This is a genomic window from Microcoleus sp. N9_A2 (assembly GCF_036701775.1).
Taxonomy (GTDB): domain Bacteria; phylum Cyanobacteriota; class Cyanobacteriia; order Cyanobacteriales; family Microcoleaceae; genus Microcoleus.
This window is the reverse complement of the sequence record NZ_JAUBRH010000050.1, coordinates 1-51,861: the sequence shown is the minus strand read 5'-3', so window position 1 is coordinate 51,861 and position 51,861 is coordinate 1. Positions and strand designations below refer to the sequence as shown.

The window sequence follows — 51,861 nt, the reverse complement described above, 5'->3', positions numbered from 1 at the left end:
AATCTTCTCTTCATCCCTTGGGTTTGTCTTGGCAATTAGAATAACTCCTTCCCCTACTTATTGAGCCGATACCAAAAAGTTTTCCGTTGAAGTAGCGGCTTTAGTACAACAAGAATTGAGAGACCCCGAAGGGTCTTCTAGTTATAAAGAAGTTCATCTCTGGCTCTGGTTGATCAAGGAGATACCTAGTAGTTATCAAGCTGTATACTCCTTGGTCAAAGGGGAGTTAAAAAGTAAATTGAAAAGACAAAGACCCCGGATTAGTCAGCAAGAGCCAACGGCAATAAATGAATTCAAAAATCGCCTATTTGAGAGAATCAAAACCTTACTGGACAAAGCTCCTGGCCAAGGAAAAAATACAAAAAATTTATTTGTTGGTGTGAAAAAACTCGATTGGGACTACATACAATTCAGAGACGAAGGATCACACAGGAGAGGTGTAAAACCCGTAGGGAAACATCAATGGAAATTTAAATGTTTCTGACTTTACGGAGCAGTATCCCCCTCTACTGGAAGAAGTTTTTTTTGGAAGTTTTCCCATTTAGATAAAGTTTGTTTTCAAGCATATTTGGAACAATTGTCGCTTGAATATCCCGATGAATTGCCGATCATTCAAGTCGATAACGCTGGCAGCCATCTTTTAAGCACATCTGAATTGCCAGACAATATTATTTTACTATTTCAGCCTCCTCATTGTCCTGAAGTAAATCCAACAGAAAGAGTGTGGGAATACATCAAAGAATTTTTAGCTGGGCTAGTTTTTAGTAATCTTGACGAACTCCGCGTAAAAGTTCAGGAAATCTTAGCATCTTTAACGAATCATGTCATTGGTTTTCTGAGAGGATGGTCTTGGATTTTACATTCTTTATCTCTAGCACATCTTTAAAAAAATGGTATGAGACGCTGCTGCAGGTGCGATCGGATGTGAAATTGGCTGGGGCAGAGCTTTTGGCGATCGAACAATTCGGTATAGGAGGCTCAGACACATTGCGGGGCTACCGTCAGGATGCAATGCTTGCCGATAGCGGGATTTTTGATTCAGCCGAGTTGCGGTATCCGATGCAAGCGCACCAACGACAAACAAGGAGTTTTGCAGGTGACGCCGTTTGTGGATTTTGGCAATGTTTGGAATCCCAGGGAAAGCGCGGTTTTTGGAAGCGAATACTTTGCTGTCAGCGGGATTGCGGCTGCGGTGACTGTACGGCGAAAGGTGGAATGCTCGCGGATGCTGGGGAATTCCTTTGATTGATATTAAGTCGAGCAACAGGAGTTTACAAGAGCGCGGGCTGTATTTTTCTGTATAATTCACACCTTTTGAGGAAAGCAGTCGTTTGGCCCTTGGCGGAACTGAGCAATTCCGCTATATAGTAATAAGTATCATTTGGCACTCCTCTGTAGCTGCCAAGAGTGCATTTTACTGATAATCTTTAAATTAAACTATGTCTAAGGTGCGGTTGCTGCTTTTAAGTTCTTTTGCTTCCGGTTTTGGGCTTTGCTCAATCATTTTGGCGATGTTTACGATGAGTTCCAGGCTGTCCTTTACGTCTTTTTTTACATTTGTTTTAACTTTGGTGTTTTTTGGAATTAATATGGTTTTTGCTTTGCATTATTATACATCACTTACTAAGCAATTGAGTGTGAAAAATAAAAGGAAAGCGAGAATTTAGCGGTTGTGAAGCAGAAGCGGAAAAAGGCATGGAGACTTGTTTATGGAATTTGAAGGGAATCCAGGAAAACGCCTCTGGGTTAGGAAAACTATCTAGCTGTAAGCCATAATTATTTAAAGTCTAATTATTTAGGAGGTCTGCCTGGAAACAAGAGTGACATAGTATGAATTTGCTAAGAGGCCGATCGCACTAAAATGACTGTACAGTCGCACCCGCGCGCGACAGCTTCCGGGATATTCCCGTGAATTACCTGCTTCAGCAGCCCTTCACGGCTCGCTCCCAGGACGATCGCATCGCACTGATCGTTCTGAGCCAAATCAATTAAAGCATCAGAAACCGATTTAGCGCAAACCGAAGTCGCTATTATCGAACAGCTAACCCTGCGCTGGATAAACTCCGCCGCTTGCTTTAATTCTCCCCGATCTGGTTCTGCAACAGAAGGCTGATGAACCTGACACAATTTAATCTCCGGTACAGCACTCGCAGCCACCAAAGCAGGTAGCAGCCGCAAAGCCGCAGCTTGCTTGTAACTACCGCGAATAGGCACCAACCAACGGTGTAAACCCATCAGCGTGTGCAGCCCCAATTCTGGGGCTGGAATGTCTGAATTCGGCGGGGCAAATTCACTTTCAGGAATCGCTGATAAATCTGAGGAGCTCGCCAATGTGGGATTATCTGCACCATCAACTCCTTCGGCATTGAATTCCAATTCTAGAGACGCATACTTCCGCCCGCTAAAAGCGGCGGAAAACTCATTTTTCTTTCGTGTTGCTAATAGTTTTTCGCTCCATTTAACCAAAACAACCTCGCAGCCTGCTTGCCGAATTACGGTATCGACCACATCGCCAAAAATGCGTCCTTTTGTGGAAAATTCGCCTTGCCAGCCCATCAAAATCAAATCGATATGTCGCTCCTTAATCGTCTCCAAAATTGCGTTAGGTACGTCGTGAGCTACCCGTATTTGGGTGTGTACTGGCAAGTTCAAATTGCGAATTATTCGTTCGGCTTGTTGCAGCAGGCGGCGGCTTTTAGTTGTCCGCACTGCGCTTTCTGAGGGGGAACTGTTGCGCGGTACTAAGATGATTTGCAGGCATTCTAATTCGTAATTGCGATCGCGCGCAATGGCCGCCGCCAGCCGCAGCAAAGCCGGCGCTGTTTGCGGGTTGGAAAGCGGCACTAACAGCCGGCCGTTTCCGACTTGGGGAGCTTTGGTTTGATACACTACATAGGAAGGTTCTGGATGCGGGCCCTGGGTTGTTTCTCCGCTGAGGCGATCGGATTCAACTCGGATAATGTCGCTGCGGGTAATAATTCCCACCAAACGCCGGCCTTCTACGACCGGCAAGCGGCTGATATTGTAGTTGTTGAGCCTGTACAAAACCTCGCTTAAAGTATCGCTTGCTTTGACTGCGATCGGCTGTACAGTCATAAATTCTTTGAGCAGGGAGTTGCCGGACAAATTGCGATCGCTGGCATTTGCCAAATCGGTTTGACTGACAATTCCGACTAATTTGCCATCTTCAACTACTGGAAAGCCTCGGTGGTGCGATCGCGAAAAAGCCTGCATCACTTCATCGAAAGTCAGCAGACTCGAAAGAGTTTCAACTCGGCGCTGCATCACGTCATCTGCGTGCAAGTCGCTCAAAGTATTGCTGGCAGCTTTTGCCTTTGTCAGTTGAATGCCGTTAAACTCCAAAAGGCGATCGTAAAAAGAGCCACTGTCCACCTTTTCCGCCACCAAATAAGCAACTACAGAACAGATCATCAAAGGCAGCACTAATTTGAAATCCGCCGTAATTTCAAACACAATCACTACCGCAGTAATCGGCGCCCTAGAAACCGCGCAAAAAAACGCTCCCATTCCCGCCAAAGCGTAAGTTACCGGCAAACCGACACCCAGGGAATCTGCCTGCACAATTCCCACCATGTGACCGAGTGCAGAGCCCATAACTAGGGCAGGGGAAAACAATCCTCCCGGAGCTCCCGAAGCAGCGGAAATAATTGTCAGAAAAAAGTGAGCTATAAAGGCAATTAAACTTGTTATGCCGCTTGCTTCGCCTGTCAGCATAAACTCCCGTAAACCCGTATTATCGCGGAAAGTTGCTGGAAGAAAAGCTATTACTGAACCGCAGATTAGACCAGCTAGAGCCATTCGCACAGGCAAAGCTAATTTGAGCGATCGCCTGTTAAATTGCAAGCTAGCCATAATCCCTTTGGTGAACAAAGCTCCCAGCCACCCCGCTAAAACTCCTAATAGTATGTAAAACGGGATTTCCTGAGCATCAAAACTGGTTTGGTACGCGCGAAGGTTCAAACTTAAACTATCGCCGCCCAAAAGCTGCGAGACAACTGCACCGATAAATGAAGCGATAATTGCAGTCCCTAAAGTCAATCCCGAAACGTCGTGCAGCAGTTCTTCAACTACAAACAAAACTCCTGCAATGGGAGCATTGAAACCAGCCGCCAATCCTGCCGCAGCACCGCAAGCAATCAATTGTCGGCGGTAGTCTGGGGAAGTAGGCATCAAGTGACCTATCCAGCCAGCCAAAGATGCTCCTATTTGCACAGTAGGGCCTTGCCTGCCTAAAGTTAAACCGGAACCAACTGCTAAAATAGTCGTCATAAGTTTGGCCACAGCTACTCGCAAATCTAAGGAAAGATTGACTCCGCCGAGAGCAGCTTTGACGTGAGGAATGCCACTGCCGGCAGTTTCGGGAGCAAAACGCTCAACCAAGAAACCTGTCAGCAACCCGCCGCATAAACCGACGCTGGGGAGTAATATCCAAGCTGGGATTAATGTCGAGGTAGCAACTCGCCAACTGCCGAGCCATCCGACTCCTGACTTTAGCAAAACACCAGCCAGTCCGGCCACCAAGCCGATCAGACAAGCTTCAAAAATGGCTAGGCGTTTCGGCCGTAAAAAAAGTTGAGATTTGATGACCCTGGAAGGTTCCCTAAATTGTTTAGGGATAGTTATGTACGGCATAAATAGCGTAGATGACCTGAGAGTTGTCTGCTCGATCGCACTTTAGCAAAAAATCCTTCGATACTTACCAGAAATCTGCTGTAATTCCGATGCTATCGGATTTGATATCAATCTGCGATTTTTTTACCATAGCCTCCACCAGTGTTTTCAAATCCGGCACTTCTAAATCAGGCTAGCCGCAGGCAGGCAGTGTCGCCCCAAATCCTGTTTTCTCGTGTCTGCGATTTAGCCAACCAAATCTATCTCGCGACTTGACAGCAATTGTCTCAAAGCTGGCAGTATTCAGCTTTCCCAAGCTATCAGAGGGCCGTAGCAGTCAAAACTTACAAATTCAAATTGATTAAAATTTAACATCTTTCAGTGCTCCTATTCTACGGTTGATATTCAGCAAAAATTTCAATTTTTCCTACAATATTGCGATTAAATTCTGCCAATTCTTCGGCGGGAATCCAATACTCTTGGTGTACTGAACTGGCCACAGTTTGTACGGGATATTTTTTTAAGAATTCTGCCGCAACCCGAAAGCGCGTGACATAGCCGAAATATCCCGATGCTGCATCTCTTGTATTCCAATCTCTCGCGATTTGTATGGCATAGGCTTTGTGAAGTACGGGATAAAAAGTAGGCTGAAAGGATAAGCGTGGCGGAAATGCCATAAAATCGCTTTCTTTAATCAGTTCCATTTCTTTTTTGCCGACGGCTCGGAACAGCGTTACTGTCTCTTGATCTGATATATTGATATTTTTCAACCAAGCTTTCCAACCATCCCAATTGTGAACTATTTTAGCCAATTCAGCGTAACCGGCCGCACGGGGATGGGAAACGTCATTTTCGGTAAGTTCTTTATGCCAAATTTCCGAGTTTTGCAGCGGGGTGCAAACATCTAGATAAGGCACATTTAACTCGTTGCAAACTTGGGAAAACTGTTCGGATAAGTTGGCAATCCGCCTTGTGCGATCGGCATCAATAACTGGCGGTGGTCCTACCATTAATACTGGAAATATTTCTTTGGATGATGTGAGAATAGAGCGAGCATTTTCAATTGATTTTTCAACTTCTATGCGAATTTTTTCGTTTTCTAGGTAAGTGTCGTTGACGCCAAAAGAAAATACTATTCTGCCGTCGGCGTAGTGAGGTAAGCGGGTAGAAATTTCGTTGAACCAACGAGTTTCTATATCGGCACTGGTTTCTCCCCTTATTCCTAAATTGTAGTAGGTAATATCGTGTCCTTGTCCGCAAGCGGCAGCGCAAATCCGTCCTGTCCAACCGAGACATTTGGGATCGCAAGTACCGTTTACAAAAGAATCGCCGATAAAACAAATACGCATATTATGTGGATTGTTGATTGTTGACTGTTGACTGTTGACTGATGATTGATGACTGTTGACTGATGATTGATGAGAACTGACTACTAACAACTGACAACTGCCAACTGACTACTGCCAAATGACTACTAACAACTGCCAACTGCCAACTGACTTTAATTCTTACCGATGACGGACAATCCCTCTACAATTACAGATGGTGTGTGGCAAGAACCGTTCCACTCGGAGTCTCCTCCCAATTCTACTAATTGTTTGAGGACGTTGTAGACGTTCCCAGCTACCATTGTGTCTTTGATTCTGCCGACTATTTGACCTTTTTTGACTCGGTAGCCGAGATCGACGTTAATTGAAAAATCGCCGGAAATTCCAGCACTGCCGCCAAGCATTTGATCGACTACAATTCCGTCGTCTAATTGAGCGATTAAATCGATTAACGATCGCTCTCCTGGTTTAATCAAAACATTGAACAAACTCGGCGTCGGATAGCTGCCCAAACCCGGGCGAAATCCGTTGCCGGTGGTGCCGCTCCCCAAGGCTCGACCGGTGGTGCGATCGGTATAAAATAGCTGCAACACTCCATTGTTGATAAAGACGATCGCCCGAGTGGGAGTACCTTCGTCATCAAAGGGACAGCTATAGGGCCCGATATCCGGCTGCTGCGAGAGGGTTACAAGGGGCGATGTCACTTGTTGGCCTAGTCGATCGTTCCAAGGCGAAGCGCCTTCGAGTACCTGTTTGCCGTTCAACGCCGCACAGACAGTCCCCCAAAGCAAATCGGCGGCTTTGGCTGTAAATAGCACCGGCACGCGCCCGGTGGCGGGAGCAACATTATCTTTCGCCCATTCTAAACGCTGCAAAACCCGCTTGGCGCTGGTGTTTAAGTCGAGAGTCCCGCGTTCGGTTTCGCCTTCCCAAATGTTGAGGAAATCCTCGCCCCGCACTAATTCTGCTGATAAGTAACCGCTGAGGGTGGTGTCGGTGTGACTGGAATCCAAACCTCTGGTGTTCACCAAGCGGGTGCTCTCGATTTCGCAGTCGAGTTCGGCGGTGCAGAGGCTTTCGGGATAGGCTTGGCGGACGATCGCGATCGCCTCTTTGCCCCAGTTTACTAGCTGTTCGGCTGGCACCGACACTCCGCGATCGGGATAAACAACTTTCTCACCGGTGCCGAGTTCGATGGTTTCCGGTTCGTTTAGTTGCGAAAGCGCGATCGCCCTGTCCACCAAAATTTGCAGTTCCACAGGCCCGTAGGCCACCGCCAAACCCGGCCGCCCATCCCGCCACAGCCGCAGTGCAATGCCTTCTGCTTGGGCGGTTTCTAGCTGTTTGAGGCGGTTCGCTTCAAAAAAGACCGGCCGTGAGAGCGATTGCGATTCCAATACCTCAGCAGCTTCTGCACCTGCTTTGGTGGCTAGTTCTAACAGTTGTTCTGCTGATTGCTGATTGGTCATTGTTGTCGGTGGTAGTTGACAGTTGACAGTTGACAGTTGACAGTTGGTAGTTGGTAGTTGGTAGTTGGCGGTTGGTAGTTGGCAGTTGTCAGTTGACAGTTGTCAGTTGTCATTGGAAGCAATTACCGATTACCAATTACCGATTACCAATTACCGATTACCAATTACCATTTTTTTGCGATCGATGCCAGAGCGGTTATTGCCCCGCTCGCGACTAAATAGTTAGTTCGTGCAGCAGCCAAAATCCTGCAAAAGATTCCGATTCGGGATTCGACTGAATTGCTAAGAAATGTACTTTTTTTGCTTGCTTTTTAGCGGCTTCAAATCCTTTCGCTTCTCTCTCCGTTGCGGCGTCTCTGAGATTAGCTAAAATCCAGCGATCGTTAGCTCCCGTATCTAATACCAGCCTAGCGGGCGGGCCGCTGTCAAATTTGATAAAAGCCAACTCCAAACCCGACATCCAACCTGCCAGGGCTGTTGCTCTCGATGAGTAGATCATGAGTCCCGGAATTTGCGTTTCCGGGTCGAGGCCTGTCATCGGCAACCCGAAAGCTTCGCCAAATCCGATATCCCACTCGGACATTTCGTCAAAAGCTGCGATCGGCAAACTCACAAACGCCCATTTTTCGCCGATTAAAGCATCCGGCAGCGCAACTGGCGTTTCGGGTATAAATTGAACGGTCGGGTTCACAACCGGTTGATAGCCCGGTTCGGCGGGATAAACGTCTTGCATCCGTTCTTCCAGCCACAGGCTGAGGGCGAGGGTGCGGCGGCTGCAGGCGGCGGGAATGTCCAAATCCTCGCAGGCTTTAGTAATCATGTTCGCCATTTGGCGGCGGAAAAAGCGGATTTTTTCAGGTCGTTTCGGTGCTGCGGCGATCGCATCTTTAATTGCATCCGCCAGCCACAGGGAATTCACGGTAGAACTGGAGCAGAATTGCGAGTAGCGAAACAGAGATTCGGCCTTGTCGCCTACATTCAGCGGGCTTTCGCAGATCAACACTTCCCATTTTTTTTTCTCTCGCTCGTCTATGATTGGACGGCTGTAAAAGTCGAGTTCCCAAATAGTAGCCATGCCGCGCTGTTAAAAATTAATCCTTTCTCATGTTACCGGACAGCGGGCAAGTTTCTCATAATGATGATTGAAAACTGATTTTCAATGCCTGTGCCGCTGCACCCTGTTTCCCGATCAACCGCAGCACCACCAATTTTTAAACCAAATGCTATAAAAAGGCATCAACTCTCCCCTAGCTTCATCATTTGGATTGCTCTACTAGAAAACAGAGATCGACTTCAATTTAACATCTCCACATTTTCTCCTCTACCGACTCATACAATCTCCGTTCATCCGCGTTCATCTGCCTTCATCGGCAGTTAAAAATCATCTAGATATAATTTAAATAAAAGCTGAAGTTCCTCAATTTAAAAATTTCGTAAAATAAGGGTTTCTATTATAGCTTTTTTTGTAAATTAGTCAAAAGACCGTTTGTCAAACTTACAGATTTAAGCTTATACCACCTTTGTCAAAAGACAAAGTGTAAAACTTATTGAAACAGTCATAAATTATCGAAATTACGGAACATAAGTAAATATCAAAAATTTCTGATGTAGTTTAAATAAGCAAACCTACTTTCAAGGATAGGCAAGTCAAATGGCAAGTAAAATAGAATCAAATTCAGGAATCATCAGAGCTTCACATATCGGGAATATGATTCCTAACGATCTGCGGAAAATCATCGACAGCCAAGCCGGGGAAAGCAACTTCACAGGTGCTAATTACCTCACCCTTACCCCGGAACCAAAGGTAGTGACACCCAGCGGTCAGGCTGTAGGCGCAGATATCGATCTAAACAAGATTGCCAAGCACGTTGACAGCACGGCCAAGTCCGAATTAGCCGCAGACATCATTGAAATTCCAGATGTTTTGCTGGGCAATTCTGCACAATCAGGATTCACCGATTATTTCAGTTTTGAGAGTATTAACAATATCCCCATTACTCTTAAAGTCAACGACTTGAACGAGGCAAATGTTATTAGCGATGACAACAAGCTTAAAAGCTTGTCCGACATAATTAGTCGCGCTTCTTTAGGAGCTAAAGAAAGTCGCTTTTTTGATGCAGATGATGCTGATAACCTCATAGAAATTACACCAGAAGATGCACGGCAATTAGGAGGGCTCCGTGCTTGGGGCGGCAACGATCAAATTATCGGCACTCAGGGCAACGATACCGCTAACGGCAATGCAGGTAACGATACAGTGGTTGGCGCTCGCGGCGACGATATGCTGAAGGGCGCACAAGGCAACGATTTGCTCGACGGGGGTGAGGGGGACGATATAATTATGGGCAATCAAGGAGACGACTACCTATTAGGCGGAGCGGGAAATGACGTAATCCGAGGTGGAGCGGGCATTGATGTACTGATTGGAAATGCGGGCAATGATATCTTGATCGGCGATAGTGGTGCTGACTTCTTAATGGGGGGAGAAGGTGCCGATCAATTTATTTTGCGCGGCGATACATTTACCGCTGGTGCTGCTTTTGCCGATCGCATTCTCGACTTCAACCCCAGCCAAGGCGACATCATCAAAATTGCCTACTACAAAGGCACCCAAGGCATGGATGACATCAGTTTCGCTGCCGTTGATGTCAACAAAGACGGTATTGGGGATACTGCTATCCTCTGTTCCTGCGGTGACATTGTGGGTGTTATCATCAGTACAGACCCCTCAACAATCAACCTCAGAAGCTCAATCTTCATGGCCGGGCCTCAAGACACAACTCTCAGCAACATCGGATAGCACTTTTAATAGTTAATAGCAAGCGGTTAGCAGCAATAGCTGCTAGCCGCTTGTGCGGCCGATTTTATTGGCGCTTTGCTTAAACTGCTTTTAGAGAATTGGCGCTACAATCAAAACCAACTGTATAGTTTGATTCCATGAGACCAATCATTCTGGAAAAGATTGTTTTAACCTTACAAACTTTAGATTTTGTTCTCGCTTTATGGCAAGGAGGTTCAGCAGCCCACGGATACACCGACGAGTGGTCAGACCTCGATATTGCGGTTGTGGTTGAAGATAACTGCGTGGAAGAAACATTTGAGATTGTGGAAAAAGCCCTCGCAGAAATTGGCGAAATCGAACTCAAATATCGAGTTCCCGAACCCGCTTGGCACGGTCAGTCGCAGTGCTTCTGGCGGCTCAAAGAATCCCCGCCCTTTTTGCTAATTGATTTCGCCGTTTTCCGGCGCAGCAGCCGCAACGAATTTCTGGAAATAGAGAGACACGGGAAAGTGCCGATCGCCTTTGACAAAGCTAATCTAATTGTACCGCCTCATTTGGATACAAACAAGCATTTTTCCAAAATGCGCTTCAGATTCAACGAAATTAAAATCCGTTTTGATTTGCTGCAACCTCTGGTAAAAAAAGAGATTTATCGCGGACATTTAGTAGATGCGATCGGCAACTATCACAATTGGACACTTCTACCATTAGTCGAACTGCTGGGCATGATTTACCGTCCGCACAGATACGACTTTGAACTAAAATATTTTAGCCGAGACTTTCCGCCCGAAATAGTTGATCGCATCGCACCGCTTTTCTGCATTACCAATCTACAAGATTTAGCAGCAAAACACCAAACAGCAGAGGCGATTTTTGCCGAAACCTTACCGATTGCAGAAAAGCTGATTCAAAACCATCAAAATCAACCCCATTAACAGCCGCCCAAAAAACCAATCCGCCTGCATCAGCGTTCATTAGCGTTCATCAGCGGTTAAAATTAAAAATCAACAAACATCCGCAACTTCCAATCCCATGACTAAACTCAGCGTTAACATCAACAGAATCGCCCTCCTCAGAAACTCTCGAAACATCGGCATCCCCAGCGTTACCGAAGCCGCAAAAACAGTCATCGCCGCCGGAGCCCACGGCGTTACAGTCCATCCCCGCCCCGACGAAAGACACATCAAAGCTGCCGATGTTTACGACTTAGCCAAAATGCTAACCGTCGAGTTCAACATCGAAGGAAATCCGTTTCAGCCGCCATTTATGGATATAGTTTGCGATGTCAAACCGGCTCAGTGTACCTTAGTCCCGGACGCTCCCGACGTGCTAACATCCGATAGCGGTTGGAATATTCCCGAAAATCGCGATCGGCTATTACCAATTATTGAAAAATTAAAAGACAAAGGCATCAGAGTCAGCTTGTTTATGGATGCAGATGCTGCTCTCATGCCACTAGCAAAAGAAGTTGGAGCCGATCGCGTAGAACTCTACACAGAACCCTATGCAACTGCTTTTCGCGAAGGTAGAGTAGAATTTGTTTTTCAACAATATGTCTTAGCAGCTAAAGCCGCTCAATCAGTAGGTTTGGGAGTGAATGCCGGACATGATTTAAATTTGCAAAACTTAGCTAAATTTTGCTCGATTCCTGATATAATAGAAGTATCGATCGGTCATGCTTTAATTGCGGAAGCATTAGAAATGGGCTTGTCCAACACAGTACAAGCTTACCTGAAAATTCTGTCAGGTTCGTAGTACAAATTAACCTCGTGTGGGAGGGCGGGTTTTGCAGTGGTAAACTCGTTTGTAGTAGAAAAATCAACTAAATCCGCCCCTACAAACCCTACAGGATCGGGACACGCAAAAAGTGGTTTGACACGCTACGAATAAGGTAAGATGCGGTGTTGATCGCCTTACATAAATTAGCCGATCGTCCAAAACTAGGCAAAAGTAGAGGCCGTCACCCAGTGCGGGTACTAGCGGTTTTCTGGTAGCAAGGCAGATCCCGCAGCGAAGACACCGCATTTTTTTACCAAGCTCCTCGGAAAAAGCTTTGATTTTCCTTGACCAAATTACTAATATTATTGATGTTATTATGCGTAGGGAGTATGATTGAAATCTCCCGACAAACTCAGGCTACTTAGCTCCCGCACTGCCAATCTGCTACTATCAGGTTTTGTGCAAGTACGGGATATTTATGTGTATCCTCTATGCTGCTGTAGCCGATCGCCAGATTTAATCCGGTGAAAACAGGCAAACACAAGTAACCATATACAACTCCTTACCCCCCTCCCTCGGAAGTGCGACATGAAAAAACTAATTTTACTGACTGGAATGCTACTCATGATGACGGCAAAATCAGTATTTGCCAGCCCAGTAGCCCCCAAAATTGGGCCGAGCGAGCTGATGGCTGCCTCGGAAATTACAGAAACCCTTAACAAACCCGTTACCTCTGGATCAGTTTCAAACCTCGAACCGATCAAGCGAATGTCAACCTCGGAAATCCGAGAAACCATCAACCAACCCACCACCTATATTTTTGAAGGCGTCAAAGGGCGAGAACTCACTCTCTCCCTGTGGGCAGGACAACTGACAGCCGAACTGTACAGTCCCAATGGTGAAAATATGGGGGTTATTGAAAAAGCAGACAATCAGTGGATTGGTCAGTTGCCAGAGTCAGGCATCTACCGCGTGCGAGTCACCCCGAAAGGTGAAACCAGCAGCTTCGTAATCGGACGCGACTTTAGCGCCAAGTGGACTTATCGGCCCGATCGCGCAATTCCCATAGCATTCAAGGAAAAACAAGCCACAGTCAAACTCAAAATGTCCGGCTACCAAATCCAGCCGATCACGGTTCAAGGCAAGCAGGGACAGACAATTAGGGTCACAGCTAGCACCAAAAATCTAGATCTGGCGATCGAATCTCCGTCGGGATCACTGCTGGATCAAGGCGAAGGTCAAACTTTTGCTCAACTTCCCGAGTCCGGCATCTACCGGATAATCGTAGTTGCCAAAAGGCCGGTCAAGCCCTCAATCCGAGTTTCTGTGCAATAGCAAAGATTGCACAAATACTCTTGAGGGCGATCGAATTTCCGTCGTCCAAGTACAAAAGCTCGCCTGATCGGCGAGCTGTTTTTTGTGTATAGAAACCGCCACATCGGTAAGGACAGAAATAAGCTCATGAATAGATCCCTGACCCTTGTAGCATCAACGGTTTGATGCCCGTCTAAAAACTGTCAACTGTCAACTGTCAACTGTCAACTCCTATAACATCAACCTTGGATCAGCGCTTCAAAACGTTCTTGTTTCCAAATACAGCTTAAATCCGAGTCAGCTAAAGCTAGCTCTCGGTATAAATTAGGGATCAACTCAACAGCCCGCTGCAAATTGTCAAGGGCAAAATCAGCAAATCCCAGTAGCGCATAACAGCAAGCTTTATTGTAAAAAGCGTTAGCAAAATCAGGATTAATTTCTAAGACTGTTTCGTAGCAAGCAATCGCCTCAGAGTAGCAGCCTTTTCGCGCCAATTCCACACCCCGGTTGTACCAAATCAAATAATCTTCAAAGGGACGCTCAGATGTGGGAGTAAACTTGCCATTTCTCTGATTTAAACCTACTAATTTCTCCAAAGCAACCCTGCGTTCGCCCACAGCTTCGGCTCTGCCCGGTTGTAGAGCGATCGATCGGCTAAAACTAGCCACTGCTTGTTTGTAAAGTCCCATTGAGTTGGCTGCTATACCGCGATTGTACCAAGCCCTCGCGTCGTCTGGGTTAAACTCGATCGCCCGGTCAAAACTGTTGAGCGCCTGATAGTAAAGCTTGAGTTCCAACAAGGCATTACCTCGGTTGTACCACGCCCAAGCAGCCTCCGGATACAAATTTAAAGAGCGATCAAAACTCCGAACCGCCTTCTCGTAAAGCCCCATATCGATCAGTGTCAGTCCCCGGTTGTGCCAAATACTCGCCGCGCACGGACTGAACTCCAGAGCCCGTTCAAAACTGTTGAGAGCCTCCAACCAGCGGCCCAACTTTCCTAAAGCAATAGCCCGGTTGTGCCAGCCAAAGCTCGCATTCGGCTCCACCACCAAGGCCTCATCAAAACTCTTCAGCGCCTCTAAGTGCCGTTCTAATTTCCCCAGAGCCATACCTCGGCCGAACCAAGCCTTATAATGATCTGATTGCAACTTCAAAGCTCTGTTAAAGTTCGCCAGAGCACCATGATCATCGTTAGCTTCGAGGTGACGCGAGCCCAGATGGTAATACCAAGCCGCTTCCAAGTTTTGAATTAAGTTCATAATATTTTGTATCTATCTTAGGGATGATTCTACATGAAACCATAGGTGGAGTAAAACTGTAATTCCACTAAAAATCTGAAAAATTTGATACAGGGCGATCGCCCGTACAGACTACCCGTAACAACCTCAACAATTTGCGGTCGAAACTAACTATTTTCCTCTGGTAAAAAGCTCTTTTAGCTAACCGCACTCATCGTTTTTTAGAGCGGCTGCGAATCTTAACTCTGCGTGAATCACGCAACTCTTACCGCATCCCGAATTAGGTTTGCAGTTACACAAAGAGTCCTAGGGCGCCCCAAGTCTAACTGCAAATCTCATAGTGCGAATAGCTTCTACTTCTGCTTGCCCAACTCAAGCAACCACAACCGCTGTTTTAGCATTCTCGCTCAACAGCAACTGGCCTGTGGCATCAATACTAAAATCTTTCCCCAGCATAAAACCCTTGCCCATCAACCGCTGGCAAACAACCAGCGCAGTAATTCGGCGAATTTCTTCCATCACGTCAGCAGGAATCAAATAACTCAAACTCCAGATCACGGACTCGCAGTCATACCAAATCAAACGCTCAATACTGACAATCATCAAAGCAGCTACACTGTCAACAGACAGCCGCCCTCTGAGATCCGCAATCAAATCCTTACCAATTAAGCTATTGCGACTCATCATCGCTCTAGCCATCTTCCCAATTTCTTGTTCGAGTTCTAAATGATTCATGCTTGGCACTGGCTTTTATGTTTTTAAAGCACTACTAAAAGTAAAAACAGTAGCCGCTACCAGGCTCTGCCATAGCGTAGCTGACGCAGGCTCTACCGTAACTCCTTTTAACAAAGTATACCTAAAGAAAGATCAAAAATGTATCTAAAGGGAGATACCAAAATATTATTTTTTAAGACAAATTGGTAAACTAATTTCCACAAGAGTTGTTACGAGCAGCAAATTGAGTATTTATACTTACTAGAACCCGGAGTAAAGTCAATCGATTTTAGATTTTAGATTGAAGAATTGGAGAAAGCGACCTCACGGAGGAATGCGGGGGGTTGTACCCTGGCTGCTTTCGGTCGAAGATTTGGTAAATTCGCTACATAATAAGGAAGTAATCACTTCGGAGAAAAAACAGCAATGGCTGCAAACCAGGCAGACATCGATATTGCCCCCTTGATCGACTACGGCCTGATCGACCCCACCGCTACGCCAGAGCAAGTAGAAAACTGTTGCCAACAAGCAGAGAGATTTGGTTTTGTCACAGTTTGCGTGTATCCCGCCTACGTCAGACAAGCAGTTGAGCTGCTGCACGGCAAACGTCCCAAAGTCTGTACAGTTATAGGTTTTCCCACCGGTGCTTCGACTTCAACGGTGAAAGTTTACGAAGCTCTAGAAGCTGCCGATAATGGAGCCGTAGAGTTAGATGTCTCCGTTAACTTAGGATTGTTGAAAGCTGGAAGAATCGACGAATTCCACCGGGAATTAGCCCAAATTTGCGAAGAAACTAATCTCACCATCAAAGCAATTATTGAAAGTTCGCTCCTTTCCGATGCCGAAAAACAATTAGCGGCTGAGATTTGTATGGAAGCTGGTGTGGCTTATATCAAAACCAACACTGGCTTTTTTGGCCCGGCGAAAGTTGACGATGTGCGACTGCTGAAGGAAGTTACGAAGGGACGGATTGGGATTAAAGCAGCCGGCGGAATTCGTACTCATGAACAAGCTTTAGATTTGGTAGTAGCTGGGGCAACTCGTTTGGGGACTTCTCGCGGCCCAGAATTACTCCGCCAGCGCGATAATTTAGACAATCGTTGACAGTTGACAGTTGACGGTTGACAGTTGACAGTTGACGGTTGACGGTTGACAGTTGACAGTTGACGGTTGACAGTTGACTGTTGGCTGTTAACTGTTGACTTGTATTCATTGGTCATTAATCAATTGTTGACCATCAATTGTTTAAAGGAGTTAATATGGAGAACTTCCAACAGCTACAAGTTTATCAATTAGCCGAAAAAATATCAAGCGAAATATGGTTTATTGTTAAAAAATGGGACTACTTTACGCAGGATACGATGGGCAAACAAATCGTGAGATCGGCTGATAGTGTTGGTGCTAATATTTCCGAAGGACATGGACGCCATAGTTATCAAGATAATCAGCGTTTCGGAAAAATTGCCAGAGGTTCATTAAACTAAACTAGACACTGGTTAAGACTTGCCTATGCTCGTAATACCAATTTAATGTGAAGTTGCACATATCTCGATCCCCCTAAATCCCCCTTAAGAAGGGGGACTTTGAGAAGACTCCTGTCCCCCCCCTTATTAAGGGGGGCTAGGGGGGATCGGATTCTATGCAGCCTCATAAAAAATTGGTATAAGCTGTTCGGCATTTAAAGGAGGATAGTAGGGTGCGGAGCGTACATAAGCGTTTCCCATGTATAGTCAGTGTTCGCTTCGGGACGCACCTTACCTGGATCGTTAATGGTTTAAATGCTCCACAGCTTAATCTTTTAACTCAAGAACAGAGCGATCGATTGCATCCGTTATTGAATGAACTTTCACCACAACTTAATGCCTATCTTAACTTACTAAAACAAAAAGCTAAAGGTTAACAGCCAACAGTCAATCGATTTTAGATTTTAGATTTTAGATTGAAGCATTGACCCCACGGATAAATTCGGGGGGCAAGTTTCTCGGATACAGGTTTTTTATTTCTCCACGGATGAATCCGGGGGCTTGTATCCTGGATGCTGTCGGTCAACAGTCAACAGTCAACAGTCAACCGTCAACCGTCAACCGTCAACTAACAAATGATTAGAACTTACAAAGCAACTGGAATCAATCTCAAGAGTGCGCCCATCGGCGAATCCGATCGCGTGCTGACAGTTTTGACGCGGGAATTCGGCTTAATTCGAGCTGTAGCACCGGGTGTTCGCAAACAACGATCGACCATTGGCGGTAGAAGCGAATTATTTGTCGTTAACGAATTGCTAATTGCCAAAGGCCGATCGCTCGATAAAATTACCCAAGCCGACACGGTACAATCCCATCCGGGTTTGAGCCGCAACCTCGGGAAACTAGCAGCCGCGCAATATCTGGCCGAATTGGCGATCGCCAGCGCCCTTTCCGATGAGCCCCAAGAAGACCTGTTTTGGTTGCTGGGCGAACATTTGAGCCGTTTGGAGCGTTTGTCCGATCGCACAGAAATCCAATCCGCCGCCGTGCTTGTCGCCCACCTCGCCCACGGCATTTTTCACTTGCTAGCCTTAGCCGGCCTCGCGCCCCAAGTCCAAGTCTGCTGCGCCACCAGACACCCGCTCATCCCAAATTTCACCGATCCGAACTGGCAAACCGGGTTTAGTATACCCTCTGGGGGAACCTTCAGCTTGTCCGAGCTAGCTAACCTAGAGGCAGAACTCTCTTCAGAAATCGGTAGCTTGTACAAATCCGCCTCCCGTTCCCGCCAAACGAATAGCAGCAAACACTTGACAAATTTCGAGATTAATGCTAAGGAATTAGCAGCGCTGCAACAGTTGGCTAGTCCAGAACTAGGAGAGGGGATTGCCGATCGAACAACTTGGGTATCAGTAGAAAATATTTTGCGGCAATATGCCCAGTATCATTTAGGTTGCACGATTCGCTCGGGAAGCTCGATCGATACCTACTTAGAGAGTTTTGAGTTTTAAATTTTGACTGTTGACTTAAAGAGGTGAAGGAACGATCGAACATCGCACCCCCAGCCTGCCGGATACCCGAACCAGCGGGCCATTTCAGGTAAATTCTCAAGATTGTTGCGACATCAGATAATAGATAGAGATAAAGTTACGAGATTATTAATAAACTTAGGGGTTAACACCTCAATTTCAAATTCCCATCCCCCCAACCTCCACCATCCCAGGCGAGCCACCCCAAATCCTATGATGCGACTGTCCGATTCTGATTTGACAATATCTGTTTTAGCTGTTACCGACCACAAAATGGAAGAACGAGAAAATTTTCCCGATTTTCGCTCGGAACCCGTCTTGGCAGATCGACAATGGAGCAACGTCCCAGACCCAGAAATGGATAAATATCCCACAACGCCAGAAACAGAGTCAAGCAACGGCAAAAGCCAAGAACCCGAAGCAATCGGGCCGCTGGCAACAGCAGACCCAGCAGCCGGGAACTCGGAAGCATTAGCCGAAATTCCCGAAAAAGAAACGGGATTTCTGCCAGTGCTCAAAAACCCAAATTTTCTAGCATTGTGGAGTGGGCAAGTTTTCTCCCAACTAGCAGATAAAGTTTATCTCGTACTGACGATCGCCCTCGTAGCCAGCCGCTTTCAAGCCCCAGATCAAACCATCAGCAGATGGGTATCAGCAATCATGATCGCCTTTACCATACCCGCAGTGCTGTTCGGGGCCGCCGCGGGGGTGTATGTCGATCGGTGGTCGAAAAAAGCAGTGCTCGTAGCCACAAACCTGCTGCGGGGAGCCTTGGTTTTAACATTGCCCGTGCTGCTGTGGCTCTCTGACGGGTGGGAACTCGGTCAACTGCCGCTCGGATTCTGCTTGCTGCTGCTAGTGACATTCCTCGTTTCGACTCTAACTCAATTTTTCGCCCCAGCAGAACAGTCAGTGATTCCCCTAATTGTGGAACGCCGCCACCTGCTATCGGCAAACTCCCTCTACACCACAACCATGATGGGGTCGGTGATTATTGGCTTCGCAGTCGGAGAGCCCTTACTAGCTTTAGCCGACAACCTATTTACCAACCTGGGCGGCGGAATCGGAATCGGCAAAGAATTAGTAGTAGGCGGAAGTTACGCCTTTGCCGGAGTGCTGTTGCTGTCGATGAAAACAGGCGAAAAAAACGATGCCGAACACGAAGCGCCACACCCCCTAGCAGATTTAAAAGACGGGCTGCGTTACATCAACGACCAACCAAAAGTCCGCAATGCTTTAATTCAACTAATTATTCTATTTTCCATTTTTGCAGCCTTGGCAGTTCTAGCAGTTCGGCTGGCAGAAATCCTCCCCGGTATGAAAGCATCACAATTTGGCTTTTTACTGGCTGCGGTGGGCGTTGGCATGGCAGTTGGGGCGACGACAGTCGGCTATCTCGGCCACAAATTTTCTCATTCCCAACTGAGTTTAATCGGATCGATCGGCATGGCACTTGCTCTGCTGGGCCTTTCTGCATTTACACACCATTTGTGGCTCTCGGTGCTGTTCATTAGCCTGTTGGGTTTATTTGCCTCATTGGTGGGAGTGCCGATGCAGACTACAATTCAAGCAGAAACCCCAGAAGAAATGCGGGGAAAAGTCTTCGGGCTGCAAAACAATGCCACTAATATCGCTTTGAGTTTACCGTTGGCTTTGGCTGGGGTAGCCGAAACATTTCTGGGCTTGCCGACAGTATTTTTGGGTTTAGCAGGATTAGCGATGGCTGGGGGTGTCTTAACCTGGTATATTTTCCGTAGCAGTAATAGCAAAGTCGATCGAATCTAAAAATAACAAACTCTGATTTACTTGAATGCACATCGCTTGGCTAGGAAAAAAATCACCTTTTTGCGGTAACGTCACTTACTCCAGGGAAGTCACCAACGCACTATTAGACCGGGGATACCAGGTTAGTTTCCTGCACTTTGCCCAAGAAGCGGGCCCACTGGACAGGAACAATACGGGGTGGAGCATGGCAAATGGTTCGTGGGGAAAAGCAATTGCTCAAACCTCATATACCACTTCGCTCTCGCCCGCGAGTTGCAACGAAGTGTCTTTACCCTGTCACTACAAATCGCAAATTTATACGATTCCCACTCTCAAGTCCCGCACAGTGCTGATGAAATCTCTGCGGCGGCTCAAACCTGATGTTGTTCACGCTTCCCTGACGCTTTCGCCTCTAGACTTTTTGCTGCCGGAAATTTGCCAGGAATTGAATTTGCCTCTAGTGGCGACTTTTCACCCGCCGTTCGATCGCAAATTGCGAAATTTGACATCGGGAACCCAACACCTGATGTATCAACTGTACGCTCCGTTTTTGGCGAACTACGACTCGACGATCGTTTTTTCTCAGATTCAGCGGGATATATTGGTCAAGTTGGGAGTGCCGCAGGAACGGGTAGCCGTGATTCCCAACGGTGTGGATGCAGTTAAATATTCGCCCGGGCCTTCGGAGTTGAAGTCGGAATTAAAAGCAGATCGAATTTTTGTTTACCAAGGCCGCATTGCCCCGGAGAAAAATGTCGAAGCCCTGCTCAAGGCCTGGAAACAGTGCAATTTTGCCCCTGGGAACGTATTGGCGATCGTAGGCGACGGGCCCCTAGCCGCCTCGCTGCAACTGTCTTACGGCGAAGAGGATGGCATTGTGTGGCTCGGATTTGTCGCTGAGGAGGAACGCCGGATCGAAATTCTGCGGGGTGCAGACGTATTTATTTTGCCTTCTTTGGTGGAGGGACTGTCGCTGTCGTTGCTGGAGGCGATGGCTTGCGGTTTAGCTTGTTTGGCAACCGATGCCGGTGCTGACGGCGAGGCCTTGGAGGAAGGGGCGGGGATAGTTTTGAACACTCAGCGGGTACGGAGTCAGTTACAAACCTTGCTGCCGCTGTTTTGCGATCATCCTGAGTTGGGAATGCTGCTTGGTCAAAAAGCACGCCAACGGGCGATCGAGCGGTACACTCTCAGTCAGAATATTACTGAGTTGGAAAAGCTGTACTCTGAGGTTTTGCAAAAGCAGCGCGTACCACTTCGCGGTTTAGCATGATTCAGCAGGAAGAAGGAACTCCGAACCAGTTGAAATTAATCCGTGTATCCGTGTCAAAATCCGTGTCCTGCCTTCCTTCTTCCTTCGCAAATGACTTACAAAAATCCCGCTCCTACAGTTGATATTATCATCGAGTTAGCCGATCGCCCGCATCGGCCGATCATACTCATCGAACGCCGCAATATTCCCTACGGCTGGGCAATTCCCGGCGGTTTTGTCGATTACGGGGAAGCGGTAGAAACGGCGGCAAAACGCGAAGCTTTAGAAGAAACAAGTTTGAATGTAGAATTAATTGAGCAATTTTACGTTTATTCCGACCCAAATCGCGACGCCCGCGAACACACTATCAGTATTGTATTTTTGGCTTCTGCAACGGGGGAACCTCAAGCTGCCGACGATGCTAAAAATTTACAGATTTTTGAATCTTGGCAGATTCCCCATCAATTATGTTTCGATCACGATCGCATTTTACGAGATTATTGGCGTTACCGTCATTATGGATTGCGTCCGCGTTTGTAGGAGGGGAGTTTTTGTTTCGTTCATCTCACATATTGCACCAATGTCACGAACAGGCAAGATGCCTGTTCCACAAAAAAAATTCAATCTTCTTGTGGAACGGGCTTCTAGCCCGTCACGAACAGGCAAGATGCCTGTTCCACAAAAAAAATTCAATCTTCTTGTGGAACGGGCTTCTAGCCCGTTCTTGAGAATGGTGTAACATCTGAGTTCATTAAACTAAATTCTATGGCAAGCTTGACAATATTAGGCGGAGGTGCTTGGGGTTCGGCCTTGGCAAATCTGGGAGGCAAAAAAGGCGATCGAGTTAATTGGTGGTCGCGTAGCAGTTCTTTTAGTCTAGAATCAGTTATAACTGGTGCGGATGTTGTTGTTTCGGCAGTTTCGATGAAAGGGGTGGGCGCAACAGTCGATCGGCTGCTGGCGTTAGAGTTAAGTCCCGGTACAATTATAGTTACTGTCACCAAAGGTTTAGATCCCGCGAGTACGCGCACTCCGTCTCAAATTTGGCAAAATGCCTTTCCTAACAATTCAATAGTCGTACTTTCCGGCCCCAATCTTTCCGAGGAAATTCAGCAGGGGTTGCCGGCTGCAACGGTAGCGGCAAGTTTGGATTTAGCGGCGGCCAAGCAAGTGCAAAATATTTACAGTTCCGATATTTTTCGGGTTTATGTGAATGAAGACCCGCTGGGGACTGAGTTAGGTGGAACTTTGAAAAATGTATTTGCGATCGCCGCTGGTGTTTGCGACGGTTTACAATTAGGAACTAATGCTAAATCTGCTTTGCTGACTCGCGCTTTGCCGGAAATGATTCGGGTGGGAGTTCGTTTGGGAGCTCGCGCAGAAACTTTTTACGGTTTGTCAGGTTTGGGAGATTTACTCGCTACTTGCAACAGTCCTTTATCGCGCAATTATCGGGTTGGTTTCGGATTGGCTAAAGGCAAATCTTTGGAGCAAATTTTGCACGAATTGCAGAGCACTGCTGAGGGAGTAAATACTACCAATGTGTTGATTGATTTGGCTAATCGACGCGAGATAGAAGTTCCCGTTTCCCGTCAAGTTTACCGCTTGTTGAATGGGGAAATTACTCCCGAACAAGCAGTTTTGTCGCTGATGGAACGCACTTTGAAACCGGAGTAATATCAAAATAATTACCAGATATTTAGAGCAGCATCCCTGAGAAGGACTTTCTTAAAAAAGGCGCTCTAATTTTTTGTACACTTCATCATCGTTCCGCTTACCAACTAGAATAATTTCTACCAAATCTTCTTCGGGATTAAAGCTGTAAATAATCCGATATTCGCCACTATCTACCCGATAATAACCCGGATATCCGATTAATTGCTTGCTATCATTAGGTAAAGGATCGACATTCAGTGCTAACACTTTTTTAGCAATTTGAGCCGCTATTTTAGGTTGCAAACCCTTGAGAAAGTCGAGAACTGTTTGTAAACCATCAAGTTTCGCCATTTGCCAGTTGTGTTAGTGTTTCTACAAAGGTTTTAGTACCAACCATTTGAGACTGACTCAGGGCAGATTTTGCTGCTTTTCCTAAAAGCATATCTTCTAATTCCATCAGTCGCTCTATCAAGCGCTGATAGGCATCAGCGGACATAATTACGTGGCTGGGCTGCGATTTATCTGTGAGTAAAACTGGCTCCACAGCAGCTCGGTTAAAGACTGTCCCCTGTGGATTACATACTTCTGCGAGGGTGTAACTTTGCATGACAGATGTTATGAGCGTGGGTTATGTCTATTTTAGGCAAAATCGGCAGCAACAGGCAAGATGCCTGTTCCACAAAGAATTGATTTTCTTGTGAAACAGGTCAGAAAGCCGGTTCATAAAAGGCTTATTGAGAATGGTGCAAGATGTGGGATAAATACGATCTATTTACCGCCGTAGTAAAAAGCGATTTCTTTCTCTTTCAGCGGTGCAAAGTTTGCCGCAACCAGCATTTGATCGAGTTCCTCTTGTCCGATGTGTTTGACACCGATTCGGACAATGCGCGATCGCATGGTGTTTGATACGCCACTGCGCTGTCTCCCGGCTTCTAAGCCCATCACTTGCTCGTACAGGTCTAATTTTGCCTTGGGAATCGGAGTGCCGTCAAAATCGTTTCCAGAGGCGATCGCAACATCGATCGCATCTGCACCAGTTGTAGATTGAGCCGCTGAGTTTGTTTCTGAAGACATTGTGCAAATTAAATAAAAAGGACGATCTTGACAGTTGACAGTTGACAGTTGACAGTTGACAGTTGACTTCGGAGTGCGAAGTTTTTAGGCAGGGGATTTAAGCCCCTGCCTAAAAACAATCCACCTAAAGGTGGGGGCTTAAATCCCCTGTGCTTTGGTCATTAAAAGTAGTTTAGCCCTAAAAGTGTCAAAGTTGAGCACCAAACCCTAGCAATGCTCAAAAAAGGGTAAACTCGTGAAACAGGCTAAACAGTCCGCCCACAGTGTTCGATTAAGAACAGTTTGACATAAGGTCGATCGCACTTAGCATTTCTTCAAACAACGGATTCCCAAAACTCATAAATTGCAACGAAGCATTTTCCTCAAAGATATCCGGGTAAAATGTGAGACAATAATCGCGACTTTTATAGTTAAGCTGCCAAGTGCGATTTTCAGAGCGATCGAAGATAGCGCCAATCTGCTTTAAAATCAAAGAATTGACAAACAAATCTTCGATGGTTTCAGGAAACAGAGAAGTCGGCGGCAGAGGTTGACGGATTTCCTGCAAGTCTGATTCTACATCCATCGCGACCATTTCATCGAGGGCGGGACGCAAAGGCGGCGCGTCTAAAATGCGATCGAACTCTCGCAACAAAACACCCTCTTCTTCGGGATCTGCACTCATCACGGCCTGTTCGATGAAAGTTGGAACTGTTGCAAGAATTGGTTGCAAATTGCCGACAACGCTTTGAAAAGCATTGATGCGATCGCGCAATTTCCTATAAACCTTCGCCTCTACAGTGCCGTCGTAATAAAAATTGTGTATCCTGACTGTATCATAAATCTGTCCGATGCGATCGAGTCTGCCGATTCTCTGTTCCACTCGCATCGGATTCCAAGGCATATCATAATTGATTAAAACCCCGCAGGTTTGCAAATTTAGCCCTTCGGAAGCCGACTCGGTACAAAGTAAAATTTTGATGATTCCTTGAAGGAATTTGGCTTTGATTTGTTCCTTCGGAAAAGTTCGCCATTCCCCATTTTGGTACAACTCTCCCCCGCGCCCGGAATAGCAAGCAATTTGAGCACCATATAATTGTTGTAAAGCACTTCTGAGATAATCCATCGTGTCGGTGTATTGCGTAAACACGATCGCACTTTCGCGCTCATTCAGTTCTTGACGCAAGATTGTGATAAAGTGGGAAAGCTTGCTATCTTCCCCGGTATTCTCGAACCGATCGAGCAAATCGACTAAATATTTAATTTCTTCCGGGTCTGCTGGTGCAAAATAACCTTCCATACCTTCCAAAATCACATCATCCGCATCATCTAAATCCTGAAAATCATCCTCAGTAATGCTAATCCCTTCGAGGCGGCGCTGTAAGGATTCGCGGATGGCATAAAAGGAACTTGTCAGCCGTTTGCGGTAAAGAGTCATCAAAAATCCTAACGCCTTACGGTTGTCTTTTTGCGCTAAATTGTAAAAATGGCGGACGTAATTGCTGACGGCGAGATAAAGCGGCACTTCGCGGTTGTTTTCTAAAGTAATCGCATTATCTCTGACTTCGCGGTGGGGAATATCTCGTTCCAATAATCCCCGCTGATAGTATTGGCGTAAGGTGTCGCGGGTGTGGCGAAACATCAAATCTTTGAGGGGAGTATTCACTGTCAAATATTGGCGGGAGGCGGCGATAAAGGCTTCGTCATCAGCGATTTGTTGCGGGTTGACTCGCTGGTTTTTTTCCCAGACATCGCGCAACTTATAATATAACAATCGATCGCGCTTTTGGAGATATTCCTGCAACCGATCGCACGGCAAACCTCCTTCCTGGAAGTAACCGACAGACATCTGCTGCCAAAAACGTACATTCTGGCGATCGGGCTTTGCCGACAGCGTGCTAAAATAATTGCAGAAATTCTCACCATAAGACCAATGTCCGCGCAGTCCCAGAAGGTGCAATAAATCGAAAACTTCGATCGCATCAATCTGCATCGGCGTGGCGGATAATAACAAAAGCGATCCGCTTTTTTCCTTTAACTGCTGCATTAGCTGAAGCAGCCGGTTCGGCGTTTCCTTGCGGTTTTGCGGACTTTGACGGCGGGCGTGATGGGCTTCATCGAGTACCACCAAATCCCACGGTTGCGCGTCTAGGAGTTCTTTTGTGCGATCGCTCCGGCGGACTAAATGAGATGATGCTAAAATCAGATTCTGGGAATTCCAAATATTCTTTTCCCCAGACACACTTTTCTCCCCATACGGATTCTTTAACTCACCTTTGTTGTAACTCCAAAAGTGCAAATTAAATTTTTCGCGCAACTCTTCGTGCCACTGCGGCTGAATGCTGGCTGGTGCTAAAATTAACACGCGCTTGACTTTTTGGCTGACAAGCAAGTAACGCAAAATTAACCCAGTTTCGATAGTTTTTCCCAAGCCAACTTCATCCGCAATTAGGAAACTCTTCGGGAAACTAGCAGCCACTCGACGCAGAATTTTAATCTGATGCGGCCAAGGTTTGATGGGAATAGATTTCAAACAATAATCGAGACAAGTTGGTGAAGCATACAAATTGAAAAGCGGTTCAAACTTAGCATAATCTTGAGATAACTCAAAATCCCCAATAACTCCCCCTAAATCCCGACTCCCAACATCCGTTACATCCGCTAAATCCGCTACAAAATCCGTTGCCTCATCCGCTACATCCGCTACAAAATCCGCTGCCGAACCCTCCTCATCCGCTACATCCGCTACATCCGTTACAAAATCCGCTGCCGAACTTTCTTCCCGATTCCACACAGGCTTACTACTGGGCGCGTAACTGAGTAGCTTATTTTTCACCGCTTCCGGCACTTCAAAAACGCGCACATTCGGCGATAAATTGTTCCACAACTGTTCAAACCGAAAAATCTCTTCGTTCACTCGTTCTGCATCTCGGCCGCCTTCCCAAGCACAATAAACATGGAAAGATTCAACATTGCTTTCCCAACCGCTGAGAGATTCGTTATTAGAACCGCTAAAAGCTAATTGCGCGCCCTTGCTGTCGGTAAAAATGCCGACTTTTTCGTGAAATATATGCTGGCGATCGAGTAAACTTTCACTATCTACTGGTAAACCGTTAGATTTGAGGGGAACGGCGATTTTAATATCGAGATAACTGTTTTGAATCAGCCAACTGAGGATTTCAAAATGTTTGAGTTGGGCGAAGGTTTTGGGCGGCTGCAAATCCGTATCGAGGCGGATGGTAACAGCATCTCGCAGGGCGTAACCTTGTTGGATAGCTTGCAAATCTTGCGGGCTAAACTGACAGCCCATGATTAACCGCATCCGCCCGCAATTGTGCAGCATTGCGCCCAATCCCTGCGCGACTTTGCTGAGGATGGCGCTGTTGAAAAAGCCGGATTTGCGATCGTACTTAACAGCACATTCTAGCGCGGGAATGTAGAAATCGGCGATCGGGTTATTTTCATTGCTAGAATAACTAATCCGCCAGGGATAATCTTGTAAATTCATGTTATTAGATTATTTGTTATGTCCCACAATCTTCGCTCCCCCTAAATCCCGCTTAAGAAGGGGGCGGGCACGGGGGCACCGCCCCTACAGAATTAAACTCTTGTCCCCCCCTTCTTAAGGGGGGGTTAGGGGGGATCTCTTCTCATTCTTTCAACCACCTACATTCAAATCCAAACTCAATTGTCCCTCAAAGGGAATATCCAATTGTTGATAAAAAACCTTCGCCTTAATCTCATCCATCACCAACCACAAATCCAACAAAGCCTTCTCCTCCGGTATCCGCTTCTTCTCATCGCCCAAACGCGGAATCACTTTCAGCGCCACCTCAATCGCCCGCATGAAATTATCATTATCCGTCAAATTAGCTTTCTTCATAAACTCGCGCACAATTTGAATATTTCCATCCTCCTGATACAGCGCAATAATTGCGTGCAATCCATCCACTAAATATGTCAGCGAAAAATCTTGCGGATTCACCGAAAAAGCACCTTTTTTCAGGCGCTGTTTCGGTGTCAAAAGCTTGCAAGTGCCGCTAACCGAGTCAATCAATTTGTATTTTTTGGCTAAATCAACGACATCGAAACCGCCCACGGCGAGGGCGAGTTGTCGCGCTTCATCGAAGGGGAATTCGACGGCGCGGAAGGCATCCCAGGCGAGGAAATACCATTGAGTCAGGGCGTCAAATCCGGCGGTATCGGTTTGTACGAGTTTGCGGAAACGGTAGTTTGCAATGGCTTTTCTGGCTTCAGCAAAAGCAACTTCCGGGCGCACTTCTTCGCCGCTGCTGTTGAGGATGGGATAGGAACGGCTGAACACGTTTAAAGCCGGGCCGAAGGCGCTTAAATAAAGGTCGATTCCCGTGATTTTGTTGGCTTCAAATTCCGGGGCTCGCTGTTCGACGAGATTGGCGACTTCCGGGCGCAAATCGTCCCACCAAGCTTGGGCGGCGTTGGTGTCGCGCTTGCGGCAAACTAAAAGGACTGTACTGGAAACTGAGTTTTTCTTGGCTTGGTGGAGGTTTTGGGGGTTTTCGGTACTGACGGCCCAGGATGCGGTAATCTCGAAACCGGCATCGATGAGGGATTTTGTGAGCACGTCCCACGCGCCGGATTCTTTGTGGTTGAATTGGACTGTCATCACGCCGTCATCGCGCAAAACTCGGTAATATTCGCTAAAAGCTAGGGCCATTTTTGCTTCGTAATCTTGGGCGGCGAGTTCGTCGGGGGATGTGCCCATGTTGCGGAAGCGCGACGGATTGGCCACGGCTTCTCTATCTTTGTCGGTGAGTTCTGAGTAGAATAAATCGGGGAAAATATCGCCTAATGTGCGCTTCATCCAAACATAGAAAAAGTCGGAAATTTCGGCATATTGAATGGTGGAATAGTAGGGCGGGTCGGTGATAATTGCATCGACAGATTTGTCGGGAATGTGGTAGAGGCTATCGGCGGATGCGGAATTGATTTGGATGGTTTTTGGGTCGTATTGTTCGATACCGGGTAAGCCGATTGAGTGGGGTTTTGTTCCGAATAAAGCGCAAAGCTTTATATATTGCTTGCTAGCAGTTTCATTACACCATATCCACAAATATGGATCGCCACTTGTTTCACCATAATTCCATAATAAATTTAGTGCGTGTTGAGCTGATGCTCTACGAAGAACTCCGACGCTTGAATCCCAACCTGAAAGACGACTATTGATATCAACACATCTATCTAATACTAAAGCTAGATAAGTAATAATCGCCTCTACCTTCTCCACTTCATACTCAGCCTGTAGCAGCGCCTTAGCTTCGTTGATAATTTCTACATAAGTGACAAGCGTTAGCAACTGGCGAGGATTAAAGAGTTTATCCCATGTATTCATTCCATAACGTAATAACTCATTTGTTTTTTCACCGGGAGTTACTTGAACTTCCCAAACGCCTGAAATTAAAAGTTTATCTAATTTATTTCTTATGTATAATTCAGACTTGGCAATTCCGTCTAAATCTGAATCTGTCGGAATTCTAAACTCTAAACTACCTTTGCCTTGTTTATAAGCAACTGCATAAAGTTGATACCCCAACTTTCCTGATTTCGCTTGAGATTTAATTACATCATCTTCAATCACAGTATCGCAATTCGGGCATTTACCAACACTTCTGCTAATCGTATTATAAACACTCGGATCGTACTCACCCGCATCGGTTTGAATCGTCGTATCCTTGCCTTTCTTCCCCTTCACCAACTCAAAATCAACCCGCTTCTGTGCCAAGTTAGGAATTGGTTTCACCGCACACCATTTATGTAAATTCTGCTTTTCCGGGCGCTTATACAACCACCAATTCGGACTCAAAGGCACAACCGACTGACAACTCGGACAAACCACCGTATGAGCCCACAAATAATTCTGCACAGTTTCCTCACCTTGACTTCCCCCCTTAGCAAGGGGGGATTGAGGGGGGTTAGAAGGGAAAAATTCCGCCAATCTTTTCTCGGCTTCATCCCCCACCCATTGCACCCATTTATCAATATCCTCCTGCAAATCCGGGCCAAATTTCAGCGGATACTCCATAGCCGCCTTCATCGTCACCACCGCCACCGGATTGAGATCCGACGCCAACACATTCAACCCGTACCGCGCCGCCTCAAACGGAATGCTTCCCCCACCCGCAAACGCATCTAAAATAGTCGGCGTGCGATTCCCCCACACCTTCTCGCAATAATCGTGAACCTTCTTAATTCGCACCGAAGACGGGGGAGTTTTGTAGAGTTTAATTTCCTTCCCCGGTTCCAATCCCAGCAAATATTCAAACTCTTCTAAAGAAATCTCTGCGGGTAAAATCGACGCCAACACCGAAGCGCGAGAAAACGATAAAGGTTTGCGCGAATACCAGCGGTGCAAACCTTTAAATGGATTCCCGCCGTGTTCGTAATTAACCTGCTCGTTTAGCAGGTTGACGGGCATAATTTTCTCGATGAATAGGTGAGGGCGCATGATTTTTTGGGTTATTTGTTATTTGTTATTGGTTATTTGTTATTTGTTATTGGTTGTTGGTTATTTGTGAGGTGCCACAATCTTCGATCCCCCTAAATCCCCCTTAAGAAGGGGGACTTTGAGCGCGCTTGTGCCACAATTATCGATCCCCCTAAATCCCCCTTAAGAAGGGGGACTTTGAGCGCTCTTGTCCCCCCCTTCTTAAGGGCAGGGCTGTTTCATTCTCTTGTAGGGGCAGCCCCCCGTGGCTGCCCCAATCCATGAAATAACGAAAAATCGTCGGTGAGGAGGGTCGGCACGGGGGCACGACCCCTACAAAACACTGTTTTTGGTGAGAATGAAACAGCCCTGCCTTCTTAAGGGGGGTTAGGGGGGATCGTTGGCCCTAGCTCCTAGCCAGCCCCCAAAAGGATTCATTCCAAACTGCAATTTGCATTGGTATTATCCAAAAAAATCTCGCTCAATCTTCAAATACCTCGGTCTTTTCAATGATAAACCATTCGTGGTACAATACTGCTAAGAAAAACTCTTGTCCTTTCGGGCGATCGCACACAGCCATATATCCCGATACAAACATATCATCGTCAAAAGTTGTATCCTTAAGAAACAGAGTCAGCGAGTTACCATCCGCACTCCAAATTGCCCGCAAAATCGTGATATTTTGGTGACGGGATGCTTCAACGGGCAATAACACCCACCGCCCCTCAATTTCGATGAATTCCGGTTCCCCGTATTCAAACTCAGACTCCCATGTATCCGGCCCTTCATGCTTCTCAATAATTCGATCCCACCGCACTGTTTTAATCTTGGCTAAAGTTTCGTTTGACAAATCAGCTACTTTCATCAGATTAATCTCCTAATAATATTCGCAAAGCTTTCAAAGCATTTGAACGATTGCCATTAGCAATTTTTCCAAACCAATAATGTGCCTCTTCATTACTCATCGCCATAATCCCTTCGGCAATATTAGCAATTCGTTCAGTTTTCGATAGCGGTTGCAGCGATTGAAATAAAATCGCCAAACTTACGCCGGATTCTTCTGATAAAATATAAGGCGTTTGTCGCTGCTGAGATAAAGTTTTTGGATCGTAATTATTCGCTTTGAGAGTTGCATAAATTTTTTGTCTTGCCAAAACCAGCGCATTGCCTTTAAGTCGCCCCAATTTTTTAGCAGCAGGACGTTTTTTCTCTCCCGCTTTCTTGTAAGCACATTGGTAGAGTTCCAAGGCGAAGTTGTTATTATCTAAAGGCAAAACTCGTAACTGAAATTCTTGCATGAGCTCTGGGCGGGGCGGGTTTATGAGATATTTTATTTGAGGCGTAGATGGTTGGTAAAACCCGCCCCTACATGGCACTAATTATATAACAAATCAATCTACATATTCGATCGTCTCCGAGGGATCGCGATTCTTGTAGGGGCGGGTTCACCAACTATCTACGCAATCAACCAACCATCTCAAAAACCAGCCCCGACCTATGTATTATGCTGGTATGTTAAAAGAGGTAGATTGCGATTTACCGTGGGTGGGGGCGGGTTTTTGAGAGTGTTAATTTTTGCCAAATATTGTAGGTGAACCCGCCCCTACATTTCAATACATCACTCTTGCCATTAAATTTAAACGCTCTACTGGGTTGCGATCGAGCGTTTGTTTTATACTGCTAATATTCGAGGCATTTGCTGGCAAAGCTGGCTTGAATTCTAAGGTGATTTTCAAACTAACAGTTGCTTGCGCGTCGGGGCTGTTCAACAAACTGTTGATAGTCGAGAAAAAGCTCTGAAATCCCCGCATTTGTCCTTGATATTCCAGCCGCACAAATTGGTCGCCGGTTTGAATGGTTGCGGTTTGGTCGATTTGCGGTTGCCAGCGCTGCAATAGGGAAATTGCTGTTCCCAATTTGCGATAATCCATGACTTGATTCACAGACAATTCTAGCACTTCAATGCCTTGAATTTTGTTGTCGCTGATGCGATCGCCCAAACCAGCAAAAACCACATTCACCGTGCCGTCAAGTTCGATAGTCGGCGGTTTCGCCTCCCACAAACTCGGCTGTAGCCCTCCCACCACATAAACAGGATTGTCGCCCTCTCCCACGCTAGGAACTTGCGAATTTAGATTGACATTGGTTACTTTTTCTGCTGTTTCTCCGTTGCCGTAATCGGCCACCACCCGAAAAATAGTGTTATTCACAATGGTGATTTCACACTCATCGGAAGGGAAGAAATTTCCCGGCACTAAAATACCATCTTGATACAAACTAACCGTCAGTGATCCTTTGGCTTTCCACCTGACGCGCACGAGTTTTGCGGCATCCGTACCGGGCATCAATTGAGCGCTGAGTTCCACTAATTTCGGCGCTGGAGGTTCGAGAATGCCGCGTCTGTACAGGATCGGACGATCGCTAAACTCGATCGTCTCTGGCAACACCAACACGCTATCATCGGTTTTGATAAATAAGCGTTCCCCAACTTTCATATCCCAATTCCCCATTTTCAAACCTTGGCGAATCGTCTCCCGCAACATCGAAACTTCCGCATCCAGCAGAATATTCAAACTCAAATCCTTAGCAAAAGCATCGCGCAGCGCCTTCGTTGTCCAATTATCCAAACCCGCAGGCCAAACTTTTTGCAAGATAAAAGCCGGCGCGAAGGGTTTAGCTTCATCCGCGCGAATTTTGCCGCAATCTTTCAGGGCTTTCAAAATCACATCCTGCTGGTTGCTATTGCCTTTCACCGTACTGGAATCGTGGGCGGTAAGAGTGTAGTGCATCAACCCTTTCGGTGCTTTTACAGGATCGTTTGCAGGATAGAATAAATGGCGGTAAGCATTAGTCAAAGACACTCTCACATCTAAATCTTTCGTGCCTTTCAGATCCTTCAATTTCTTTTGCTGGCTTCCCGATAAATCTTCCATCCGGTTCGGGCTGTTGAGAATATTTTTAATTGCTTGATATTCTCTGCTATTTTCGATCGCCTTTTCAAATTCTAGCCGATTTGCCACCAAAAACAACAACCGATTCCGGTAGGTGCGAAACTTCCCCGACTCGCCGCTGTTGTTAAAAATTCTCTCGACTAATGGCGGCGCTGCGTCGGTAGAAGCATTCACCGTATCTGCGTCGAAGTCGATCAAACACAGCGCCACATCATCCGCGTTGTCGTCTACATCTCCGGGACTTTGGGGATTAGAAACCAAACTAAAAAGTCTCTTAGCAAAAATGCTATCCCGGCGCGTTTGCAAATCTTCTTTTGCCGCCAAAACCCCGACTTGTTCCTTTTCCTCGGTAATAATTTTGTTAATCGAAGGTTCTTCCTTAAACCGCGCCAAGGAAGTCATCGAATCGAAGTCTAAATACCAGGCTACCTTAGTCAATGTTTGTAAAGCGCGATCGACAAAACCGCTATCAACCCCCGGAGTCAGCAGCGACAAATTCAACTCAGCGAGGCGAATTCCCGAAGAATTTCCCTGAGTCAAAGAATGCAAAAATATGGTTCTACTTATCCAAGTAGAAAACGGCGGTTTTCCGGCTGCTGTCCATTCCGCGTCTTGCAATTGTGCGTAAGCCGGCCTACCATCGGGATTGTAGATATCCGCGCCGATGGGATTCCGCATGGGCGATCGTTGCAACCGAGAGGTAAGATCGTTAGTAATTTCCTTATCCATCCCCACCGGAATGTGATGCGTGTGAATCATGGGCACAAACGACTCAGAATTCAGAATCCTGACTCCAGAATTGTCCCCCCTAAATTCTGCTTCATTCTTCATTCTTCCTTCTTCCTTCTTCCTTCTTCCTTCTTCCTCCCACAAATGTCGCACGACTTGCGCGAACAATCGCAAAGCCCCCCGCGTCTTCTGGAATTCAGGAATCGAAGCAATTTTTTTAGTCAGCAGATTGAACAATTCCGGGTGAAACGGATAACTTTGGGCGATCGCCTTTGAGTATGACGCATCTTTGCACCCATCGGGCAAATTAACGCGACAATTCCGATAAGCAGCCAAATATTCCGACGCCGCTTTTTGGGCCGCTTCCTCGCTAACTTTAGCAAACACGCGCTGTTTGACAATGTTGTAAATTTCGATATCTGTAGAAGGACTCAACACCCTTTCTTGTCTTGCGGAAGCCCGCATCGTTTCTTGCAATTCTGCGGTTTCTTCAGCAAAAGTATCTGCTGCGGAAGCGAGGGAATAAACCAATACTAAATTATCGCAGGCCGCCGCCAAATCCATCAAGGAAAACAGGAAAGCTACAACTTGTTTAGCTAAATCGCTTCTGCCAATTTGTTTCGCTTTTGCCGATCGCAAATACCGCGCAATTTCATCTAAAATAATCACAGTCGGCTGTCCGCCCGTCAATCTTTCTAGCACAGAAGTACCGGGACTGACACCGCTTTTGTCGCTACCTTGCACTAACTGATAGCCTTGAATCCCGCCAATTTGGTAAGCAATTTCGCCCCAAAGCGTATAAGTTGTCAAACCGCTGTCGGCATGATATACTCCTTGTTCTGGGTCTAAATCTCGACCATCGATCGCTGCAACTTGTAAAGGGCGATCGGGAATCACACTAATATCTGTAAAGCGTTCCAATCCGTGAATTTCTCGCCCTAGCTTGCAGATATGCCAGAGTGCAATTTCATCGTGAGTTTTGCCACCCCCAAAACTCGTTTCCAAACGAATCACCCCAGCCCCAGCGCTTTGCTTCATCAAGCGGCCAAAAACTTCGTTAATCAGGGTTTTGATGCCGTCTGTGGCGAAGGTATTAGCAAAGAAAGTATTTGGATCTTGATAAACTTGAGGTGCAGTTCCTTCAACTACCAACCGCAATTTTGCAGCAAATAAATCTAGAGACAAGTCTCCTGATAAAATTTCCTCTCTCGGTACGCAGGTATCAAAGATTAATTGCAACATCTCAAAGATCCTTAACTAATAATATCAATTCCGCTCTTCATCCGAATTATTCATCTCTCTCTTGTCTCCCTCTGTGTTCTCTGCGTTCTCTGCGGTTAAATCATTCCGATCTCCAATACTAATGACTAAAATCGACATTTCCCCCGCTGACAATTACCCCAATCCTCGCATTCTCAGCCTGCACAACACCTGACAACAAAGCCGCCACCGCTAACACTCCCGTCGGTTCAACAACTATCTTCATGCGTTCCCACATAAAAAACATTGTGCTGCGAATTGCCTCTTCAGAAACAGTTGCCATATCATCAACATAATGCAGCACCAAAGGAAAGGTTAATTTCCCCAAAGATGGTGTGCGCGCACCATCAGCAATCGTATCCGGGTTAGTAACAGTTTGCAGCGTTTTCGTGCGGAACGATCGCGCCGCATCGTCTGCTTGCTGGGGTTCTACTCCTATTACTTTACACTGCGGAGACAAAGTTTTTGTCGCGATCGCGCATCCCGAAAGCAAACCCCCGCCGCCACAGCAAACCAGCAGCAAATCCAACTCCCCAACTTCTGCGATTAATTCCAGCGCCGCCGTACCTTGTCCCGCAATCACCCGCGCGTCATCATAAGGAGGAATAATTGTCAAGTGCCGTTCTTGCCCAATTTGGGCGGCTAACTCTTCGCGGGAAACTTGAGTTCGATCGTACAAAATAATCTCTGCACCATAGCCACGAGTCGCCTCTTGCTTGACTTTTGGCGCATCTGTCGGCATGACAACAGTAGCAGGAATATGTAATAACTGGGCCGCAAGGGCGATCGCCTGCGCGTGATTTCCCGAAGAAAAAGTCAGCACTCCGTTTTGTTTTTCGGCTTCAGATAGCTGCATCAAAGCATTGCAAGCACCCCGAAATTTAAACGAACCCGTGCGCTGAAAGTTCTCGCACTTGAAAAATACCTGAGAATTCGTCTGTTTGTTGAAAGTTTCCGAAGTCAGCACCGGCGTCTTGAAAGCTATGCCCTGCAAGCGATTGGCCGCCGCCTCCACATCCGCGAAACAGACTGACAAGGAATTTTGGGTACAGAAGTCGGCACTCATAGATTGTATATTGGGGCGATAGATAACTCTATTTGTAGGGTGGGCAATGCCCGCTTCACTCCTACCATTAAACTATAAATTCTTATCATAAGCTGATTAATAATTATCATTAGCGGTTGCGCTTAATGGTAAAAAAAGCTGTTGACTAAAATCAAAAAGTAAAGGGGCGTTTGTACTTGCACAGGAGAGGGATTAATGAATACAAATTTAACCACCGCCCGATTAATTGTAGAGAAACGGCACGGCGCCGTGTGCTGATTTTGGGTAATATCAAATCCGTTGGCATCGGAATTATTCAACTCTCTCTTCCCTGTCTCTGTATCCTCTGTGTCCTCTGCGGTTTAATCATTCCGATACAACCGGAATCGATATAACGGGTAAAATCAACCGGATTGGATGCTGAAATTGCCCTCGCAAGTGCGATCGACTCCAACCATCGACAACAACGCAAAAGAGGACACGGCATTGCCATTTCCCTACCCAAAAAAGAGCGGCTAAATTGTTTAACAACTACCAAAAAAAAGGACACAGCATGGCTGTGTCCTTACCCGTATCTTGTAGGGACACAGCCATGCTGTGTCCCTAACCGTACCGATATCCCGATTAGGATTCTTGCCGTTTAGAACAAGAACAATTCAGAATTACCGGAAACTCCCAAATCGACATTGACAGTAGCAAACAAACTGTTGCCACCAACCGTAGAACCGTTGCTATCGTAATACAGTTTAGTAGACAAACCGTCGTAGATAGCCATGATGGACGGCCCAGTTAAAGTTGCTTCAAACACAGTTACATCAGACACTGTGCTGCTGTAAGCGTAGAAACTCGAACCCAAAGGCCCAGATCCGGTTGTAAAGGCTGCAAAACCAGTGCTGTCGAGGTTAATTACATCATCAACAATGCTGTAATCGGTAATGATATCGCCGCCGTCAGCAGTAGTTCCGCTGAACACAAACACATCCAAACCAGCACCACCGCTGAGAACATTGGTTCCCACACCACCGATTAAAGTGTCATTCCCGATGCCACCGTTGAGAGTATCGCTACCGCCACCGCCGAAGAGGCTGTCATTACCATCGTCGCCGGAAATGCTGTCGTTACCCAAACCGCCGTCGAAAATGTCGGCACCAGAACCGCCGCTGAGGATGTCAGCAAACTCAGTACCCGTGACGCTGTTAGCAGTCGCATCTCCGGTAAACAAGACAGGAGTGGTGAAGTTGTAACCGCCAACACCAGAACCGAAATTGTTAACTCCGCTCGTGTAAGTACCGGGATTAGTGATTAAATCCACAACGCTACCTGAGTTGGTAGTAGTACCAGCCACAGAAGGTGCGATCGTACCTGTAAATACAAAGTCCGCCGTTCCCAGATTGCTAGCAGCAGTACCCAGATTCGCAATGAAGGTAGAACCACCGGCTGCGGTACCGTTCGCGTCAAAATACAACTCAGTCTGGTTCGACGCATTCGTAAAGGCGAAGAAACCAGCAGTTGTAGAATTGCCCAGGGCTTTAGCTTGTGCAGCTTCCAAAGTGGCATAACTGCCGCCTGTGAAAATCACTAATTCTTTGCCAGTAATGTCAGGAGTTGAACCCGTAACACCGTCAAAGTTAGTCGTCGTCAAATTACCGAAAGCGCTCGCGGTAAACTGGAATTTGTCACTTCCAGACTTAAAGTCAATAATCGCATCACCGTCTTCGCCTGCTGCTTTGTAAACAAACAGATCCGCACCAGCACCGCCAGTGATCACATCTACACCAGAACCGCCGCTGAAGATGTCAGCAAACTCAGTACCAGTGACGCTGTTAGCTTTCGCATCTCCGGTAAACAAGACAGGAGAGGTGAAATTGTAACCGCCAACACCAGAACCGAAATTGTTAAAGTCGCTTGGGAAAGTGTTCCCAGCAGCAGTTAAATCGGCAACGCTACCTGAGTTGGTAGTAGTACCAGTAGGAGAAGAGGCGATCGTACCTGTAAATACAAAGTCCGCCGTTCCCAGATTGCTAGCAGCAGTACCCAGATTCGCAATGAAGGTAGAACCACCGGCTGCGGTACCGTTCGCGTCAAAATACAACTCAGTCTCGTTCGAGGCATTCGTAAATGCGAAGAAACCAGCAGTTGTAGAATTGCCTACGGCTGTAACTTGTGCAGCTTCCAGAGAGGCATAACTGCCGCCTGTGAAAATCACTAATTCTTTGCCAGTAATGTCAGGAGTTGAACCCGTAACACCGTCAAAGTTAGTCGTCGTCAAATTACCGAAAGCGCTCGCGGTAAACTGGAATTTGTCACTTCCAGAGGTAAAGTCAGTAATCGCATCACCGTCTTCGCCTGCTGCTTTGTAAACAAACAGATCCGCACCAGCACCGCCAGTGATCACATCTACACCAGAACCGCCGCTGAAGATGTCAGCAAACTCAGTACCAGTGACGCTGTTAGCTTTCGCATCTCCGGTAAACAAGACAGGAGAGGTGAAATTGTAACCGCCAACACCAGAACCGAAATTGTTAAAGTCGCTTGGGAAAGTGTTCCCAGCAGCAGTTAAATCGGCAACGCTACCTGAGTTGGTAGTAGTACCAGTAGGAGAAGAGGCGATCGTACCTGTAAATACAAAGTCCGCCGTTCCCAGATTGCTAGCAGCAGTACCCAGATTCGCAATGAAGGTAGAACCACCGGCTGCGGTACCGTTCGCGTCAAAATACAACTCAGTCTCGTTCGAGGCATTCGTAAATGCGAAGAAACCAGCAGTTGTAGAATTGCCCACGGCTGTAGCTTGTGCAGCTTCCAAAGAGGCATAACTACCACCCGTGAAAATCACCAACTCTTTGCCAGTAATGTCAGGAGAAACCCCGCTAACACCGTCAAAGTTAGTCGTAGTCAAATTGCCGAAAGCGCTCGCGCTAAACTCGAATTTGTCTACCCCAACAGTAAAGTCGGAAATTTTATCGCCGCCTTCTTTAGTTGTCCTGTAAACAAACAGATCCGCACCACTGCCACCGCTTATGACATCCAAACCAAGGCCGCCGGTGATGGTATCGTTGCCGTCGCCGCCCTTGAGGCTATCGTTAAAGTTGCTGCCGACAATGTTGTCATCGCCTGCTAAACCATCGAAATTAACTGCAGCCGGATAAGTGCCGAAATCGAAATTGTCAGGGCCAGCAGTACCGACAGGAATATTTAGTGGCGTGCCGGTGAAGACAAAGTTACTGATTTGCAGGCGAATGTCTACTGAGAAACTGGTCAGAACTTCAAAGCGCGCCCCAACAGCAAATACCAGTACAGCACGGCCGGTAGTGGCATCTGTAAACTGACAGAAAGTAGGCGCGTCTGAGTTGCCGCCCAAAGCTACAAACCGTGCTTGCAAAGTCGCGATGCTGTTAACAGTGATATCAGCACTGAAGTCGAGCAAATTAGAGCTGCCGATAGAACCAACAGCAGAAGTAGCAGTAATCTCCAGTCGGGTCAAACTAGAAACGCTGAGATTAGCAAAAGCTGCCGTAGAAAGCTCTAAAACATCGTCAGTGACACTAAAATCAGTAATGAAGTCAGCTTCTACAACTGTTTGAATGTCTTGGCGGGAAGTCCGGTAAATAAAGCGATCCTTTCCAGCACCCCCAATTAGAGTATTGGTTCCTAGGCCGCCGTCGATCTCGTCATCATCATCGCCGCCTTGAATTTTGTCGTTGCCAAAGCCTCCTTTTAGTGTGTTTTTGCCTTTACCACCGTCGATATCGTCATCGTCATCGCCGCCGTCGATATCGTCATCGTCATCGCCGGCTTTAACTTTGTCCTTGCCTTTGCCTGCTTTGATTTTGTTTTTGCCTTTACCGACTTCGATATCGTCATCGTCATCGCCGCCGTCGATATCGTTATCGCCATCGCCGGCTTTAATTTTGTCCTTGCCCAAACCGCCGATGATTTTGTTTTTGCCTAGGCTAACTTCGATATCATCATCGTCATCGCCGCCGTCGATATCGTTATCGCCATCGCCGGCTTTAATTTTGTCCTTGCCCAAACCGCCGATGATTTTGTTTTTGCCTAGGCTAACTTCGATATCATCGTCGTCATCGCCGCCGTCGATATCGTTATCGCCATCGCCGCCTTTAATTTTGTCCTTGCCTTTGCCGCCGATGATTTTGTCTTTGCCTGTGCCGGCTGTAATGTCATCGTCACCATCGCTGCCTTCGATGTCGTTATCCAGCGTCGCAGAACCGACAATAACTTGAGGTGCTGTAGTGCCACCAAACTTAAAGGAATCTTGCTCGATGTTCAAGCTAAAACGCTGGCCCGTGAGAGCTCTTTTGCCGTTGCTAACTTCAAAACCAAAACTAAGCGCACCGATAAAACCTACTGTCGCTTTGAAACTTAACGAGCCTGCGTTAATGTCTGCTTGAGAGAAGGTAAAACCGACTTGTGTTACAGCGACTCCCTTAAAGAATAGTTGGCCGGTTGTAGTAGCATCGGGCAGCTCGGTTAGCTTGAAGACTGTGCCGCTAGGACCTTGCTCGTCATCGACAAACCGCAACAAATCAGAAGTAATAGTTTGCTCGCCGCCGCTGGAACCAGCAGTCAAGCTCTTATTAGCTTCCACTTTCGGAGGGTTGAAAATCGGGTTCGGAGTTGGAGTTTGAGTTTGAGTTTGAGTTGGACTTAGAGTTGGAGTTTGAGGATCAACTCCCAAAAAGTCCCCAGCATCGATCAGCGTTGCGTTGACATTCAACAAGAGCGCCAGCGCGAAGTTATTGACCCGAATTTCGGTATTGCCACCGACTTGTATAAACGTCAAGCTGCTAAAGTTCAATTCGGCAAACAACAGAAACTTGTCTTTGCCGTCTTCGTAGTCAGTGATGACTGCACTTGCCCCAGAGCTACTGTTACTCATGCCATAAACGTCATCTCCAGCACCGCCTACACAGGTATGGTTGCCAGTACCGCCCATCAGCGTATCGTTGCCGTCGCCGCCCATCAGCGTATCGTTGCCGTCGCCGCCGCCGCTAACGCTGTCGTTGCCGTCGCCGCCGTTGGCCATGTCATTGCCGTCGCCAGTAACGAGGGTATCGTTGCCGGCACCGCCCATCACGCTGTCGTCGCCGGCACCGCCCATCACGCTGTCGTCGCCCTCGTCGCCTGCACAGTTGTCGCTGCCGTCGCCGCCCATCACGGTATCGTTACCGGCACCGCCCATCACGCTGTCGTCGCCCTCGTCGCCTGCACAGTTGTCGCTGCCGTCGCCGCCCATCACGGTATCATTACCGGCACCGCCGCTAACGCTGTCGTCGCCGTCGTCACCTGCACAGTTGTCGCTGCCGTCGCCGCCCATCACGGTATCGTTACCGATGCCGCCATTTACGGTATCGTTGCCGTCGTCGCCTGCACAGTTGTCGCTGTCGGCACCGCCGCTCACGGTATCGTTATCTTTGCCGCCATTTACGGTATCGTTGCCGTCGCCACCGCTAACGTTGTCGTTGCCTGTGTCGCCTCTGACGGCATCGTTGCCTTCGCCGCCCTCGCAATCGTCGTTGTCTTTGCCACCGTAGATGCTATCGTTGCCGGCGCCGCCGTCAACGTCATCATCTCCTTCGTTGCCGTGGGCCCAGTCATCGCCGTCATCGCCTTCGCAGGTGTCGTTGCCGGTACCGCCCATCACGGTATCGTTGTCTTTACCGCCGTTAAGCTTGTCGTTGCCTTTGCCGCCCTTAACGTTGTCTTTATCGCGATCGCCTCTTATTTCATCGTCGTCATCGCCGCCTTCGCAATCGTCGTCACCTTTACCACCGTAGATTTTATTTTTTTTGCCACGGTTTCCTTTGATTTTGTCCTTGCCTTTTTTGCCGTATATCTCCTCGTTAGCGCCCGTGGCGACAATTACGTCATCGTCATCAGTACCGAAGAGAGTTCGGCGGCGATCGATGCCGTTGCCATCATCGTCTAAGTTATCGTCATCTTTGTTGTCGCCTGCACCTTCTTCTACTACGCCGTTAAATTCCGCAATTTGGCTGTTATCAGCAGCACCTGTTTCGGATGCACCGTTAGACTGCTCGGGAAATTGGTCCTTAACGCCGTCGGGGTTTTCGGCGAGTGCTTGCTCAATTAACTTGGCTAACTCCTCATCGGAAAGTGCAGGCCTGTTGTTGCCTAAACCCCCGACAGGATTTTGTGTTTCATCTTGAACTCGAAAAAGTGTTCCCTGTCCTTCTTCTAACAACATTGTTTCTGGTTCCATCGTTGATATTTCCCAAAAAATGGTAAGCTTCTTAGAATCAATTTATCAGCAAACAGGAGGCTGCAGAAGAATTTTTTTTAACTTCATGTTTTCGCCTGCTAGAGGAGCTGGTCTCCTTATCTTTGCTATTATAGATGCCACTTAAACTGCAAGGTTTTTTTTTCGCTCTGTTGCGAGCTTTATATTCTGCAATTGCGTACCAAAATTAATTGATCCGCAACCTACACTGTAAGTGCTGCGCCGAAGCGCCGAGCATTTAGGATGTTCTCGGTAATTTCTACAGTAAGCTGCGCCGAAGGGCCTCTGATTGTAGATTTTCTACGTAATTTCTACAGTGAATTAGCTGAATTTAAACTCGCAACTGACAACTCCTAAATAACTACCCAAAACCTGTATCCCCCAAATTTTACCCTTGCTTTTTTTCCGATCTCGGCTGGGTGTATTGAAGTTCTGTAACACTCCCAGCTTTGACAAATCCTTCCCTGACTTAGGATTTGAATCTCTTGACTAAACGACTGCACGCTTCTAATTTTAGTTCCCGATGAGTAATTAGAAATTTAGATAATTCACTCGGGCAAATATTTGTTCTAATTTTTAGTTGCACAATTTTTTCTCGATTCGAGGAAACCTCGCCAACTGAGAAAAAGTTTTTTTTTCGGCTCAATACTCAGAGTTCGGCCAAAATATATCTATCTTAAGACGGATTGCAATATTTACAATAAAATAGTATAAACGCAGAATTCGTTTTTGGTGATAGTTGCAAGCTCGATCGGCATTTTGAGCGGGAATAACCCACGGCGAGGCTGCGAAACTCTATTGTTTTGTAGAAGCTTCGCTACCAAATCCAATAATTCTCGGAGAAACCGGCCTGATGAGGCGTAATCCTCTAGATGCCAAAAATGATGGTTGCTTGAGAGTACCGGAATAATTTGATTGCCGTTGTATTGTTGAGAGTTCTTGGCTACTTAGGTTTATTTTTGCTGCTTAACTTTAACTAGATTAAGAGAGTTAAATTAAAAGTTTTCTATATCATAAAAGCGGTAAATTAGCAATCAGTTATTAGCAATTATCGATGGTCAACTATGGATTACCGATCGCCACTGAGGTCTTAAGGATGAGGGCGGAGGGCTTACGGATGAGAACCCAGGGCTGACCAATTAATTAATTGACACAAAATCAAGATTTCAGATGGGGGGTTGGTGGTAGAGGATAAGCGGTGAAGACCGATCGACCGCTCGCCAAAAAAAATAAAATACTCAACTTTCCCTGCGATATTGCCCTGAAACCGGTTGGCGAGAGCAGAAGTAATTTTAATAAGAACTAGAGATCCGCCTGGTAAAGTGCCTCCAATTTAACTTTACTCAGCAATGAGAAACTCAAGTTCACGACGAATCTAAAGGGGTCTGCGGTAGAGGTGCAAAATGTTAAAGATAGCAAGATTGGAGAAAATTCGGCTTTCACCGAGCCACAGGGCAATCAAAACTAATAAACTGTTATTAAAGTACAACTTTTATATCCTCAAAGTGTTTGAACAAATATATATGACCCTAGCGATCGCCCGATCGGGGGAAGCGCATTCAGAAACTTTGATTGGAAGAGTAAAAATTATTTTGCCGATCGCTATTGCTAGCCGCAAAAACGCAGGCAAATTCAGAATTAAGGCGGGAGGGCGCTAAACCGGTGAGCCAGGAATTTCAACTCTCAGTCACCCCTGTTGGGGACGACGAATATCTAGTGAGGACAGAAAGGGTTGCACCCGGTGTACCCTTAGCCGAAGAACAAGTCCGCTGGCCGATCGACGAATGGCTTGCACTGTCTGCTCAACTGATGAACGACCCGCTGGTGGGCTTGCTCCAGGGAAAAGCAGTACAGGGAAACAATTTTGCTGGTCGCGGCCTCTCCCGTTCGGGAAACAACTCAGCGCCGAATTTAGTAGCCCTGGGGCAACAATTATACAGCGGGTTGTTTCAAGGAAACTTGCGCGATAGCTGGACTTGCGCTCAAGGCATCGCCCAGCACCGCCGAGAAGTGCTGCAACTGCGACTCGGACTCAAAGGCCGGCGCTTGCCGCGGCTGCCGTGGGAAGTTCTGCACGCCGGCGATCGCCCTTTGGCAACCGGCACCGATGTCGTGTTTTCCCGCTACCAACCAGGTACAAGTTTGTTCAAACAAACCCGGATACTGCCTAGCAGCGGGCCACTAAAAATTTTAATGGCGATCGCCTCTCCGAGCGATCGAGACAGCTTGCAGCTCAAGCGAGAAGTGCTCCACCTGCAACAAGAACTCCAAAACCGCACCGCTAATCCTCTCAAAAACAGCCCCCATTCCCCGGAAATTCAACTGACTATTCTCGAACAGCCCGATCGAGAACAACTTACCCAAGCCCTAGAACAAGGGCACTACCAAGTCCTGCACTACGCAGGCCACAGCAACTTAGGTTCCAGAGGTGGCGAACTCTACCTAGTCAGCAGCCGCACCGGCTTAACCGAAACCCTCAGTGGCGACGACTTAGCTGGATTGCTTGTTAACAACGGCATTCAGATGGCCGTGTTCAACTCCTGCCGCGGCGCCTACGGCGACCCCTCAGACCTCGCGGACGACAGCCCGGAACGAAACTTAACCGAAGCTCTAGTGAAGCGGGGCATTCCGGCAGTGCTAGCAATGGCAGAAAGCATCCCCGACGATGTAGCGCTAACTCTGACGCGGTTGTTTTACCGCAACCTCAATCAAGGCTATCCAGTCGATCTCAGCCTGAGCCGGGCCAGAGCTGGGTTAATTTCTGCCTACGGTTCTCACCAGCTATACTGGGCTTTACCGATTCTCTACCAGCACCCGGACTTTGACGGCTATTTGACCGGGGGCCCAGCCCACAGCGCGACATCCGGTTCTATGGTGCACATAATCGCGTCGGGAACGCAACCGGCGCTCGTGGGTACAGAATGGAAGGCCCCGTCTTCGGTTTCGGCGATCGCCCAATACCCGCCAATGCCAGCCAATCGATCGCATGAGTCAGACAGTTCTGACGGCGAAGTCTGGGAATACTTTCCCGAGCAATTAAAAGATCGTAGGGATTGGGTTCACCAGAACGATCGAGCCGATGCTACTAATTCACCGAACTCACCGACGGCTTCGCAGTCCTCTATTCCTAATTCTGAGTGTTCGGCGCTCCAAGCAACTCGCGCGGCTGCACCGACTCAAAAACCGTTAAAAAAACCGGGCTTGAAAAAATCTGTGGCCCTGATGCTTTGCTTATTGCCCGTTGCTTTGAGTGCTGGCTTTTTTGGGTGGCGGTACTCGCACCAGCGAGGTACGAAACCTGAAGAGTTACTGCCGGCGGTACGGACTCCCCTGTCGCAAAATTACCTGCAACAACGTCACTAAAAGCGATCGCCCACTGCGATGCTGAATTTAGACCCTCTTGGCCTGGCTCCAAACTGGGTGTGGTTTTTGGTGGCCATTCGCGATCGGGTGCCGCTGGCAAAGTGATCAACAGTATGCCGCTCGATCGAATCTCGGACTTACGTTCATCAAGCCGGTTTTTACCGAAAATAAGCAGCTTCATATAGAATTCGTCAGTCGATTGTAGATTTTAGACCAATACGGTTTACTTAAGGCTTTTTGACGAATTTCTTAAGTCAACCATATTGCGGTAGGGGCGGGTTGGGCGAGCGAATTTATGAAATAATTGACTGTATCAAGGCAAAACCCGCCTCTTAAGTAAACCGTATTGGATTTTAGACTTCGGCTTGAACCCCGAGTCGAACGATTTGAGATTTGAGATTTACTCCACAGATAAATCTGGAAACTGGAACAAAACTCTAAAATTTTGATCTCTCCACGACAGGAGTCGGTGGCTTGGATGCGTTTTTGGGCGGGCTGATTCGGCAGCAGGAGCATTCGTCATTCGGCACAAGACAATAAAAGCCAGAGTTGCAACAATTAAGAACGTCCTCACCGTCAGTGCGGTTGGTATATCTCACAAAAATTAATTATGGAAGCGGCTGTGAGTTTGACGTGCCCCTCCAGTTGGTGCATAAATTTTGAGAGTATGGCAGTTTACAGGCCACGAGTGGAAACCCATACATTTCCATCGAAACTCCATGTCGGGAACCGCTGCTAATTTGTAGTGCATCAAACATTTAAGCGGTTGTGCATTTAACTCGGTCTTTTTCAATTCCCCTGTGGAAATAACCTCAAATTCTCTGGCTTGGAGCCGGAGGAGGAAGATTTTCCCGAGTTACGCCTAGACATCTACTGATTCCTGGCGAAGTGTTAAGAGTCGCGAAGCAATCTCGCCCGATCAAAACTATTCCCCTCTTAGTGGCTGCCCGATGTTTCTGCCGCCGCGCCCATTAAGTCGGGTTTTAGCTTAAACCCGTTCAACGAAGAGGTGAAATTTCCTTCAATTTTTACCGGATTGCCTTCCCCAGACTGCGTTCTGTGGAAGTTATATGCCCAACACCTTAATAGAAGATTGCTCGTTGGTATTTAGGGTTTTGAGGGGATTTCCCGCCCGAAAAATAGGGTTTATACCGTTTGAGATTTGAGATTTGAGATTTGAGATTGAAGAATTGGGAATGACTTATTCCATAAGGGTTTGGAGCACGGCCCTACAGTTGGATTATTTTTGTAAACTGGTTTTGCAAGTAGCTGGCAGGGGCATAGAGAACAAGTGCTGCCTCCCCTTGTTGAGTAAAAAGTTAACCCCGGCCAGTAAATGCTTTTGGCAGATTTGCAGCGGCCGCACTCTAGGTATTTCGATTCATGGCTGTCTTGTTTTTACCTTGACCACAGACTTGATCGGGGATTGGTGAATGCAGGGAACAGACTTTACTGTAAAAAAGTAAAGCATTTAATTTGCCACAATAATTCCCCGCGCGATCGCAAGAGAGGCTTACGCAAGCATTTGGGCCGCAAGCGGCAAATTGATCGCCCTTCGAGCATCCTTACTTGCACCCCCGGTCTTGAGGCCGCAGAAATTTATCCAGAATCTTAATATTCAGAATTATTAGTATTGACAGTGAAACAAAGTTAATCTAATGTGTTGTAATTGATATAAGTAAAGTCCAATAAGCGAGGTACGGTCAATGGCAGAAACAGCTACAGCACCCTTAACAGGAAAAGGTCTGCTTCAAAAAATCAAAGGCAGTGATTTGCCGCGCAGAGAACTTGCAAAGCTTTGCGGCTACTTCACGGTCAGCAAAAGTGGAGAAACCCGGATTAATCTGGCTGAGTTTTACGATGCAGTGTTAGCTGCTAAGGGCATTGAGCTTGAGAAGTCGAAAGCAGACGGACGCGGACGAGAAGCGAGTTATCGAGCTAGCGTTCACAAGAATGGTTCGATCGTGATCGGGGCAAATTATACCCAAGAAATGGGATTAAAGCCGGGAGACGAGTTTGAAATTAAGCTAGGATACAAGCACATTCGCTTGATTCAGATCGATGTGGACAGACCGGATGTGGAAGTGGATGATGAAGAGGAGGATACAGAAGAATAGAGGCGATTCCCTGCGGGATAGCTTCGCTTCACGCGATGCAGTCAGCCGATAGCAAGGCGGCTGGATTTGGCATTCGCTACACGAGTATTTGCGCGCCACCCTTCGATTTAACTGATGAGCTGTCTTGACTATTTCTATTTTCTCTTGTCCCGCAAAGACTACAGTGCCTCTGAACTTCGCAAAAAGGGGCAAGAGAAAGGTTTTGGCAATGAGGAAATATTGGAGGCGATCGCGCAAATTCAAGACCGCGGCTATCAGTCCGACACTCGCTTGGTGGCAAACTCGATCGCCTCTTCAGCAGGCAAATACGGGAAGTCTGCCATCAAGCGCAAGTGCCTGCAAAAAGGAATTACCAACGATTTGTTCGAGCAAGTCTGGGAAGAAGAAATTCCCGAAAATCAGGACTCCGAAGCAGAAAAACTGGCTGAATTAAAAGCCAAAGTCATGCGAAAATACAAGATCGATACTTGGGGTAAAGCAGATCCGAAAACCAAGGGTAAAGTCTTGAATTACCTGCAATACAGGGGCTTTAATGCCTTTGAAATTTGGCGACAGTGGCAAACAGAAGAAGATGACGAGTAAATATTAGGGCTAAGCGAATAGATGCGGCCCAGATAGGCAAGCACAACTGCAATGCTGCCGACGGGGCTAAAGTGTAAGTTCTAAGTTTTTGTAAATGTATGTCAATCCTCAGCGTTGACTAAATAAGATTCGTACATCTGCCGATGTCTGGCTAAAAGCTCGAGATATTTCTCGTTGATTTTGGCCAGCATCCATTTTTCTTGAAAAATGGCGGCGGATTCTGCTTTCACCGGATCTGCTTCTAGCGGTAAAATATCTTTGCGAGCTGCGGTTTGCTCTGCAACAGACTCCATTTTCTGAGGGTTGTGCTGGTATTTTCTACCGCTTTTGTGGTTGGCGTAGCGGCGCGATCGAGTATACCCCATTTGCAAGAACTTGCGCGCCATGTCCGCTCCCACAAAATCTTCGCGATCGAGATACTCTAAAAATAACGAGTAAATTTTGCTGCTGGACTCCCTGGCAATTTCAGGAGTCTTAAATCTCCAGAAAGGCAGAATTTCTCCTTTGTAAGGTTCCACCAACAGCACTCCTTGTTCTCCTTTCCCTACGCAATAAAGTTCCGGGTGCTGTCGAAAGTCGGTGTTCTTAAAATCCAAAGAGTAGTCGAATTGCTTCATGGGGCGTTTTTTGTCGTATCTGGGATTAGAGAAGCCCGTGGTTTACCTTCGTCTGGTTTGGTATAAACCCAGGCCCAAGCAATCAAAACGGCTTGAAAAGGCAGCCTGAACCAATACACTAATGGGTTGTGGGGAATCCCTTCTATCGGAATGCTGTTGACGGCTTGATTGATATTAGCTGGAAACACGGCAATAAACAGGGCAATTAACCCCCACGCCGCCGCCCTGCTGACGGGCGGAACTAACAGCCCAATCCCCCCCAAAATCTCGAAAAAACCGCTGATATAAACCAATGCTTCCGGGTAAGGAAGCTGGGGCGGCATGATTCTGATAAAAGGTGCGGGCACTGCAAAGTGCAGCACGCCTACAATACTGATAGCTACTGCGAGAATAACTCGCCAAATTTCTTTTTGACTTTTCATGGGCAATGGGTAATTAATAATTGTTAAGTTGCTGGGATAATGCTTGCAAAAAATCGCTATTCGCGATCGAGATGACAAGAAAACTGAGGCCCAAAAATTCCAGCTTTCCGGGTTTGTCTGCTCTTGCTGGTGGCTGTAACGATTTTATTTCGTAGAAAAACCAGGTTTCTGGGTAACTCCCAGACAAGTTTTGGCAGCCCCAAACAGGAGGAAGCGAGAACTGGAATCGAAGGCCTGCGCGTTGACTGCCGAAAACAGATAGGGCGCATTTTGATAACAAGATTTTAATGTCTAGTTCCCCGTTGCTGCCTCTATCTTCCGGTAGTAAAACCTGATTTTTGTTCCGGCTCTGGCTCCGTCAGCAGCCAAACCTGGGGGATTTTCTCGATCGACAAATGCGCCACCGCTTAACATTAAATAAATCCTCGCGGGAATTGATGAGTGCGATTACGGCTAAATTTGACGCCTTGCAGGCGATTCCCGATCCTTCACCAAAGGCAAACGCATTCGGGATAGCATCGCTCCCGCCTATCTTGATTAGACTCAATAATGCGAGTAATTTGTCAATAACTTTTAGAATTATTTAATATTTGCGCTTTGAGAATTATTGGGAGAGGCAATTCGGGAACACTCTGTAATTAAAATTAATATCTAAAGTTTGAATTTTGTCAACTTCCGACAGATGTTATAATGAATGATTATTGAATTTGCTAAAAAGTCGATCGTCATAGCAACTCGCCAACCATCCTGCTGGAATTCAAAATAGTCACCAACGGCAGGAACTTTTTACCCACCACATTATTCAAAAAGATTGAGCCTCCCAGCGCTGTGTCATTTTTATCTACACGCAAGCAATCACCGACCACCATGAACACCTTAACCAACACCTCTAAATTTCGCCTAAACCGGATACTGCGACAATCCCTATTCACAGGCATCATTTCTGCTGCAGCTTTGGCTAGCGGATGGGCGCCCGGTTTGTACGGACAATCCCCAAGCCTCGTTTTCGGAGCAGCAGTCCAAGCTCAAGAAATTAGCAACGAGGAAATTACTAGCTACGCTCGCGCTGTGTTGGCAATAGAACCAAGACGGGTGGAAGCTTATAACGAAATTAAAGGAATGGCTGGAGGCTCTGTCCCCAGAGTAGTGTGCAACGAAACTCAGGAAATTAATAGGCTGTCGGGAGGTGTCCGCGGCATCGCGGTGAATTACTGCCAACAAGCTAAAAAAGTTATCGAAACCAATGGTTTGACAGTTAGTCGCTTCAACCAGCTCACTTTGCTCCAGCAAGCGAATCCGAAAGTCAAACAGCAAATTCAAGCTGAGCTGCTGCGACTGCAACAAGCAGGCAATCAATAAAATCGATGCGTTTGAGTCTTTCTTCCTCTCCCGTTCTATTGTTTGAGTTACTGGACGGCATGCAATCATTTTTGAGAAAATGGTGATCGTCTGTAAAGAAGTGCTTGACAAAATAACCTAAATATGGTATGCAAACAAGAACGGGAGCGGTTCAGAGAGATGACAATTTGGCAACTCGCTGTCAATCGCAATTAGAAATAAAAAATATCTTCCTCAAAAACTAGATGTGAAGTCAATTCCTTTGAGGAATAGAATAGACAAATGCTAACTTTCACAAAACATTTGCCTGGAAATCCCGATGCTGTTGTCAACTTTAGTTTACCGATGACAGCGGACGATCGCACTCGCAGCCGCCACCAATTCGCGACAGATAGCGGAGAAGTGCTAAACTTGCGTTTGCCTAGAGGTACGGTATTGCGCGATCGAGATTTATTGCAGTCGGAAGACGGTAGCTGTTTGGTACAGGTAAGTGCAAAACCCGAACCGGTAATCACAGCGCGAGCCTCGACTAAGCTGCTACTGCTGCGGGCGGCTTATCATTTAGGAAACCGTCACGTAGCTTTAGAAGTTACCGATAATTATTTAAGGCTTTCTCCCGACTCTGTTTTGCAGGGAATGCTCGAAAAAATGGGTTTGGAAGTTATAGAAGAAATTGTACCGTTTCAGCCGGAAACGGGCGCTTACGGCCACAGCCATTAGGTATTGGGAATGGGGAATGGGGAATGGGGAATGGGGAATGGGGAATGGGGAATGGGGAATGGGGAATGGGGAATGGGGAATG

Annotated in this window: 36 protein-coding genes and 2 pseudogenes; 19 read left to right on the top strand and 19 right to left on the bottom strand. The window is 46.9% G+C overall.

The genetic code is table 11. The features are described from left to right. Positions 1–496: 496 nt before the first annotated feature. Positions 497–886 (top strand): annotated as a pseudogene (locus QUA44_RS23135) (transposase); the annotation flags it as partial. Next, on the top strand, positions 850–1,245 hold the full coding sequence (locus QUA44_RS23130; protein WP_333250671.1) for a ShlB/FhaC/HecB family hemolysin secretion/activation protein: 396 nt from the start codon (positions 850–852) through the stop codon (positions 1,243–1,245). The pseudogene QUA44_RS23135 and the gene QUA44_RS23130, both read left to right, overlap by 37 nt. A gap of 594 nt (positions 1,246–1,839) precedes the next feature. Here the strand turns inward: QUA44_RS23130 and QUA44_RS23125 are convergent. The 4 genes from QUA44_RS23125 to QUA44_RS23110 form a co-directional block, all read right to left on the bottom strand. Then, the gene (locus QUA44_RS23125) at positions 1,840–4,653 is read right to left on the bottom strand and encodes a chloride channel protein (RefSeq protein WP_333250673.1); all 2,814 of its coding nucleotides are present in this window, start codon (positions 4,651–4,653) and stop codon (positions 1,840–1,842) included. A gap of 371 nt (positions 4,654–5,024) precedes the next feature. After that, positions 5,025–5,981 carry a GDSL-type esterase/lipase family protein gene (locus QUA44_RS23120; protein WP_333250674.1) on the bottom strand — a complete coding sequence of 319 codons (957 nt, stop codon included), beginning with the start codon at positions 5,979–5,981 and terminating at the stop codon, positions 5,025–5,027. Positions 5,982–6,133: 152 nt separating this feature from the next. Next, a complete protein-coding gene (locus tag QUA44_RS23115; RefSeq protein WP_333250676.1) occupies positions 6,134–7,429 on the bottom strand; it encodes a TldD/PmbA family protein in 1,296 nt (431 codons plus the stop codon). Positions 7,430–7,643: 214 nt separating this feature from the next. Continuing rightward, entirely contained in the window at positions 7,644–8,504 is an 861-nt protein-coding gene (locus tag QUA44_RS23110; RefSeq protein WP_333250678.1) for a Tab2/Atab2 family RNA-binding protein, read from the bottom strand. A gap of 633 nt (positions 8,505–9,137) precedes the next feature. Between QUA44_RS23110 and QUA44_RS23105 the strand changes: the two genes are divergently transcribed. The 4 genes from QUA44_RS23105 (at position 9,138) to QUA44_RS23090 (ending at position 13,265) form a co-directional block, all read left to right on the top strand. Then, positions 9,138–10,229, top strand: coding sequence for a calcium-binding protein (locus QUA44_RS23105; RefSeq protein WP_333309945.1), 1,092 nt, complete (start codon positions 9,138–9,140; stop codon positions 10,227–10,229). A 137-nt stretch (positions 10,230–10,366) separates the two neighbouring features. Continuing rightward, a complete protein-coding gene (locus tag QUA44_RS23100; protein WP_333250681.1) occupies positions 10,367–11,146 on the top strand; it encodes a nucleotidyltransferase domain-containing protein in 780 nt (259 codons plus the stop codon). 97 nt (positions 11,147–11,243) lie between these two features. Beyond that, a complete protein-coding gene (locus tag QUA44_RS23095; protein ID WP_333250683.1) occupies positions 11,244–11,966 on the top strand; it encodes a pyridoxine 5'-phosphate synthase in 723 nt (240 codons plus the stop codon). Positions 11,967–12,518: 552 nt separating this feature from the next. Continuing rightward, positions 12,519–13,265 (top strand): hypothetical protein, encoded by a 747-nt coding sequence (locus QUA44_RS23090; protein WP_333250685.1) that lies wholly within the window; start codon positions 12,519–12,521, stop codon positions 13,263–13,265. Between the two features lie 218 nt (positions 13,266–13,483). Here QUA44_RS23090 and QUA44_RS23085 read toward each other — a convergent pair whose 3' ends face one another. Then, on the bottom strand, positions 13,484–14,506 hold the full coding sequence (locus QUA44_RS23085) for a tetratricopeptide repeat protein (RefSeq protein WP_333250687.1): 1,023 nt from the start codon (positions 14,504–14,506) through the stop codon (positions 13,484–13,486). A 351-nt stretch (positions 14,507–14,857) separates the two neighbouring features. Beyond that, positions 14,858–15,220, bottom strand: coding sequence for a hypothetical protein (locus tag QUA44_RS23080; RefSeq protein ID WP_333250856.1), 363 nt, complete (start codon positions 15,218–15,220; stop codon positions 14,858–14,860). A 405-nt stretch (positions 15,221–15,625) separates the two neighbouring features. On the opposite strand from QUA44_RS23080, the gene deoC reads away from it, so the two are divergent. The 7 genes and pseudogenes from deoC to QUA44_RS23045 all read left to right on the top strand — a co-directional run bounded on the left by deoC (position 15,626) and on the right by QUA44_RS23045 (position 22,884). Continuing rightward, on the top strand, positions 15,626–16,303 hold the full coding sequence (gene deoC, locus QUA44_RS23075; RefSeq protein WP_333047301.1) for a deoxyribose-phosphate aldolase: 678 nt from the start codon (positions 15,626–15,628) through the stop codon (positions 16,301–16,303). 155 nt (positions 16,304–16,458) lie between these two features. Further along, positions 16,459–16,680: pseudogene (locus QUA44_RS23070) on the top strand (four helix bundle protein); the annotation flags it as partial. A gap of 617 nt (positions 16,681–17,297) precedes the next feature. Continuing rightward, positions 17,298–18,173 (top strand): DNA repair protein RecO, encoded by an 876-nt coding sequence (gene recO / locus QUA44_RS23065; protein WP_333250691.1) that lies wholly within the window; start codon positions 17,298–17,300, stop codon positions 18,171–18,173. A gap of 231 nt (positions 18,174–18,404) precedes the next feature. Then, positions 18,405–19,976: an MFS transporter gene (locus QUA44_RS23060; protein WP_333250693.1), complete on the top strand. Its 1,572-nt coding sequence runs from the start codon at positions 18,405–18,407 to the stop codon at positions 19,974–19,976. 25 nt (positions 19,977–20,001) lie between these two features. Then, positions 20,002–21,228, top strand: coding sequence for a glycosyltransferase family 4 protein (locus QUA44_RS23055; RefSeq protein ID WP_333250695.1), 1,227 nt, complete (start codon positions 20,002–20,004; stop codon positions 21,226–21,228). A gap of 90 nt (positions 21,229–21,318) precedes the next feature. Next, positions 21,319–21,747 carry an NUDIX hydrolase gene (locus QUA44_RS23050; protein ID WP_333076522.1) on the top strand — a complete coding sequence of 143 codons (429 nt, stop codon included), beginning with the start codon at positions 21,319–21,321 and terminating at the stop codon, positions 21,745–21,747. Positions 21,748–21,972: 225 nt separating this feature from the next. After that, positions 21,973–22,884, top strand: coding sequence for an NAD(P)H-dependent glycerol-3-phosphate dehydrogenase (locus QUA44_RS23045; protein ID WP_333250697.1), 912 nt, complete (start codon positions 21,973–21,975; stop codon positions 22,882–22,884). 51 nt (positions 22,885–22,935) lie between these two features. Here QUA44_RS23045 and QUA44_RS23040 read toward each other — a convergent pair whose 3' ends face one another. The 10 genes from QUA44_RS23040 to QUA44_RS22995 all read right to left on the bottom strand — a co-directional run bounded on the left by QUA44_RS23040 (position 22,936) and on the right by QUA44_RS22995 (position 42,602). Continuing rightward, positions 22,936–23,214 carry a type II toxin-antitoxin system RelE family toxin gene (locus tag QUA44_RS23040; protein ID WP_015178374.1) on the bottom strand — a complete coding sequence of 93 codons (279 nt, stop codon included), beginning with the start codon at positions 23,212–23,214 and terminating at the stop codon, positions 22,936–22,938. Further along, positions 23,201–23,470, bottom strand: a complete 270-nt coding sequence (locus QUA44_RS23035) for a type II toxin-antitoxin system Phd/YefM family antitoxin (RefSeq protein WP_333250698.1) — start codon at positions 23,468–23,470, stop codon at positions 23,201–23,203. Before QUA44_RS23035 ends, QUA44_RS23040 begins: the two co-directional genes overlap by 14 nt. Before the next feature lie 161 nt (positions 23,471–23,631). Then, positions 23,632–23,937: a small RNA NsiR4-regulated ssr1528 family protein gene (locus QUA44_RS23030; RefSeq protein WP_333250700.1), complete on the bottom strand. Its 306-nt coding sequence runs from the start codon at positions 23,935–23,937 to the stop codon at positions 23,632–23,634. Between the two features lie 271 nt (positions 23,938–24,208). Further along, positions 24,209–27,424 (bottom strand): helicase-related protein, encoded by a 3,216-nt coding sequence (locus QUA44_RS23025; protein WP_333250702.1) that lies wholly within the window; start codon positions 27,422–27,424, stop codon positions 24,209–24,211. 150 nt (positions 27,425–27,574) lie between these two features. After that, on the bottom strand, positions 27,575–30,400 hold the full coding sequence (locus QUA44_RS23020; RefSeq protein WP_333250704.1) for a DUF1156 domain-containing protein: 2,826 nt from the start codon (positions 30,398–30,400) through the stop codon (positions 27,575–27,577). A gap of 460 nt (positions 30,401–30,860) precedes the next feature. Beyond that, a complete protein-coding gene (locus QUA44_RS23015) occupies positions 30,861–31,244 on the bottom strand; it encodes a hypothetical protein (RefSeq protein WP_333250705.1) in 384 nt (127 codons plus the stop codon). 4 nt (positions 31,245–31,248) lie between these two features. Continuing rightward, positions 31,249–31,677, bottom strand: coding sequence for a DUF7680 family protein (locus tag QUA44_RS23010; protein ID WP_333250707.1), 429 nt, complete (start codon positions 31,675–31,677; stop codon positions 31,249–31,251). Between the two features lie 312 nt (positions 31,678–31,989). After that, entirely contained in the window at positions 31,990–35,301 is a 3,312-nt protein-coding gene (locus tag QUA44_RS23005) for a DUF499 domain-containing protein (RefSeq protein WP_333250709.1), read from the bottom strand. 118 nt (positions 35,302–35,419) lie between these two features. Continuing rightward, complete coding sequence (locus tag QUA44_RS23000; protein ID WP_333250711.1) at positions 35,420–36,385, bottom strand: threo-3-hydroxy-L-aspartate ammonia-lyase; 966 nt, start codon at positions 36,383–36,385, stop codon at positions 35,420–35,422. Between the two features lie 619 nt (positions 36,386–37,004). After that, positions 37,005–42,602 carry a cadherin-like domain-containing protein gene (locus QUA44_RS22995; RefSeq protein ID WP_333309943.1) on the bottom strand — a complete coding sequence of 1,866 codons (5,598 nt, stop codon included), beginning with the start codon at positions 42,600–42,602 and terminating at the stop codon, positions 37,005–37,007. Between the two features lie 1,421 nt (positions 42,603–44,023). Here QUA44_RS22995 and QUA44_RS22990 point away from each other — a divergent pair. From QUA44_RS22990 to QUA44_RS22975, 4 genes are all read left to right on the top strand, one after another. Then, positions 44,024–44,278, top strand: coding sequence for a hypothetical protein (locus tag QUA44_RS22990; RefSeq protein WP_333250716.1), 255 nt, complete (start codon positions 44,024–44,026; stop codon positions 44,276–44,278). A gap of 4 nt (positions 44,279–44,282) precedes the next feature. Further along, entirely contained in the window at positions 44,283–45,983 is a 1,701-nt protein-coding gene (locus QUA44_RS22985; RefSeq protein ID WP_333250718.1) for a CHAT domain-containing protein, read from the top strand. A 1,706-nt stretch (positions 45,984–47,689) separates the two neighbouring features. After that, positions 47,690–48,100, top strand: coding sequence for an AbrB family transcriptional regulator (locus tag QUA44_RS22980; RefSeq protein WP_293126913.1), 411 nt, complete (start codon positions 47,690–47,692; stop codon positions 48,098–48,100). A gap of 114 nt (positions 48,101–48,214) precedes the next feature. Continuing rightward, a complete protein-coding gene (locus QUA44_RS22975; protein WP_333250720.1) occupies positions 48,215–48,682 on the top strand; it encodes a regulatory protein RecX in 468 nt (155 codons plus the stop codon). A gap of 101 nt (positions 48,683–48,783) precedes the next feature. On the opposite strand, the gene QUA44_RS22970 is transcribed toward QUA44_RS22975, so the two are convergent. The 3 genes from QUA44_RS22970 to QUA44_RS22960 all read right to left on the bottom strand — a co-directional run bounded on the left by QUA44_RS22970 (position 48,784) and on the right by QUA44_RS22960 (position 50,135). Further along, on the bottom strand, positions 48,784–49,299 hold the full coding sequence (locus QUA44_RS22970; protein WP_333250721.1) for a DUF4385 domain-containing protein: 516 nt from the start codon (positions 49,297–49,299) through the stop codon (positions 48,784–48,786). Beyond that, positions 49,296–49,721 (bottom strand): DoxX family protein, encoded by a 426-nt coding sequence (locus QUA44_RS22965; RefSeq protein ID WP_333250723.1) that lies wholly within the window; start codon positions 49,719–49,721, stop codon positions 49,296–49,298. Before QUA44_RS22965 ends, QUA44_RS22970 begins: the two co-directional genes overlap by 4 nt. 291 nt (positions 49,722–50,012) lie before the next feature. After that, entirely contained in the window at positions 50,013–50,135 is a 123-nt protein-coding gene (locus QUA44_RS22960) for a hypothetical protein (RefSeq protein ID WP_333250726.1), read from the bottom strand. Between the two features lie 453 nt (positions 50,136–50,588). Here QUA44_RS22960 and QUA44_RS22955 point away from each other — a divergent pair, with 453 nt between their 5' ends. Together QUA44_RS22955 and ureE are read left to right on the top strand one after the other, a co-directional pair. Then, positions 50,589–51,080 (top strand): DUF4168 domain-containing protein, encoded by a 492-nt coding sequence (locus QUA44_RS22955; RefSeq protein ID WP_333250728.1) that lies wholly within the window; start codon positions 50,589–50,591, stop codon positions 51,078–51,080. Positions 51,081–51,341: 261 nt separating this feature from the next. Further along, positions 51,342–51,779 (top strand): urease accessory protein UreE, encoded by a 438-nt coding sequence (gene ureE / locus QUA44_RS22950; protein ID WP_333250730.1) that lies wholly within the window; start codon positions 51,342–51,344, stop codon positions 51,777–51,779. The last annotated feature ends 82 nt before the right edge of the window (positions 51,780–51,861 follow it).

Bases quoted from the DNA above. Each gene is read 5' to 3' on its own strand.
- QUA44_RS23085 (WP_333250687.1), bottom strand. From the start codon at position 14,506: ATGAACTTAATTCAAAACTTGGAAGCGGCTTGGTATTACCATCTGGGC.
- QUA44_RS22995 (WP_333309943.1), bottom strand. From the start codon at position 42,602: ATGGAACCAGAAACAATGTTGTTAGAAGAAGGACAGGGAACACTTTTT.
- QUA44_RS23090 (WP_333250685.1), top strand. From the start codon at position 12,519: ATGAAAAAACTAATTTTACTGACTGGAATGCTACTCATGATGACGGCA.
- QUA44_RS23100 (WP_333250681.1), top strand. From the start codon at position 10,367: ATGAGACCAATCATTCTGGAAAAGATTGTTTTAACCTTACAAACTTTA.
- QUA44_RS23125 (WP_333250673.1), bottom strand. From the start codon at position 4,653: ATGCCGTACATAACTATCCCTAAACAATTTAGGGAACCTTCCAGGGTC.
- QUA44_RS23080 (WP_333250856.1), bottom strand. From the start codon at position 15,220: ATGAATCATTTAGAACTCGAACAAGAAATTGGGAAGATGGCTAGAGCG.
- QUA44_RS23110 (WP_333250678.1), bottom strand. From the start codon at position 8,504: ATGGCTACTATTTGGGAACTCGACTTTTACAGCCGTCCAATCATAGAC.
- ureE (WP_333250730.1), top strand. From the start codon at position 51,342: ATGCTAACTTTCACAAAACATTTGCCTGGAAATCCCGATGCTGTTGTC.
- deoC (WP_333047301.1), top strand. From the start codon at position 15,626: ATGGCTGCAAACCAGGCAGACATCGATATTGCCCCCTTGATCGACTAC.
- QUA44_RS22965 (WP_333250723.1), bottom strand. From the start codon at position 49,721: ATGAAAAGTCAAAAAGAAATTTGGCGAGTTATTCTCGCAGTAGCTATC.
- QUA44_RS23020 (WP_333250704.1), bottom strand. From the start codon at position 30,400: ATGCGCCCTCACCTATTCATCGAGAAAATTATGCCCGTCAACCTGCTA.
- QUA44_RS23010 (WP_333250707.1), bottom strand. From the start codon at position 31,677: ATGCAAGAATTTCAGTTACGAGTTTTGCCTTTAGATAATAACAACTTC.
- QUA44_RS22955 (WP_333250728.1), top strand. From the start codon at position 50,589: ATGAACACCTTAACCAACACCTCTAAATTTCGCCTAAACCGGATACTG.
- QUA44_RS22975 (WP_333250720.1), top strand. From the start codon at position 48,215: ATGAGCTGTCTTGACTATTTCTATTTTCTCTTGTCCCGCAAAGACTAC.
- QUA44_RS23025 (WP_333250702.1), bottom strand. From the start codon at position 27,424: ATGAATTTACAAGATTATCCCTGGCGGATTAGTTATTCTAGCAATGAA.
- QUA44_RS23060 (WP_333250693.1), top strand. From the start codon at position 18,405: ATGATGCGACTGTCCGATTCTGATTTGACAATATCTGTTTTAGCTGTT.
- recO (WP_333250691.1), top strand. From the start codon at position 17,298: ATGATTAGAACTTACAAAGCAACTGGAATCAATCTCAAGAGTGCGCCC.
- QUA44_RS23115 (WP_333250676.1), bottom strand. From the start codon at position 7,429: ATGACCAATCAGCAATCAGCAGAACAACTGTTAGAACTAGCCACCAAA.
- QUA44_RS22990 (WP_333250716.1), top strand. From the start codon at position 44,024: ATGTTAAAGATAGCAAGATTGGAGAAAATTCGGCTTTCACCGAGCCAC.
- QUA44_RS23120 (WP_333250674.1), bottom strand. From the start codon at position 5,981: ATGCGTATTTGTTTTATCGGCGATTCTTTTGTAAACGGTACTTGCGAT.
- QUA44_RS23095 (WP_333250683.1), top strand. From the start codon at position 11,244: ATGACTAAACTCAGCGTTAACATCAACAGAATCGCCCTCCTCAGAAAC.
- QUA44_RS23035 (WP_333250698.1), bottom strand. From the start codon at position 23,470: ATGCAAAGTTACACCCTCGCAGAAGTATGTAATCCACAGGGGACAGTC.
- QUA44_RS23040 (WP_015178374.1), bottom strand. From the start codon at position 23,214: ATGGCGAAACTTGATGGTTTACAAACAGTTCTCGACTTTCTCAAGGGT.
- QUA44_RS23000 (WP_333250711.1), bottom strand. From the start codon at position 36,385: ATGAGTGCCGACTTCTGTACCCAAAATTCCTTGTCAGTCTGTTTCGCG.
- QUA44_RS23105 (WP_333309945.1), top strand. From the start codon at position 9,138: ATGATTCCTAACGATCTGCGGAAAATCATCGACAGCCAAGCCGGGGAA.
- QUA44_RS23015 (WP_333250705.1), bottom strand. From the start codon at position 31,244: ATGAAAGTAGCTGATTTGTCAAACGAAACTTTAGCCAAGATTAAAACA.
- QUA44_RS22960 (WP_333250726.1), bottom strand. From the start codon at position 50,135: ATGTTAAGCGGTGGCGCATTTGTCGATCGAGAAAATCCCCCAGGTTTG.
- QUA44_RS23055 (WP_333250695.1), top strand. From the start codon at position 20,002: ATGCACATCGCTTGGCTAGGAAAAAAATCACCTTTTTGCGGTAACGTC.
- QUA44_RS23030 (WP_333250700.1), bottom strand. From the start codon at position 23,937: ATGTCTTCAGAAACAAACTCAGCGGCTCAATCTACAACTGGTGCAGAT.
- QUA44_RS23005 (WP_333250709.1), bottom strand. From the start codon at position 35,301: ATGTTGCAATTAATCTTTGATACCTGCGTACCGAGAGAGGAAATTTTA.
- QUA44_RS22970 (WP_333250721.1), bottom strand. From the start codon at position 49,299: ATGAAGCAATTCGACTACTCTTTGGATTTTAAGAACACCGACTTTCGA.
- QUA44_RS23045 (WP_333250697.1), top strand. From the start codon at position 21,973: ATGGCAAGCTTGACAATATTAGGCGGAGGTGCTTGGGGTTCGGCCTTG.
- QUA44_RS23050 (WP_333076522.1), top strand. From the start codon at position 21,319: ATGACTTACAAAAATCCCGCTCCTACAGTTGATATTATCATCGAGTTA.
- QUA44_RS22980 (WP_293126913.1), top strand. From the start codon at position 47,690: ATGGCAGAAACAGCTACAGCACCCTTAACAGGAAAAGGTCTGCTTCAA.